This window comes from Propioniciclava sp. MC1683 (assembly GCF_014164675.1).
GTDB lineage: Bacteria > Actinomycetota > Actinomycetes > Propionibacteriales > Propionibacteriaceae > Propioniciclava.
In genome coordinates this window covers 1-56,504 of record NZ_JACJFX010000008.1, presented here as the reverse complement: position 1 = coordinate 56,504, position 56,504 = coordinate 1, and the positions used below count along the sequence as shown (strand labels likewise).

Here is a 56,504-nt window from a genome sequence, read left to right as displayed (position 1 = left end):
CGCGGCCTGCTGCGCAGCAACGACGAACTGGCCTCGGCCGACCGGCACCGCCTCGCCGAGGACATCGGCGCGGACGCGATCGGGTCCTGTGTCGACCGCAGCCGCGTGACCGTGCGCGGCACGATCGACGTGCTCACGGTCAGCCCCCGCCAGGACACCCCGTGGCTGGAGGCGGAGCTCTCCGACGGTACCGGCCGGGTCACGCTGATCTGGATGGGGCGCCACGAAATCGCGGGCATCGAGGCGGGCCGCGAACTGGTGGCCCGGGGCCGGATCTCGATCGACGGCGGCGTCCGGCGCCTCTACAACCCCGACTACGAGCTGCTCTGAGCCCGGACGGTCAGTCGACCGGGTCCTCGTCGTCCTCCTGGACGACCCGCTCCCGCTGCACGCCCGGGGCCAGGAAGTGCGCGAGCTCCAGCTCGGCCTCGGGCTGGACGACGAACAGCAGCTCGTCCTCGCCCTCGAGGGCGGCGTCGGCCCGCGGCGGCTGCGCGGTGCCGTCGCGGATGATCGCGACGAGGACGGCGTCCCCGGGGAACTCGAGGTCGGCCAGCCGGCGCCCGACGGTGGGGCTGTCGGTCGGGAGGGTCATCTCGACCAGGTTGGTGCGCCCGCCGCGGAAGGCGAAGAGGCGGACCAGGTCGCCGACCGTCACGGCCTCCTCGACCAGCGCGCACATCAGGCGCGGGGTCGAGACGGCCACGTCGACGCCCCAGACGTCGTCGAACATCCACTCGTTGCTGGGGTGGTTCACCCGCGCCACGGTGCGGGGGACCGCGAACTCGGTCTTGGCCAGCAGGCTGTGCACCAGATTGGCCTTGTCGTCGCCGGTGGCCGCGATCGCCACGTCGTAGCGGTCGATGCGGGCCTCCTCCAGGGAGTCGACCTCGCAGGCGTCGGCCAGCAGCCAGGCGGCGCCGGGCACCGAGTCGGGCTTGATCGCGTTCGGGTCACGGTCGATGAGGAGGACCTGGTGGTCGTTGGCGAGCAACTCGCGGGCGATGGAGCGGCCGACGTTCCCCGCCCCGGCGATGGTCACGCGCATGGGGTCTCCTAGATCCTGACGGGGGGCTCGGCGAGCAGGCCCTCGATGCGGGGCACGTCCTCGTTGGTGGCGGCGATGTAGAGCATGTCGCCGTCCTGGAGGATGGTCGTCTCGGAGGGGATCATGCCCTGCCCGAAGCGGCTCAGGAACGGGATGCGGGCCCCGAGGGCCGCCTCGATCGCCGTGACGCGCTGCCCGACCCACTCGTCGTGGGCGCCCAGCTGGATGAGCCGGACCTGGCCGGACGGGTCGCGCCACTGCGGCTCCGACCCCTCGGGCAGCAGCCGGCGCAGCACCTGGTCGGCCGCCCAGCGCACGGTCGCGACCGACGGGACGCCCAGGCGTTCGTAGACCTCGGCCCGGCCCTGGTCGTAGATGCGGGCGACCACGTTGTTGAGGCCGTAGGTCTCGCGCACGACGCGCGCGGCGAGGATGTTGGAGTTGTCACCGGAGGACACCGCGGCGAACCCGTCCGCCTCGCGGATGCCGGCCGCGACGAGCACCTTGCGGTCGAAGCCGATGCCCTTCACCGTGCGCCCGTGGAAGTCGGGCCCCAGCCGCCGGAACGCGTCGGCGTCCTGGTCGATCACGGCCACGGAATGGCCGCGTCGCTCGAGGGCCCGGGCCAGGGACGAACCCACGCGACCACAACCCATGATGACGATGTGCACAGGCGTAGAGTGTACCCCCGTGAACCTCACGGACGCCGTGAAGCGTCTGCTCGTCGGGCGCAAGCTGGCGAGCAACCAGTTGGGCGAGACCCTCCTCCCCAAGCGCATCGCCCTGCCGGTGTTCGCGTCCGACGCGTTGTCGTCGGTCGCCTACGCCCCCGACGAGATCCTGCTCACCCTGAGCCTGGCCGGCGTCGCCGGATTCGTCTTCTCCTGGCCGATCGCCCTGGGCGTCGCGCTGGTCATGTTCGTCGTCGTGCTGTCCTACCGGCAGACGGTGCACGCCTACCCGTCCGGCGGCGGCGACTACGAGGTGGCCACGGTCAACCTCGGCCCGAACGCTGGGCTGACCGTGGCGTCCGCCCTGCTGGTCGACTACGTGCTGACCGTCGCGGTGTCGGTGAGCTCGGGGGTGCAGAACGCCAAGGCACTGGTCCCGTTCATCGTCGGCCACGAGGGCCTGGTCGCCGCCGTGCTGATCCTGGTGCTGATGGCGATCAACCTCCGCGGCGTGCGCGAGTCCGGGACGCTGTTCGCGATCCCCACCTACGGCTTCATGGTCGCCGTGCTCGGCATGATCGTGGTCGGGCTCGTCCGCATCCTCGTGGTGGGGGAGCCGCTGGCCGCGCCCACCGCCGGCTACGACGTCGTCGGTGACCCCTTCTACTCCCAGCTCGAGGGCTTCGCGCTCGTCGCGCTGCTGGCCCGCTCGTTCTCGTCGGGCTCGGCGGCCCTGACCGGCGTCGAGGCGATCAGCAACGGCGTGCCCGCCTTCCGCGAGCCCAAGAGCCGCAACGCCGCCACCACCCTCGGCCTCCTCGGCCTGGTCGCGATCACGATGCTGGGCGGCATCATCGCCCTGGCCAACCTGACCGGCGCCAAGATGGTCGACGAGCACGCCGGCGTGGTGTTCACCCAGGGCGGCGTGGTGGTCGAGGGGCACCAGGAGACGGTGATGGCCCAGCTGGCGATGACGGTCTTCGACGGGTTCGAGCCCGGCTTCGTGTTCGTCATCGTGATGACGATGATCATCCTGTTCCTGGCGGCCAACACCGCCTTCAACGGGTTCCCGGTGCTGGGCTCGATCCTCGCCCGCGACGGCTTCCTGCCCCGGGCGCTGCACACCCGCGGCGACCGCCTGGCCTACAGCAACGGCATCATCCTGCTGGCGCTGGCCGCCGTCGGCCTGGTGCTCGCGTTCAACGCCAGCGTGACCGCGCTGATCCAGCTCTACGTGGTGGGCGTGTTCGTCTCCTTCACCGTCAGCCAGCTCGGCATGATCCGGCACTGGACCCGCCACCTCTCCGTCGAGACCGACCCCGCCGAGCGGCGCCGCAAGCAGCGCTCGCGCGCGATCAACGCCGTCGGCCTCACCTTCACCGGCACGGTGCTCGTCATCGTGCTCGCCAGCAAGTTCATCTACGGCGCCTACCTCGCCGTGCTCGCCATGGCGCTGCTGTTCGTGACGATGAAGGCCATCAGCCGGCACTACGACAAGGTCGCCCGCGAGACGGCGCTCGACCAGTCCGAGGCCCACACGCTGCCGAGCCGGGTCCGCGCGGTCGTCCTCGTCATGGAGCTCAACAAGCCCGCCCTGCGCGCGATCAACTTCGCCCGCGGCAGCCGGCCCAGCAGCGTCGAGGCCGTCACGATCGCCGTCGACGACGACCAGGTCCGCGCGATCCGGCACGCCTGGGACGAGCTGGACCCGGGCGTCCCGCTCAAGGTCGTGGCCTCGCCGTTCCGCGAGGTGGTCGGGCCGTTCCTCACCTACGTGAAGGGGCTACGCTCGGGCAACCCGCGCGACATCGTGATGGTCTACATCCCCGAGCTGGTCGTCGGCCACTGGTGGGAGCGCCTGCTGCACAACCAGACCTCCCTGCTGGTCAAGACCCGCCTGGCGTTCATGCCCGGCGTGGTCACCACGGCGGTGCCGTACCAGCTCGCCTCGTCGCGCTACGCGATCGAGCGGGCCGAGCGCGACGACGCCGCCGAGTGGCGCCGCCCCGGTACCGGCACCGTGCACTCGGGGGCATCTCTCGATGACTGAACCGGGGCAGTGGGCGGTCGGCGACCGCCTCGAGCGTGTGCGGGTGAACCGCATCGCCCACGGCGGCCACTGGGTGGCCCGCGTGGACGGGCGGGTCGTGTTCGTCCGGCACGCCCTCGAGGGCGAACTCGTCGACGTCGTCGTCACCGGCCTGGCCAAGCGGCACGCGCTGGCCGATGCGGTCGCCGTGCACGAGTCCAGTGCGCACCGGGTGACCCCGCCCTGCGCCATCGCGGCCGTCTGCGGCGGGTGCGACCTCCAGCACGTCGCGGTCGCCCACCAGCGCGAGCTCAAGCGGCAGGTCGTGGCGGAGCAGCTGGCCCGGCTGGCCGGCCTCGACTGGGACGGCACCGTCGAGGCCCTCGATCCCGACGACCTCGGCTGGCGCACGCGGATGCGCTACCACCGGGGGCCGGAGGGCTGGGGACTGCGGGCCAGGGCGTCCCACGAGGTGGTGCCCCTGCCGGCGTCGGGGTGCCTCATCGCGGCCCCCGACCTCCGGACGCCGCGGGCTGCGGTCGGTGCCGCCACCGCCGACGGCCCGGTCTGGGTGACCCCGGGCGAGGAGCTGGTCGTGCGGGAGCGCGCGGCGGGGCACGACTGGGCAGTCCGCGCCGACGGGTTCTGGCAGGTTCACCCGCGAGCCGCCGACACCCTCGTGGACGCCGTGCTGGCCGGGCTGGCGCCGCGGGCGGGGGAGCGCGCGCTGGACCTGTACTGCGGCGTGGGCCTGTTCTCCGGGGCGCTGGCGGACGCCGGCGTCCGGGTCACCGGGGTGGAGGGCGGCCGCGACGCCGTGGACCTGGCCCGCCGCAACGTGCCCGGGGCCCGCTTCCACGCCGGCTCGGTGGACCGGGTCCTGCGCCGCCTGACGGGCCGGACCGACCTGGTCGTCCTCGACCCGCCGCGGGTCGGGGCGGGCAGGGCGGTGGTCGAGGACGTGTGCGCGCGGCGTCCGCGGGCCGTCGCCTACGTGGCGTGCGACCCCGCGGCGCTGGCGCGCGACCTGGCCACGGCCCGGGCGTGCGGGTACGAGCCCGACTCGATCCGGGCGTTCGACCTGTTCCCGATGACGCACCACGTCGAATGCGTCGCGATCCTGCGCCCCGTGCAACAGGCGGCCACCGCTGGGTGAGCGACGGGCCGCTGGCTAGGGTGGTCGCGGAGGTTGAAGCATGTCCCACGTCGAGGCCCGCTGCCCGTTGAGGCCGGCGGACAAGTGCTCCCTGTGCCACCCCGGCGCCGACGGCCCGCACAACTGCGGTCTGGTCTACCTGATGATGAACGACGACGAACTGCGTGCCGTCTACGCCGAGGAGCGTCGCCGCGCGCGCGAGAGGCGGTCGGGGGCGTAGGCTCGGGTCCGAAACAGCAGACACCGCGAGGACGGGGGTGCTAGTATCTCGATGTCGAGATATCTGCTGGACAACGTCGAACAGGAGAGGTACGCATGAGCGTCAACAGTTTCGGTGCCAAGACCACCCTTCAGTCCGGGGGCAAGGACTACGAGATCTTCCGCGTCGACGCCGTTGAGGGCTCGGAGTCCCTGCCCTACAGCCTCAAGGTGCTGCTGGAGAACCTCCTGCGGACCGAGGACGGCGCCAACATCACCGCCGACCAGATCAGGGCGCTCGGCGCCTGGGTCGCGGACTCGGAGCCCACCGAGGAGATCCAGTTCACGCCCGCCCGCGTGATCATGCAGGACTTCACGGGTGTCGCCTGCGTCGTCGACCTGGCCACCATGCGCCAGGCCGTCGCCGACCTCGGTGGCGACCCCGACAAGGTCAACCCGCTCGCCCCGGCCGAGATGGTCATCGACCACTCCGTCATCGCCGAATACTTCGGCACCCCCGACGCCCTCAAGCTGAACGTCGACGTCGAGTACCAGCGCAACAACGAGCGCTACAAGCTGCTCCGCTGGGCGCAGGGCGCCTTCGACGAGTTCAAGGTCGTCCCCCCCGGCACCGGCATCGTCCACCAGGTCAACATCGAGAACCTGGCCCGCGTGATCTTCCCGCGTGAGGTCAACGGCGTGCTGCAGGCCTACCCCGACACCTGCGTCGGCACCGACTCCCACACCACCATGGTCAACGGCCTCGGCGTCGTCGGCTGGGGCGTGGGTGGCATCGAGGCCGAGGCCGCGATGCTCGGCCAGCCCATCTCCATGCTGATCCCGCGCGTGGTGGGCTTCAAGCTCTCCGGCAAGCTCAACGAGGGCGTCACCGCCACCGACCTGGTGCTCACCATCACCGACATGCTGCGCCAGCACGGCGTGGTCGGGAAGTTCGTGGAGTTCTACGGCCCCGGCGTCTCCCAGGTGCCGCTGGCCAACCGCGCCACGATCGCCAACATGTCGCCCGAGTTCGGCTCCACCATCGCGGTGTTCCCGATCGACTCCAAGACCACCGACTACCTGCGCATGACCGGCCGCACCGAGGAGCAGATCGCCCTGGTCGAGGACTACGCCAAGGCGCAGGGCCTGTGGCACGACGACGACCGCGAGCCCCGCTACTCGGAGTTCATGGAGCTCGACCTGTCCACGGTCGTCCCGAGCATCGCCGGCCCGAAGCGTCCGCAGGACCGCATCGAGCTGAGCAAGTCGAAGGAGAGCTTCAACGACTACCTGCCGAGCTACACCTCGAACCCGACCGCGTCGATCCCGGTGACCCTGGCCGACGGCCGCGAGTTCGAGCTGAAGAACGGCGCCGTGACGGTCGCCTCGATCACCTCGTGCACCAACACGTCGAACCCGTCGGTCATGCTGGGCGCCGCCCTGGTGGCCAAGAAGGCCTACGAGAAGGGCCTCAAGCCCAAGCCGTGGGTCAAGACCACCGTCGCCCCGGGCTCGCAGGTCGTCACCGACTACTACAACAAGTCCGGCCTCCAGCAGTACCTGGACGCCCTCGGCTTCAACACCGTCGGCTACGGCTGCGTGACCTGCATCGGCAACACCGGCCCGCTGATCCCCGAGGTCTCCAAGGCGGTCAACGACAACGACCTGGCCGTCACCGCGGTGCTCTCCGGCAACCGCAACTTCGAGGGTCGCATCAGCCCCGACGTCAAGATGAACTACCTCGCCTCCCCGCCGCTGGTCATCGTGTACGGCCTCGCCGGCACCATGGACATCGACCTGGCCAACGACCCGATCGGCCAGGACGAGCAGGGCAACGACGTGTTCATGGCCGACATCTGGCCGAGCCAGGCCGAGATCGACGAGGTCATCAACTCCTCGATCAGCGCCGAGATGTTCGCCACCCGCTACGCCGACGTGTTCAAGGGTGACGACCGCTGGCAGAACCTCGAGACCCCCGAGGGCAACCTGTTCGAGTGGGACGAGGCCTCGACCTACATCCGCCGCGCGCCGTACTTCGACGGCATGCCCGAGACCCCGGCCCCGGTCGAGGACGTGTCGGGTGCCCGCGTGCTGCTGAAGCTCGGCGACTCGATCACCACCGACCACATCTCCCCGGCCGGCTCGATCAAGTCCGACGTCCCCGCGGGCCAGTACCTGGTCGGCCACGGCGTCGAGCGCAAGGACTTCAACAGCCTCGGCAGCCGCCGCGGCAACCACGAGGTGATGATCCGCGGCACCTTCGCCAACGTGCGCCTGCGCAACCAGGTCGCCCCCGGCACCGAGGGTGGCTACACGCGCAACTTCCTCAAGGAGGGTGGCCCGGTCGAGTTCGTCTACGACGCCTCGATGGACTACCAGGCCGCCGGCGTCCCGCTGGTCGTCCTGGCCGGCAAGGAGTACGGCTCCGGCTCGTCCCGTGACTGGGCGGCCAAGGGCACGACCCTGCTGGGCGTCAAGGTCGTCATCGCCGAGTCCTACGAGCGCATCCACCGCTCGAACCTCATCGGCATGGGCGTCCTCCCGCTGCAGTTCCCGGCCGGCCAGTCGGCCGACTCCCTGGGCCTCGACGGCACCGAGACCTTCTCGTTCACCGGCATCACCGAGCTGAACGACGGCACCACGCCGAAGACGGTCAAGGTCGTCGCCACCAAGGAGAACGGGGAGGTCGTCGAGTTCGACGGCGTGGTCCGCATCGACACGCCCGGTGAGGCCGACTACTACCGCAACGGCGGCATCCTGCAGTACGTGCTGCGGAACCTGCTCAAGGGCTGATCCCGCCGAGCCCACGAGGCCCGTCCCCGACCGGGGGGCGGGCCTCCTGCCGTCTAGACTTCGGTGACGATGAGCGAGATCAGGATGCGCGTGGCCGAGGCGCCCGTCGGCGGGGCCAGGATCGCCTGGTCGTACCTCGCCACCCTCGTCGCCGTCCTGGTCGCCGGCCTGTTCTGGGCGATGTGGTCGCCGTTCGGGGCGACGGTGTGCGGCGACGGCGAGGACGTGCTGTGCATCCTGGGCTGGGGGAGCGCTGGGGCGATCCTCGGCGCGGTCGCCGGGCTGGGCCTGGCCGCGTTCGTGTTCCGGCTGGGCTGGGAGTGGTGGGCCGTCCTGGCCGCCCTCCTCCTGGGCTCCCCGTTGTGGTTCGACACCGTCCCGGACTGGCTCCGCGTCGTCGTGGCGGTCCTGGCCCCGGCGCTGGCGGCAGCGGCGACCTGGTCGGGCCCGCGGCGTCCGGCCTGGCGGCCGTGGGTGGTCGCCGCCCTGGCCGTGGCGGTCGTGGTGCTCGGCCTGCTCAGCATCCTGCTCTGAACCGACCCCGCTGTTGACCGGCGCCCACTGCGATCCTAGAATCGAACCCCCGTTCGAAGGAGGCTGCGGTGGCGGTGGGGTGGAGCTCTTCCCACGCGCACGGCTTCGGCCGGTACGCGGGGGAGCCGGGGCGCCGTCCGCAGGGGCGGACGCGGTTCCCGGGCGAGGTGACCGGGTACGTCCCGCCGGGCTGGCCCGAGGGCGTCCGGCCGCCGCACACCGATGGGTGGGAGGACACGGCGGCCGCCTTCCTGCTCGACTGCTGCCCGGCCGAGTACCGCGGGTACGCGGTGCTGCGCCGCCACCCCGTGATCCTGGCCCGGTTCGCCGTCGCGCACGTCGAGTCGCAGGTGCAGGCCTGCCGCGACGGGATCGGCGGGGTGCGCGCCAGCCTCGGCCCGTTCGTGGGGCCGGAGGCGCTGGAGGCCGCGCTGGCGGCGTGGCACGAGCAGGCCGAGCTGCTGCGCCGGCGTCGACGCGAGGTCGGCCTCGTCGAGGAGGCGCTGCGCGGCCAGGTGTTCGTGCGCAAGCTGTGACCCGGCCGCGCCCAGGTGCAGGAGGGCGGTGGAGGCCCGGGAGGCTAGAATCGACCCCATGTCGTTCCTGGAGGCGGTGCACGGCCCGCGCGACCTGCGGGCGCTGAGCGCACCGCAGTTGGCCGAGCTGGCCGACGAGATCCGCACCTTCCTCGTGCGCAGCGTCAGCCGTACCGGGGGGCACCTCGGCCCCAACCTGGGCGTGGTCGAGCTGACCATCGCGCTGCACCGGGTGTTCGACTCGCCCCACGACCCGATCGTGTTCGACACCGGCCACCAGAGCTACGTCCACAAGGTCCTCACCGGCCGGCAGGACGGCTTCGCCTCGCTGCGCCAAAAGGGCGGCCTGTCGGGCTACCCCAGCCGCGCCGAGAGCCAGCACGACTGGGTGGAGAACTCCCACGCCACCACGAGCCTGTCCTGGGCCGAGGGCATGGCCAAGGCGTTCCGCCTGCGCGGGGAGGACCGGACGGTCGTCGCCCTCATCGGTGACGGGGCGCTGACCGGCGGCATGGCCTGGGAGGCCCTGAACAACATCGCGGTCGAGAACGACCTCAAGCTCGTGGTCGTGGTCAACGACAACGGCCGCTCCTACACCCCGACCGTCGGCGGCATCGCCACCCACCTGTCGACTCTGCGCACCGACCGCCGCTACGAGCCGACGCTGAAGCAGATCAAGCAGCGCGTGCGCTCGGCGCCCGTCATCGGCGGCCCGCTGTACGACCTGCTGCACGGCTTCAAGACCGGCGTGAAGGACATCCTCGCCCCGCAGGGCATGTTCTCCGACCTCGGCATCAAGTACGTCGGCCCGATCGACGGCCACGACATCGGCATGATGGAGCGCGCCTTCGAGGCCGCCAAGAACTTCGACGGGCCGGTGCTCGTGCACTGCATGACCGTCAAGGGCAAGGGCTTCCGCGCGGCGGAGGAGCACGAGGCCGACCGGTTCCACGCCGTGGGCCTGATCGACTCCGAGACCGGGGAGCCGCTGACCGCCAACCCGAAGCGGACGTGGACCGACGCGTTCCGCGACGAGATCGTCACCCTGGCCCGCGAGAACGCCGACATCGTCGGCATCACCGCGGCCATGCTGCACCCCGTGGGCCTCGACGCGCTGGCGCGCGAGTTCCCCGACCGGGTCTTCGACGTCGGCATCGCCGAGCAGCACGCGGTCGGCTCGGCCGCGGGCCTGTCCAAGGGCGGACTGCACCCGGTGGTCGCGATCTACGCCACCTTCCTCAACCGCGCCTTCGACCAGCTGCTGATGGACGTCGCGCTGCACAAGCAGGGCGTCACGTTCGTGCTCGACCGCGCCGGCATCACCGGCCCCGACGGCGCCAGCCACCACGGCATGTGGGACACCTCGCTGCTGACGATGGTGCCCGGGCTGCACCTGGCCGCGCCGCGCGACGAGCAGCGCCTCGTCGAGGCGTTGCGCACGGCCGTGGGCATCCACGACGCCCCGAGCGTGGTGCGCTACTCCAAGGACCCGCTGCCCCCCGAGCTCCCCGCGCTGCGCTCCCACGGCGGGGTCGACGTGCTCGCCAGCCCGCCGGACTCCCGCGTCCTGCTCGTCGCCCACGGCGTCTTCGCGCACCTCGCGGTCGACGCCGCCACGCGGATGTCGGCCCAGGGCGTCCCGTGCGCGGTCGTGGACCCGGTGTGGGCCCTGCCGGTCAACCCCGCGCTCGTCGAGCTGTGCGGCGCGGCCGACCTGGTCGTCACGCTCGAGGACGGCGGAGTCAGCGGCGGCCTGGGTGCCGCGCTCGCGCTGGCCTGTGGCCGGGCCGGGGTCTGGACGCCCCTGCGCCACCTCGGGGTGCCGCAGCAGTTCCTCGACCACGCCAGCCGCGGTGAGGTCCTCGAGGAACTCGGCCTGACGGCACAGGACGTCGCCCGCACCGTCGTGGAGTGGGCGCTGGAGTGCTCGGTCAGAGCAGCGGGGTCACCACCGGGACGACCAGCTCCCGCTGCCACGGCCTGACGCCCTCGACGGCCCAGAACGCGTCCACCGACGCCTCGGTCACCGGGGCGGGCGGCTCCCACGCCAGCCGGCGCAGCGCGTCGGGGGCGATGAGGTTTTCCACCGGCAGCTGCAAGCGCTCGGCCAGCTCGACGGTCGCGGGGCGCAGGCGTGCCCACCGGTCGGCGGCGTCGGGGAAGCGCGTCGGCCAGCCCTTCGGGTGGGGGATCCCCTCCGCCGGCGGCCGCCGTGGCGGCAGCTCGGCCTTGGGCACGGCGAGGCCGCGTTCGAGCGCGGCCAGCCAGTTGGTCTCGTAGCGCTGGGCCTGGCGCCAGCGGAAGCCGTCCACGGCGCGCAGCGCCTCCCGGGACGCCTCGAAGCCCGCCGCCTCGGCGCGCACGGCGATCCCGGAGATCGCCCGGTCGTTGAGGATCCGGCCCGGCGACTTGTCGAGCTTCTGGGCCAGGGCGTCCCGCTCCTGCCAGAGTTCGCGGACGACGGCCAGGCCGCGGGGCGTCCGGACGTCGTGGGTGCCGGAGGTGCGGCGCCACGGGTCGGTGCGCTGGGTCGGGGCATCGCCGGCGTGGAGGACGAGGTGCTCGAACTCCTGGGCGGCCCACTCGGTCTTGCCGGCGGCCTCGAGCTCGGCGGCCACCCAGTCACGCAGCGGGACCAGCAGTTCGACGTCGAGGGCGGCGTAGACCAGCCAGTCCTCGGGCAGGGGGCGGCGCGACCAGTCGGAGGCGGAGTGCTCCTTGGCCAGGGTCTTGCCCAGGGCGCGCTCGAGCAGGGACCCAAGCGCCACGCGCGGAAGGCCCAAAAGGCGGCCGGCCAGCTCGGTGTCGAACAGCCGGCGGGGGAGCATGTTCACCTCGGCGAGGCTGGGCAGGTCCTGGCTGGCGGCGTGCAGGATCCACTCGGCGTCGCCGACGGCGTCGGCGATCGCGGAGAGGTCGGCGCGCTCGCCGTCCTCGGCGAACGCGATCGGGTCGACGAGGTGGGTGCCCGCGCCCTCGCGGCGCAGCTGGATCAGGTAGGCCCGGCCGGTGTAGCGGAACCCGTGCGCGCGCTCGGTGTCGACGGCCAGCGGGCCGGAACCGGCCGCGAGCGCGTCGATCGTGGCCTGCAGCGCCTCGGGCGTGCGCACGACCGGGGGGACGCCGTCGGCGGGCCGGGACACCAGCTCGGGGGGCGGGCCCTCGACCTCGACGGGGTCGGTCTCGCGCGGGGTCTGCTCGCTCACCGGCGTCGCCGCCCCGTGCGGTGCAGGGGGATCGGGACGACGCCGTCGGGCAGCAGCGGCAGGCCCGACACCATGCACAGCAGGTCCTGCCAGGCCTCGACGTGGGTCAGGATCTCGTCGCCGCGGGTGAGCACAGGCGTCCACGACGCGCGGATCTCGACCTCGGCCTTGTCGGGGTCGCCCTCCATCGAGCCGAACGACTTGCTCGAGACGGCCGTCACGGTGCCGCTGGGTGCGGCGTAGTCGGCGCCGCGGCGCTCCAGCGCGTCCTGCAGCCACGACCAGCCGACCTCGGCCAGCAGCGGGTCGGCGGCCATCTCGGGGTCGACGCTGGCGCGCGCGAACGTCACGCAGCGGAAGGTGCCCTCCCACGCCGGGTTGCCGTCGGGGTCGTGCAGCAGCACGAGGCGTCCGTTGCCGACCTCCTCCTCGTCGGAGTCGACGTCGGCGGCGATGGCGGCGGCGAACGGGGCGATGCGCTGGGGGGCCGGGATCTCCTCGACGGTCAGCTCGGGGCGCCAGACCATGCCGAGGAGCGAGGCTGCTGCCTCGTCGAACAGGTCTGACTGCGGTTTCCCCAGGGCCACGCCCCTCAGGCTAGGTGTCGGACGCCCCCGGCTGCGGGTGGCGCGCCGGTCAGGCCGGCGGCTGGTGGACCAGGCAGATGGAGTTGATGCAGTAGCGCAGGTCGGTGGGCGTCTCGTAGCCCTCGCCCTCGAACACGTGGCCGAGGTGGCTGTCGCACGCGGCGCAGCGCACCTCGATGCGGGGGCGTCCGGGCAGGGAGTCGTCGCGCAGGTACCGGATGCGGTCGTCGCCGGCCGGCGCGTAGAAGCTGGGCCACCCGCAGTGGGAGGCGAACTTCTCCTCGCTGGTGAACAGCTCGGCGCCGCAGCCCTTGCACGCGTAGGTGCCGGGCTCGCTGAAGTGCTCGTACTCGCCCGTGCCCGGGCGCTCGGTGCCGCCCTCGCGCAGGACCTGGAACTCGAACGGGGTCAGCACCTCGCGCCACTGCTGCGGCGTGCGGTCGACCTTCGGCGTCTGGGTCATGGGTTCCTCCTGTGGGACAGGAGGCCCAGACTACGCGGAGAACGCGATGGCGCAGTCGGACTGGGTCGCAGCCGGAACCTCCGGGGCCTGGAAGTTGCCCTCCTCGTCGAAGGGGAGCAGGTCCATCGCGGCGAAGGCGTAGCGGGCCAGCACCAGCTCGGCGACCTCGGGCGCCGAACCCAGCGGGTCGGACACCGCGACGGCGCCGATGCGGCGCGCCTGCTCGGCCTGCACGGCCCAGCGCTCGTCGCCGGCCATGAAGAACGACCCGACGGCGATGTGGCGGCGGCCCTGGCTGCGGAGGCCCTGCATCGCCTGGGCGACCGAGGGACCGGAGCCGTCGGCGACGGCCGTGAGGCAGGGGAGCCGGTGGTGGGTGGACCACTGGCGGGCGCGGCGGGCCAGCAGGGCGGTGCCGCGGACGTCGCCGGTGGTGGAGGACGACAGGATCAGGCCGTCGAGCTCGAGGACGCGGGCGGCTGCCAGGGCGGCGCGCAGGCGGGTGTCGAGCAGGGCCAGCAGGGACGCCTCGGGGCCGATCGGGCGGGCGACGCTGATGCGGAGGCCGGGGTGCTGCTGGGCGGCCCGGGCCACGATGCCGCTGAAGCGGGGGTCGACCTCGATCGCGTGGGTGAGGTCGAGCGGGACGATCACCGTCTCGCGGACGCCGCGGGCGGCGAGCTTGTCGAGGGTCTGGGTGACCGAGGGGAGGCACGAGTCCAGGAAGGCGACGCTGCTGTCGACCTCGGGCCGCATGCGGCTCAGCTCGGTCTGGAGCGCCTGCGCGACGCGCACGACGCGCTGGTCTCGGCTGCCTTGGGCAGCCATCACGAGGGTGGGTGCGGTCATCGCCGTTCCTCCGTCGTTGCTAGCTGGTGGGACGGCGTCCTTGCCGCTTTCGACGTGGTCATCCTGACTGAAAAGTTGAGGGAGTGCCAATTCGAGTGTCCCATACAGCGGACACTGCGGCCGCATGCTGAGATTTCAAGCGGTGGCAAGGGGTGATGTGTTTGCCCGGAGTTGCACGGCGGGTGGTCCCGGGAACGAGAAAACCCGCCCCGGGTGGACCCTGGGCGGGTTTTCGTCGCGGTGGGCGATACCAGACTTGAACTGATGACCTCTTCGGTGTGAACGAAGCGCGCTACCAACTGCGCCAATCGCCCGCGGAGGAACACGATAGCCGAAGCCCCGCCGGTGTGCGAAATCGTGGGCCGACCCCACCGGGGCGCGCGTCCGTTTTGCAAAGCGCCGAACGATCCGTATATGGTGTTCCACGCCCCGAACGGCCCCGGTCGCTCGGCAAGCACGCGGACGTGGCTCAGCTGGTAGAGCATCACCTTGCCAAGGTGAGGGTCGCGGGTTCGAATCCCGTCGTCCGCTCGGAGAGGGCCTGAAGCCTCCAGCAGGCCGGGTACTTTTCCCCGGTGGAGTGGCCGAGAGGCGAGGCAACGGACTGCAAATCCGTGTACACGGGTTCAAATCCCGTCTCCACCTCGGGCGGTTGGCGCAGTTGGTAGCGCGCTTCCCTGACACGGAAGAGGTCATCAGTTCAAGTCTGGTACCGCCCACCAAGCAGAAGGCCCCGGCAGCAGCCGGGGCCTTTACGCTGTCCGCCATGGGCACCGAGGTCGGCCAGCAGCACTTCAGCCGTGAGCAGCGCCAGCAGTACCGGCACAAGGTGCTGGCGTGCCTGGACGTGCTGGAGGAGATGCTCCACGCCGGGGCGTTCACCGAGGAGGCCCACCGCACCGGGCTGGAGATCGAGCTGAACCTCGTCGACGCCGACCACCAGCCGAGCTTCGCCAACGCCGAGGTGCTGGAGGCGATCGCCAACCCGGAGTTCCAGACCGAGCTCGCGCGGTTCAACATCGAGTTCAACGTCCCGCCCGGCGACATCGCCGGCACCCACCTGCTCGACCTCGAGGCGTCCCTGCGGGCCTCGCTCAACGAGGCCGAGCGCCGCAGCACGGAGTCGGGCAACCACATCGTGATGACCGGCATCCTGCCCACGGTCATGCCCGAGCACTTCCAGGGCGACTGGATGAGCGGGAACACCCGCTTCGCGGCCCTCAACGACGCGATGCTGGCGGCCCGGGGGGAGGACATCCACCTCGACATCGAGGGGCCGACGGGGGAGCGGCTCGACGCCTTCGCCGACTCGCTGGCCCCCGAGAGCGCCTGCACGTCGGTGCAGTTCCACCTCCTGGTGGCCCCGCGCGAGTTCGCCCGCGCGTGGAACGCCGCGCAGGTGCTGGCTGGCCCCCAGCTGGCCCTGGGCGCGAACTCGCCGTTCGTGTTCGGCCACCGCCTCGACGCCGAGAGCCGCATCGCGGTGTTCACCCAGGCCGCCGACACCCGCCCGGTCGAGTACGCCAACCAGGGCGTCCGGCCGCGGGTGTTCTTCGGCGAGCGCTGGATCACCTCGATCTTCGACCTGTTCGAGGAGAACTCCCGCTGGTTCCCGGCGCTGCTGCCCGAGATCTCGGACGAGGACCCGCGCGCGGTCTTCGCCGCCGGCGGCACCCCCGAGCTGGCCGAGCTCAAGCTGCACAACGGCACGATCTACCGCTGGAACCGGCCCGTCTACGACGTCGTCGGCAACAAGGCGCACGTGCGGCTGGAGAACCGGGTGCTGCCCGCGGGTCCGACCATCGCCGACACCCTGGCCAACGCCGCGTTCTACTACGGGGCGCTCAACCGGATGGCCCGCGACGACCGCCCGGTCTGGACCCGCATGGCGTTCCGCAGCGCCCACGACAACTTCGACGCCGCCGCCCACCAGGGCATCGACGCCGACCTGTTCTGGCCCGGGCTGGGGGAGACCCCGGCCAGCGAGCTGGTCCTGCGCCACATCCTCCCGGTCGCCCAGGCGGGGCTGGAGGAGTGGGGCGTCGACGGCGCGGCCATCGACCGCTACCTCGGCATCATCGAGGGCCGGTGCCTGTCGGGCGTGAACGGGGCCGACTGGCAGGTGCGCTGCGTCGAGGCCCTCGAGGCGCGCGGGATGTCGCGGCGCGACGCGCTCACCGCCATGACGGTGGCCTACGCCGAACGCATGCACACCAACGACCCGGTGCACACGTGGGACCTGCCCTGACGGTCCCTCAGGCTGTGAACCACAGCGCCTGGTAGGGGCGCACGGGCAGCACGTCGGTGGCCAGGTTCCAGCGGTGGCCGCCCAGCAGTTCGGACGCCTCGCGGCCCAGCACGTCGCCCACCACGGCGGCGGGGAGCGCGACCTCGCCCTCGGAGACGTTGTACACCTGCACCATCGGCCCCAGAGGGTGGTCGCGGCGCAGCACCAGCAGGCGCGGGTCGGGGCTGGGCACGACCCGGCTCTCCACCGAGGCGTGCAGGTGCGGCGTCGACCTCCGGACGGCCAGGACGTGGCGCAACCCGGCCAGGATGCGTCCCGACGGGGACGCCGGGTCGGCCTCGGCCGCGGCCACGGCGGCCCAGTCCATGCGGGGGCGGTGCACCCAGCGGTTGTCGTCGTCGTGGCCCGGCTCGTCGGCCCAGCCGGCGTCGTTGAGCATCCCGACCTCGTCACCCATGTAGAGCAGCGGGACGCCGCCGAACCCCGCGATGACTGCGTGCAGCAGCAGGATGCGGGCCACGGCGTCGTCGATCCGGCCCGGGTCGCCGGCCGCCAGGGCAGTCTCCAGCCCCGCGAGGCTGGCCAGGGTGCCGCTGATCCGGCGGTCGCCGGTGGCGGGGTTGTGCTGGAACACCAGCCCGCGCGCGAAGGAGCCCGGCGCGAGGCCGGCGTAGAAGTCGGACAGGAACGCCCGGTGGGCGAAGCCGTCGAGGCCCACGGCCGCGGCGTCCGCGTCGGTGACCGCCCAGCCGATGTCGTCGTGGCAGCGCACGTAGGTGCCCCACGTGGTCGTCGTCGGCTTGGGGGCGAACCGGCCGAGGGCCACCTCGGTGAGGCGGGTGTCGCGGGAGGCCAGGGCGCTCCACAGCTGCACCATCAGGGAGTTGTGGTAGGCCATGTCGGAGACCCGGCCGTGGTGCTCGCCCACGCCGAGGTAGGGCAGCAGGTCGTCGGGGCCGACGATCGCCTCGGCCTTGAACGCGACCCCGGGCGCGGCGACGCGCACGGCCTGGCGCAGCGCGCGGGTCAGGTGGTGCACCTCGGGCTGGTTCTGGCACGAGGTGCCCATCCGCTTCCAGATGAACGCGATGGCGTCCAGGCGCAGCACCTCGACGCCGGCGTTGGCGAGGTGGCAGATGATGTCGAGGTACTCGCAGAACACGTCGGGGTTGGCCCAGTTCACGTCCCACTGCCAGGCGTTGAAGGTGGTCCACACCCAGGCGCCGAGCTCGTCGTCGAAGGTGAAGTTGCCGGGCGCGAAGTCGGGGAACACCTCGGGCAGGCTCGCCTCGTACGCGTCGGGCAGCCCCCGGTCGTCGAAGGCGAGGAAGTAGTCGCGGTAGCGCTGCTCGCCCGCCCGGGCGCGGCGGGCCCAGTCGTGCTCGGCCGCGACGTGGTTGAGCACGAGGTCGACCTCGAGGCAGATGCCCCGCTCCCGCAGCCGGGCGGTGAGGGCCCGCAGGTCGTCCATGGTGCCGAGGTCCTCGCGCACGGCGCGGTAGTCCATCACGGCGTAGCCGCCGTCGTTGGGGCCCGGGCGCGGGCGCAGCAGCGGCATCAGGTGCAGGTAGGTGACGCCGAGCCCGGCGAGGTGGTCGAGGTGCTCGCCCACCCCTGCGAGGGTGCCGGCGAACCGGTCGGCGTAGGCGACGTAGCCGACCTGGCGGGGGTCCTGCAGCCAGTCCGGCGCCAGCAGGCGGCGCTCGTCGAGCTCGCGCAGGTCGGCGGGGCGGGCGTCGAGGGCGGCCCGCACGAGGCCGCGCACCCGCTCGGTCACCTCGGGTCCGCGCTCGCCGTAGACGGCCGTCAGGGACGCTTCGACCTCGGGCCCGAAGCGCTCCCAGCGGAGGCGGAACGTGGTGTCGACGGAGCAGGACATCGGCGGGCCCTTTCTGCGCGCAGGATCGGGTCCCAGCTTGGCAGATCCACCCGGCGCGGGCGAGTCAGCGACGGACGCCGAGGCGTCCACGCCGATCGCCGTCGCCCCGGGGTGCCGCTCCAGCAGCCGGGCCAGGTCGCGGCCGGTGCCGCAGCCGGCGTCCAACACCTGCTCGTCGCCGGAAAGGCCGAGCCGGTCCACCACCCCCTCGCCCCACGCGACGTGGGGCAGGGGCAGGCGGTCGTAGGTGGCGGCGTCCCAGCTGCGTGTCACCGCTCCACGGTACCGCCGGCGGATGCGGCAGAATGTGGGGGTCCGACCACGAAAGGAACCACCCGTGAGTGCCTCGATCACCGTCATCCGCCCCGACGCGCGCGAGACGAGGACGTTCGAGACCACCGCGACCGGCCTCGACGTGTTCGGGAACGACCGCAGCGTGGTGGCCATGCGTGTCGCCGGCGAGGTCCTCGACCTGCACCGCGAGCTGCCCGACGGCGCCGAGGTCGAGCCGGTCCTGGTCACCGAGCCCGACGGCCTGTACATCCTGCGCCACTCGGCCGCGCACGTCGCCGCCCAGGCGGTGCAGAACCTGCGCGCCGACGCCAAGCTGGGCATCGGCCCGCCCATCACCGACGGCTTCTACTACGACTTCCTCACCGAGCCGCTCACGCCCGAGGACCTTGCCGCCCTCACCAAGGACATGGGCCGCATCGTGAAGGAGCGCCAGCGGTTCGTCCGGCGCGCCGTGGGCGACGACGAGGCCCGCGTGGAGCTGGCCGCAGAGCCCTTCAAGGTCGAGCTGATCGGCCTGAAGGGCAACAGCGGCGACGCCGAGGGGGCCTCCGTCGAGGTCGGGGCCGGCGAGCTCACGATCTACGACAACGTACGTCGCGACGGCTCGGTCGCCTGGAAGGACCTGTGCCGCGGCCCGCACGTGCCGCACACCGGCTACCTCGGCAACGGCTGGGCCCTGACCCGCACGTCCGCGGCCTACTGGCGCGGTGACCAGGCCAACGCCCAGCTGCAGCGCCTGTACGGGACCGCGTGGGCGTCCAAGGAGGACCTGCAGGCCTACCAGCACCGCCTCGAGGAGGCCGCCAAGCGCGACCACCGCAAGCTCGGCACCGAGCTGGACCTGTTCAGCTTCCACGAGCTGGTCGGCTCGGGCCTGCCGCTGTTCCACCCGCGCGGCGGCATCATCAAGCGCGCGATGGAGGACTACGTCCGCCAGGCCCACATCGACCACGGGTTCGACTACGTCGGCACCCCGCACATCGCCAAGGAGGACCTGTTCTACACCTCCGGCCACCTCCCGTACTACGCCGACGGCATGTTCCCGGCGCTGCTGGAGGACGCCGAGCGCGACGAGCAGGGCAACCTGGTCAAGGGCGGGCAGGCCTACCGCCTCAAGGCGATGAACTGCCCGATGCACAACCTGATCTTCAGCGCCCGGGGCCGCTCCTACCGCGAGCTGCCGCTGCGCTTCTTCGAGTTCGGGACGGTGTACCGCGACGAGAAGTCCGGCGTGGTGCAGGGCCTCACCCGCGTGCGCTCGATCACGCAGGACGACTCGCACAGCTACTGCGCCAAGGAGCAGGCCCCCGACGAGGTGCGGCACCTGCTGGGCTTCGTGCTGAAGCTGCTGCGCGACTTCGGCATGGACGACATCGTGCTGGAGCTGTCGACGCGCGACGAGGACGGCAAGAAGAAGGACAAGTTCATCGGGTCCGACGAGCAGTGGGCCGAGGCGACCGCGATCCTGGAGCAGATCGCCGCCGAGTCCGGGCTCGAGGTCGTCCCCGACCCGGGTGGCGCGGCCTACTACGGGCCGAAGATCTCGGTGCAGGCCAAGGACGCCATCGGCCGGACCTGGCAGATGTCCACGATCCAGTACGACTTCAACCAGCCGGAGCGCTTCGGCCTGGAGTACACGGCGTCCGACGGCTCGCGCCAGCAGCCGGTGATGATCCACTCGGCCAAGTTCGGCTCGATCGAGCGGTTCATGGGCGTGCTGATCGAGCACTACGCGGGCGCGTTCCCGGCGTGGCTCTCGCCGGTGCAGGTCGTGGCCGTGCCGGTCGCCGAGGCGTTCAACGAGTACCTCGGCGGCGTGGTCGAGCAGCTGCGCGCGGCGGGCGTCCGGGTCGATCTGGACGACTCTGACGACCGCTTCGGCAAGAAGATCCGCAACGCGGCCAAGGAGAAGGCGCCGTTCATCATCATCGCCGGCGGCGAGGACGTCGAGGCGGGTGCGGTCTCCTTCCGCTTCCGCGACGGCACGCAGCGCAACCAGGTGCCGGTCGCCGACGCGGTGGCCGAGATCACGGCCTGGATCGCGTCGCGCCGCAACGACAGCCCGACCGCCGCCGAGGGGGATCGGGGATGACCACCGAGCGTCCCCAGGGGCTGGCGGGCGTCCCCGACGCCTTCCAGCGCCTCTGGACGCCCCACCGGATGGTGTACATCGACGGTGAGAACAAGCCGTCGGACGCCGGCGAGGCCTCGTGCCCCTTCTGTCGCGCCCCCGGGCGCGAGGACGCCGACGGCCTGGTCGTGCACCGCGGCACCACCTGCTACGTGGTGATGAACCTGTACCCCTACAACCCGGGCCACCTGCTCGTCTGCCCCTACCGGCACGTGTCGGCGTACTCCGACCTCGACGAGGCGGAGACGGCCGAGTTCTCGGCGCTGACCCAGGAGGCCATGCGGGTGCTGGGGGACGTGTCGCACCCGCAGGGGTTCAACATCGGCATGAACCAGGGCACGGTCGCCGGCGCCGGGATCGCGGCGCACCTGCACCAGCACGTGGTGCCCCGCTGGCAGGGCGACTCCAACTTCATGCCCGTCGTGGCCCGCACGCGTGCCCTGCCCCAGCTGCTCGAGGACGCCCGCGCCCTGCTGGCGCGGCGCTGGGCGGACGGGGCCTGAGCCGTGGGCTTCCGACCCGAGCGGGTCCCCGACCCCCAGCGGCGCCCCGACGCGTCGATGGACCTGCTCAACAACCTCCGCGACACGGCGCTGGACCCGTCCTACCCGGCCGTCGCGGCCGCGGGCGGCGGGCGCCGGCGCGGCCCGGTGCTCCTGCCGGCCCTGCTCGTGGTGGGGCTGCTGTTCGGGGTCGCGCTGGCCAACCAGTGGCGCACCGCGCCGGCGGCCGCCCAGGAGCGCGCCGACCTGATCAGCCGCATCGCCACGACCGAGCAGCACATCGACTCCTTGCGGGCGCACACGGCCGAGCTCGACCAGGGCATCCGCGAGCTGGAACGCGCGGGGGGCGCCCTCACCCCGGCCGAGCTGGAGCGCGCCGACACCCTGGCGGCGCGGGTCGGGACGACCGCGGTCACCGGCCCCGGCGTCCGGGTCACGCTCGACGACGGGACCGACGCCTCGGTGCAGGGCAGCCAGGTGGTCGACGCCGACCTGCGCATGGTCGCCAACAGCCTGTGGGCCAACGGCGCCGAGGCGGTCGCGATCAACGGGCACCGGCTGTCCAGCCGCACGGCCATCCGGAACGCCGGCGACGCCATCACCGTCGACTACCGCTCGGTCACACGCCCCTACGTCATCGAGGCCATCGGGGACGCACGGGTGCTGGAGGACGCCTTCCGGCGCTCCGAGGGCGGCGTCTGGGTCGAGGGGCTGGCGCAGCACTACGGCGTCCAGTGGAGCATCGGTAGGGTGGGTGAGGTCGCCCTCCCCGCCGACCCGGGTCTGGGCGTGGACCGGGCACGGACGAGGCGTTGAGGGGGAGCGGGTCATGTACGCGATCATCGGGTTGGCCATCGGCATCGGCCTGGGCATCCTGCTGCAGCCGTCCCTGCCGCCCCAGCTCCAGCCCTACCTGCCGATCGCGATCGTGGCGGCCCTGGACGCCGTGTTCGGCGGGTTCCGCGCCTACCTGGACGCCGTGTTCGACGACAAGGTCTTCGTCGTCTCCTTCATCTCCAACGTGCTGATCGCCGCCCTGATCGTGTGGGTCGGGGACCTGATCGGGGTCGGCAGCCAGCTGTCCACCGCCGTCGTGGTCGTCCTGGGCATCCGCATCTTCGCCAACGTCGCCCACATCCGGCGGAAGCTGTTCCATGCCTGAACCCACCCCGGCGCCGGCACCCGACAACGCCTGGGCGCGGATCCGCAAGGACCTGCTCAAGCCCAGTCGCTCGCAGCTCATCGTGGCCGTCGTCCTGCTGCTGTTCGGCTTCGCCATCACCCTCCAGCTGTCGGGCGGCCGGGACCAGCGCTACACCAACCTGCGCCAGGACGAGCTCGTCGCCATGCTCGACGACGTCCAGGCCGAGGCGCGGCGCCTGGAGGGGGAGATCACCCAGCTCGAGGTCACCCGCCAGCGGCTGCAGTCGGGCGCCGAGTCCAGCGCCGAGGCCCGCGAGCAGGCGCTGCGGCGCCTGGACGCCCTCGAGCTGCTCGGGGGAACCGCCCCGGCTCAGGGTCCCGGCATCCGCGTGACGATCACCGACCGGGCGGGGAAGGTGACCCCCGAGATCCTCCTCAACACCGTCGAGGAGCTCCGCGACGCCGGCGCCGAGGTCATGGAGGTCAACGATGCGGTCCGCCTGGTCACAAACTCCTGGTTCGCGACCGTCGACGGCCAGCTGCAGGCCGACGGCGTGCGCCTGGGCAGCACCATCGTCATCGAGGCGATCGGCGACCCCGAGACGCTGAGCGAGGCCACCCGGTTCCGCGGCGGCCTGGTCAGCACCATCGAGGGCGAGCGCGTCGGGGGCACGGCCCGGGTCGTCGAGGTGGAGGACCTGGTCATCGACTCGGTGGTGGATCCGGAGACCCCGCGGTTCGCCCGACCCGGCTGAGGCGCGCCGCCCCAAACAGCCCGAACTCCACTAGGCTGACAATCGCCCGGTACGAGGCTGCCGGGGTCGAACGACCACGAGGAGAGGCACGTGTTCCCTGAGGATCTTCGCTACACCGAGAAGCACGAGTGGGTGCGGGCCGGCAACGGCTCCACGGTGCGTGTGGGCATCACCAGCTATGCGGCCGAGGCCCTCGGCGACGTGGTCTACGTGTCCCTGCCCCAGGTGGGGGAGGAGGTCGCCCTCGACGACGCGTGCGCCGAGGTCGAGTCGACCAAGAGCGTGTCCGACGTGTACGCGCCGGTCTCCGGCGTGATCACCGCGGTCAACGAGCAGCTCACCGACACCCCCGACGTCGTCAACGCCGACCCGTACGGCGACGGCTGGCTGTTCGAGGTCGAGCTGTCCGAGCCCAGCGAGCTGGACGACCTGCTGGACGCCGACGGCTACGCCGAGGTGGCCGGCGAGTAGGGTGGGACGGTTGCCGGTGGGACCACCGGCAACCGCAGTGGGGTCGGGGGAGGCCCCGGGGAAAGGATCAAGCACATGCTCACGTGCCCGGAGTGCGGCGCACCGGTCGCCGGCGGCGGCAACTTCTGCTCGAACTGTGGGGCGCCCCTGCGCGCGAACACCGGTGACACCACCCGCGTGATCCCGGTCGCCACGGTGCCCGAGGCACCGAACGAGGTGACCGACCCGAACCTCCCCATCATCAAGGACCTGGCCCCGGGCACCCGCGCCCTGGCCGTGGTCCGTGGACCCAACGTCGGGGCGTCCTTCGTGCTCGACCAGGAGGTCGTGACCGCCGGACGCCACCCGCAGTCCGACCTCTTCCTCGACGACGTCACCGTCTCCCGCCACCACGCCAAGGTGACCGAGCGCGGGGGCCACCACTGGGTGGCCGACCTCAACAGCCTCAACGGCACCTACGTCAACCGCACCCTCATCGACGGTGAGGTCGCGTTGCGCCCCGGCGACGAGGTGCAGATCGGCAAGTTCCGGCTCGTCTACCTGGTGGCGCCGACCGGGCGAGGCTAGATGCCACCTGCGACGAAGAGCATCGGACAGGTCCTGAAGGTCCTCAAGGAGGACTTCCCGGACATCTCGATCAGCAAGATCAGGTTCCTCGAGGGCGAGGGCCTGATCTCCCCTGAGCGCGCGCCGTCCGGCTACCGTCGCTACTCCGACCACGACGTCAAGCGGCTGCACTACATCCTCGACGTCCAGAAGAACCACTACCTGCCGCTCAAGGTCATCCGCGAGAACCTCGAGGCGATGGACGCCGGCGAGCAGCCCCCGGCGGCCGCGCCGTCCCAGCCGACCCTGCCCACGCCCGTCGCGGAGGACCTGCCCCCGGCGTTGCCGCCGCAGCGACCGGCCATCGCGGGCAAGCGCACCATCCACATCACGCGCCAGGAACTGCTCCAGATCTCGGGGCTGACCGAGGCCACCCTCTCCGAGCTCGAGCAGCACGGGCTGGTGACCCCGCGCCGGGGCACCGCCCACTACGGCCGGGACGCGCTGACCATCGCCGTGGCCGCGCGCAAGCTCGCCGCCTACGGGATGGACGCCCGCCACCTGCGTGCCATCAAGCAGGTCGCCGAGCGGGAGGCCGCCCTCATCGACCAGGCCGTGCAGGCGCACAGCCGGCGCCGCAGCACCCCTCGACAGTCGGTGGCCGAGGTGATGCAGTTGGTCATGTACGCGCACGCCGCCCTGCTGCGCTCGTCCATCCGGTCCTGACGGGGGTACCACGGTGATCCCGATGCTGTTCAGCGAGGTGCGCGTCACCGCCGTCGCGGACACCCCGGTGCTCCTGCTGCGCGAGCAGCAGGGGGAGCGGCACCTCGCCGTGTGGATCACCGCCGCCGGCGGCAACGCGATCCTGTCGGCCCTCGAGGACTCCGACGAGGAGCACCCCAGCACCCACGACCTCATGATCGACGCGCTCGCGGTGCTGGACGCCGTCGTGGAGGCCGTGCACATCACGGGCGAGGACGAGGGCGTGTTCTCCGCCCACGTCGTGATCGGCGGCACCGTCGTGCCGGCCCGCGTCTCGGACGCCGTGGCCCTGGCCCTGCGCTGCGGGGCGACGATCCTGGCCGACGAGGACCTGCTCGACGAGGTGGGCGTGACGGGAGCCCCGCAGACCGGCCCGCCCGGACTCGCGGACGCCGGGGCGTCGGACGAGGAGATGGCGCAGTTCCGCGCCTTCCTCGACAACATCACCCCCGAGGACTTCGGGCCCTCGCGCGACCAACCCTGAGGTGGCGGTCGAGGGTTCGGCCCGCTGCGAGCCCCCACGCGGCGTGTCGGCGGGCGTCGTGGGACCGGGCCGCTACCGTCATACTGGTACGACGAGCGACGACGACGCAGAGCAGCTTGAGGAGGCATGGTGAACGCACCGGAGGCGAAGGCCCCGCGGCCCACGGTCGGGTTGCAGGACGCCCTCTTCGAGGGTGACTTCTCGCCCCTGCCGGAGGACATCGGCTTCCGCGGCCCCGTCGCCTGCAACGCGGCCGGCATCACCTACCGCCAGCTCGACTACTGGGCCCGCACCGGGCTGGTCGTGCCCGAGATCCGCGCGGCCGGGGGCTCCGGCACCCAGAGGCTGTACTCCTTCCGCGACATCCTCATGCTCAAGGTCGTCAAGCGCCTGCTGGACGCCGGCATCTCGCTGCAGCAGATCCGGACCGCGATCGACCACCTGCGCGCCCGCGGCGTCGAGGACCTGTCCTCGGTCACGCTGATGAGCGACGGCGTCTCGGTGTATGAGGCCATCTCCGACTCCGAGATCATCGACCTCGTCCACGGCGGCCAGGGCATCTTCGCCATCGCCCTCGGGCGCGTGTGGCACGACCTCGAGGGGTCGCTCGCGGCGCTGCCGACCGAGCGTGCCGAGGCCGAGGTGGCCGCCCCCGTGGCGACCGACGAATTGGCCGCCCGGCGGGCCGCGCGCAACGCCATCTGAACCCTGCACGCCGCCTCCCCGTTTGGGTAGGTTGGGGGGCATGGAACCGTTCCTCTCCCGTCACATCGGCCCCACCGAGTCCGACCGCGAGACCATGCTCGCCGCCGTGGGCGCCAGCTCACTCGACGCCCTGACGGACGAGGCGGTGCCCGCCGGCATCCGCGTGGACGCACCCCTGGACCTCGCCCCGGCGGTGTCCGAGGCAGCGGTGCAGGCCGACCTCGCCCGGATGGCCGCGCTGAACAACCCGCTGCGCGCCATGATCGGGCAGGGCTACCACGGCACGGTCACCCCGCCGGTGATCCGGCGCAACCTGCTCGAGAACCCGGCCTGGTACACGGCCTACACCCCGTACCAGCCCGAGATCAGCCAGGGCCGGCTCGAGATGCTGCTGACCTTCCAGACGATGGTGGCCGACCTCGCCGGCCTGCCCACGTCGGGCGCGTCCCTGCTCGACGAGGGCACCGCCGTGGCCGAGGCCGTCGGGGTCGCCCGCCGCTCGCAGCGCAAGGGCTCGGTCGTGCTGGTGGACGCCGGCATCCTCGACCAGTCGCTGGCCGTCCTGCGCACGCGCGCGCTGGCCCTCCACGTCGAGGTGGTCGTCACCGAGGATCTCGTCCAGGGCCTCCAGCGCCACGACGCGTTCGCCGTGGTCGTGCAGACGCCGGCCGCCGACGGGTCGGTCCGCGACCTCGACGAGCTGCGCACGATCGCCGCCAAGGCGCACGAGAACAACGCGCTGGTCATCGCCGCGGCCGACCTGCTGGCCCTGACGCTGCTGCCCGCGCCTGCCGAGTGGGGCGCCGACATCGCGGTCGGCTCGACCCAGCGCTTCGGCGTCCCGCTGTTCTTCGGCGGCCCGCACGCCGGCTACATCGCCGTCGGCGCCGGTATGGAGCGGCAGATGCCCGGCCGCCTCGTCGGCCTGTCCAAGGACCGCCACGGCACCCCGGCCCTGCGCTTGGCCCTGCAGACCCGCGAGCAGCACATCCGCCGCGAGAAGGCGACCTCCAACATCTGCACCGCGCAGGTGCTGCTCGCCGTGACCGCCGCCGCCTACGCGGTCTACCACGGCCCCCAGGGCCTCAAGGGCATCGCCGAGGCCATCGCGCGCAACGCCCGCCGCCTCGCCGCCGCGCTCGTGGCCGACGGCTACGAGCTGGTCTCCGACAGCTTCTTCGACACGGTCACGGTGCACGTCAGGGGCGGCTCGCGCCGGCTCGTGGCGGCCGCCCGCGAGGCCGGCGTCCACCTGTGGGCGCCGGACGGCGACCACGTCACGATCTCGGTCGGCGAGGACGCCACCGAGGACGAACTGGCGGCCGTGGCGTCCGTGTTCGGGGTCGAGCTCGGCGAGGCCGAGCACGGGTCGCTGGGCCAGCCGGCCCGCGAGAGCGCGTACCTGACCCACCCGGTGTTCCACGCCTACCGCTCCGAGACCAAGATGATGCGGTACCTGCGCGCGCTGTCCGACCGCGACTTCGCGCTCGACCGCGGCATGATCCCGCTCGGTTCGTGCACGATGAAGCTGAACCCCGCGGCGTCCATGGAGCCGATCAGCTACCCGGGCTTCGCCAACCTCCACCCCTTCGTCCCGGCCGAGGACGCCCGCGGCTACGCCGAGATGATCGCCCGGCTGGAGGCGCAGCTGGTCGAGATCACCGGCTACGACGCCGTCTCGTTGCAGCCCAACTCGGGCGCCCAGGGCGAGTTCGCCGGCCTGATGGCGGTTCGCTCCTACCACCGGGCCCGCGGCGAGGAGCACCGCACGGTGTGCCTGATCCCGGCCTCGGCGCACGGCACCAACGCGGCCTCGGCGGCGATGGCGGGCATGGACGTGGTCGTGGTGAAGACCGCCCCCGACGGGACGGTCGACTTCGACGACCTCGAGGCCAAGATCGCCAAGCACGCCGAGAAGCTGTCGGTGATCATGATCACCTACCCGTCCACGCACGGCGTGTACGAGTCCCGGGTGGCCGAGCTGTGCGACAAGGTGCACGAGGCCGGCGGCCAGGTCTACATCGACGGCGCGAACATGAACGCGCTGGTCGGCCTGGCGAAGCCGGGTCGCTTCGGCGGCGACGTGAGCCACCTCAACCTGCACAAGACGTTCTCCATCCCGCACGGCGGCGGTGGCCCGGGCGTCGGCCCGGTGGCGGTGCGCGAGCACCTCGCCCCGTACCTGCCCAGCCACCCGGTCGTGACGGACGCCGGCCCGCTCAGCTCGTACGGTCCCATCTCGGCCGCCCCGTGGGGGTCGGCGGGCGTCCTGCCGATCACCTTCGGCTACATCGCGATGATGGGCCCCGACCTGCGCCTGGCCACCCAGGTGGCGGTGCTGTCGGCCAACTACCTCGCCAAGCGGATCGCCGAGCGGTTCCCGATCCTCTACACCGGGGAGGGCGGCTGGGTGGCCCACGAGTGCATCGTCGACCTGCGGCCCCTGACCAAGGAGACCGGCATCACGGTCGACGACGTGGCCAAGCGCCTGATCGACTACGGCTTCCACGCCCCGACGATGAGCTTCCCGGTCGCCGGGACGCTGATGGTCGAGCCGACCGAGTCCGAGCCGCTGTACGAGCTCGACCGGTTCGTCGACGCCATGCACGCCATCGCCGACGAGGCCGCGCGCGTCAAGGCGGGGGAGTGGCCGGCCGACGACAACCCGCTGGTCAACGCCCCGCACACGCTGGCCGAGGTGGCCGCCGACGAGTGGAAACACCCGTACCCGCGGTCGGCCGGCGGGTTCCCCGCGGGCCAGGACCTGGGCGCGATCTCGACCGGCGGCCGGGACAAGTACTGGCCGCCCGTCGCCCGGATCGACGGCGCGTGGGGCGACCGCAACCTGGTCTGCTCCTGCCCGCCCATGGACGCCTACGAGGACTGACCCACCCCTCGGGGTGATTTCCCCCTTGTCAACCGGCCCCGGGGTCGCGTTCGCCGAACGCGGCCCCCTAGGGTGGGCGGCATGGCGGAGTTCATCGAGAAGCTGAAGGCCAAGCCGTGGGTGGCCCACCTGCTGGAGGCGGTCGCGCGCTTCGGCGAGCGCCTCGGCGGCCAGTTCGCGGCCGCGATCACCTACTTCTCGGTGCTCGCGATCGTGCCCGTGCTGATGGTCGCCTTCGCGGCGCTGGGCCTCACGCTGACCCTGTTCCTGCCCGACGTGCTCGACCAGGCCAAGGCGTGGATCACCGACACGGTCTCGGGGTCGGGTGACCTCGGCGACCAGCTGAGCGCCGTCGTCGACCAGGCCTTCAACAGCTGGCGGGGCGTCGGCATCGTCGGCCTGCTGTCGGCGGCCTGGGCCGGGGCCAACTGGGTGAACAACATCCGGTCCGCCGTGCGCGCCATGATGCGCCCCGACTTCGACATGGCCGAGGACAAGCCGAACATCGTCGTGCAGACGCTGAAGAACCTCGGCATCCTGCTGGCCCTGTTCGTGCTGGTCGCGCTCTCGATGGCCATGACCACCGTGGCCATGGCGGCCCGCGACCTGGTCGGCGAGTTCCTGGGCCTCGACCGCGTGCCGGGCGGCGGCGTCCTGCTCTCGCTGCTGCCGGTGGTCGGCACCCTGCTGGCGGGGTTCTTGCTCTTCCTGTTCCTGTTCAAGGTGTTCCCCGAGAAGCGCGTGCCCACGCCCGTGCTCGTGCGGGGCGCCGCGATCGGGGCCGTGGGCATGGCGGCCCTGCAGTACCTGACAGGGACGCTGGTCGGCGTGTTCTCCGGCAACGCCGCCGCCGCCGTGTTCGGCAGCGTGATCGTCACGATGCTCTACTTCAACCTCTTCGCCACCCTGATCCTGGTGGTGGCCGCATGGGTCGGCACGCACCCCGACTTCCTCGGCCCGCAGGTCACGCTGGGCGACCACGTGCCGGCCGAGCCGACCGACTACGCGACCAAGAAGGTCGCCGCCGAGCTCGAAGCCGCGCGGCTGCGCGAGGAGTCCGAGCGCGTCCCCGCCGAGGTGGCGGTGCGCTCGACGCGGGTCGGCATGGGCCTGGGCGCCATGTTCGGCGGCGCGCTGGCCGGCCTCGCCGCGCTGGTGGCGGCGGTGCTCGGGGGCCTGCGCAACCGCTGACCCCCGAGCCGAGCCGTCAGTGCGCGGCCGGCGGGGCCGCCACGGGGGCGTCCTGGCCGATGGCCTGCAGCATCTCCAGGTACCAGTCCTGGGTGATGTCGAACGGCTTGCCGCCGGCGATGCGGGCGAACTCGATCGGGCGCAGCTCGTCGCCGCGCTCCTCGTCGTGGCCGATCACGCCGGGCTCGCCGCGCAGGGCGGCGTCCACCGCGAGCTCGCACATGGTGTCGATCAGCTCGAGGTCGTAGGCGTTCGAGGCGGCCGAGCGGGAGTAGTAGCCCGACTTCTGGACCAGCGTCTTCTCCGCGCCCAGCATGGCGGCGAACTGCTTGCCGAACCACGCGCCGGGGTTGACCTTGTCGAGGCGCAGGTGGCCAAACGCGTCCCGCGCGACCTCCTCGCCGGCGGCCTCCATCTCGGCCACGATCGCCTCGACGCCGGCGCCCTCGGAGATGAACAGGTTGACACAGCCGACCTCGTCCATGACCTTGGCCAGGCGCTCGGCCTCGGCGCGCAGGTCGATGACGGCCTCGGGGACGAAGACGCCGTGGACGTCCCACGCCTTCTGGTCCAGCCCGATCGAGGGCAGCCACTCCTGGGCGGTGAGCCACTCGCGGTACTTGCGGGCGGTCGCGGCGGTCAGCCAGCCGCAGTTGCGACCCATGACCTCGTGCACGATCAGCATGCGGCCGTTGGCGTTGTGCTCGGCCAGCACGTTCTGGGCGAAGCGGGCGCCCATGTCGGCGGCGGTGTCGGCGCCCAGGCTCTGGCGGATCGGCACCACGTCGTTGTCGATGGTCTTGGGCAGGCCGACCACCGTGAGCTCGTAGTCGTGCTCGTGCAGGTAGTGGGCCAGGTCGGCGGCGGTGGTGTTGGTGTCGTCGCCGCCGATGGTGTGCAGGATCGTGACGCCGTCGGCGACCAGGCGGTCGGCGGCGTACTGCAGTGGGTCGACCCCCTTCTTGACCAGGCCGCGCTTGACGAGGTCCTTGGCGTTGGTGAGCTTGACCCGGCTGTTGCCGATCGGCGACCCGCCGAACTCCTTCAGCAGGGTGGCGTTGGCGCGGACCTGTTCGTCCACGACGAGGTAGTCACCCGTGAGCAGGCCCTGGTAGCCGTGGCGGTAGGCGATGATCTCGATCTCGGGGGCCACCTGGGTGTAGCGCTCGATCAGGCTGCCGATCGCGGTGGACAGGCAGGGGGCGAACCCACCCGCGGTGAGCAGGGCGATCTTCTTGGTCATGCGTTACCTCTCGGGGTCATCAGTGTGGTCGAGCCGCGTGGGCGTCAGGGAACAGCCTATGCGGTGGCCGCCGCGATTTCAGGCCGGTCACCCTGTGGATCGGGGTCCGGACGCCGGTGCCCGGATGGCAGGATGGGGGAGCACCCACCCACCCAGGAGCACCCCGTGACGCGCACCCCCACGCATCCGTCCCGTCCCCGCCGGCGCGACCAGCGCGGCCAGGCCCTGTCGGCGTTCGTCGCCGTGGTCCTCTCCGCCCTGTTCGGCGTCGCCGGGCTCGTCGTCGACGGCGGCGCCAAGTCGGCGGCCCGCGCCGAGGCCGAGGCCGTGGCGTCCCACGCGGCCCGGGCGGCGGTGGACGCGAGCGCGTTCGCCCGCGCCACCGGCAGCACCCTTGACGTGGGCGCCATCACCGCCGCCGGCCAGCAGGTGCTGGCCGACCGCGGCATCACCGGGCAGGTCACCATCACCGACGGCGTGGTGCGCGTCACCACGACGACGAGCGCGAGGACGGTGTTCCTGAGCCTGGTCGGCATCAGCGAGTTGTCCGCGTCGGGCGAGGCGACCGCCGTCCTCGAACGCTGAGCCGGCCGCGTCAGCGCAGGCTGGACGCCATCCGCTCGACCGCCTCGGTGATGAGCGCCGGCGAGGTGGCCAGGTTCATCCGCACGAAGCGGCCGTGGTCGGGGCCGAAGTCGGACCCGCTGTTCAGGCCGACCTTCGCCCGCGCCACGAAGTGGTCGCGCGGGTTCTCCAGGCCGAGCCCGGTGCAGTCGAGCCAGGCCAGGTAGGTGCCGGGCGCCCGCTGGTAGGTCACGCCGGGCAGCAGGTCGTCCACGAGGCGGCCGAGCAGGTCCTTGTTCGCGGCCACCTCGACCATCACCGCGTCCACCCAGGCCTGCCCGTGGCGCAGCGCGGCCGTGTGCGCGATCGTGGCCATCTGGCCGGTCGACTGGTTGGCCAGCGGCGGCAGGGCGTCGAAAGCCGCCACGGCGTCCGTGCCCCGGACGTAGAGCCCCGCCTTGAACGCGGGCAGGTTCCAGCCCTTGCCGGCTGAGAACGCCACGACCGCGTTCTGGGCGTCCGGGAGGGACAGCACCGGCACGAATTCGTTGCCGGGGTCGACCAGCGGCGCGTGGATCTCATCGACCACGAGCAGGACGCCGTGCTCGCGGCAGAGGCGGGCCACCGCGGAGAGCTCCTCGGCGGTGTGCACCGTCCCGTTCGGGTTGTGCGGGGAGCAGAGCAGGTAGGCGGTGGGCCGGTCCGGGCCGGTGAACGCGGCCTCGAGGGCGGCCAGGTCGAGGCGTCCGGACGCCGTGAGCGGCACCTGCGTGACGTGGCGGCGGTAGCCCTCGACGACCTGCCAGAACGGCGGGTAGACCGGCGGGTTGAGCACGACGTGGTCGCCCTCGGCGGTGTTGCCGAGCAGCAGCGACAGGATGGCGTTCATGACGTCGCCTGAGCGGCGCAACTGGTCGAGTTCGGGACGCCAGCCCCAGCGGGCGTCCGCCATGTCGGCGTAGGCCTCGGCGTACCGCGTGCCCCACGGGTAGCCGGTGTCGCCGGCCTCGAGCGCCTCGGTGACGGCCGTCACGACCTCGGGCAGCACGCGCACGTCCATCTCGGCGACCCACAGGGGCAGCACGTCGGGGGCGTACACGTTCCACTTCAGCGAGGTGCGCCGGCGCAGCTCGGATTCCGTGAGGTCGAAGAGGGTCATGGGGGCGATTCTCGCACCTGATCACTAGGGTGGTGCGCATGGCCCGCTACTTCGACGTCCACCCCGACAACCCGCAGCCGCGCGCGCTGGCGCAGGTGGTCGAGGTGCTCCAGGCGGGCGGGCTGGTGGTGTACCCGACCGACTCCGGCTTCGCGCTGGGGTGCACGATGGGCAACGCCGAGGGGCTGGAGCGGATCCGGTCGATCCGTCAGCTGAACCGGCACCACCACTTCACGCTGGTCTGCTCGACGTTCGCCCAGCTGGGCCAGTACGTCGAGATGGGCAACGACGTCTTCCGGGCGATCAAGGCGGCGACGCCGGGGCCCTACACGTTCGTCCTCAAGGCGACCCGGCTGGCGCCGAAGGCGATGCTGCACGACAAGAAGCGCACCGTGGGCGTACGCATCCCGGCGCACGTCACGGCCCAGGCGCTGCTCGACGCGCTGGGGGAGCCGCTGATGTCGAGCTCGCTCATCCTGCCCGGCGAGGAGGCCCCGCAGACGGACGGGTGGACGATCGCGGAGGAGCTGGCGCACCAGGTCGACGCCGTGCTCGACTCCGGCGACGTGGGGCTGGGCCCCACCACGGTCATCGACTTCACCGACGACGAGGTGGGCATCGCGCGCGTCGGCGCCGGGGACCCGACGCCGTTCGAGGAGTGACTCAGCTGTCCTCGGGGTCCCGGTACGGGGCCACGCCCGTGTCCTCGCCCAGGTGCTGGGCCACGTCCGGCACGATCCGCTGCAGCGACTTCGCGGTGCGCTGGTAGCCGGTGCCCTTCGGCCGCTTGGGGAAGACGATCTCGGGCCGGTCCACGTGCACGTAGGGGATCGAAGCCAGCAGGTGGCTGATCATGTTGATCCGGGCGCTCTTCTTGTCCTCGGCCTCGACGACGTGCCAGCGGGCGGGTTCGACGTCGGTGTGCACGAACATCTCGTCCTTGGCGCGGCTGTAGTCCTCCCAGCGGGTCAGCGACTCCACGTCGGTGGGGGAGAGCTTCCACATCCGCATCGGGTCGGTCATGCGCGAGCGGAACCGCTTCTCCTGCTCCTTGTCCGACACCGAGAACCAGTACTTGAGCAGGATGATCCCGTCGTCGATGAGCATGCGCTCGAAGATCGGGCACTGGCGCAGGAACCGGATGTGCTCCTCGGCCGTGCAGTAGCCCATGACCTTCTCGACGCCGGCCCGGTTGTACCAGGAGCGGTCGAAGAACTTGATCTCGCCCGCGGCGGGCAGGTGCTCGACGTAGCGCTGGAAGTACCACTGCGTGCGCTGCCGCTCGGTCGGGGCGGGCAGGGCGACGACGCTGGCGACGCGCGGGTTGAGGTACTCGGTGATCCGCTTGATCGCGCCGCCCTTGCCGGCGGCGTCACGGCCCTCGAAGATCACCACGATCCGGGCGCCGGACGCCTTGACCCACTCCTGCATCTCGACCAGCTCGGCCTGCAGGCGCGTGAGCTCGGCCTCGTAGACCTTGGTGTCCAGCTTGTTCTTGCCCATGGTCCATCGTGGCATACGCTCAGCCCCCGAGGCGGCTCGTCAGCGTGAATCCGGCCTCGACGTCGGTGATCGCCGCGGTGACGATGCCGTGGCGGTCGATGACGTAGGTCTCCTCGATCTCGGGGCCCTCACCGGTGCGTTCCACGGGCACCGTCGAGAGGTCCTCGACGCCGCGCAGGGCCCGGTCGAAGGGGAACACGATCTCGGCCAGGGGCAACACGTCGCCGGTCGGCTGGCCGGTCGGGCCGAGCGCGGAGTATTCCACGAACCGGAACACCCCGATGTTGTGCACGGGCCGGTAGCGCCGGGTCATGACCACGTCGGTGTCGGGGCTGGTGCGCTGGTCGCGGTCGAGGATCGCGTCGAAGGCGAGCTGGGTGCCCGAGTCCCACTCGCGGAAGACGCCGAACCCGCGCGAGAGGCGATCGGTGAGGTGGAAGCCCGAGTTCTCGTCCGCGGCGATCGCGAGGCCGATGGCGGTGGACGCCGCGGGGTACGGCGAGCGGTGCACACGGCGTCCGAACCGCTCGCGCAGGACGCGCGCGACCAGCGGCAGGCTGGACGCCCCACCCACGAGGTAGATGCCCGCGACCTCGGCGGCCTCGAGCCGTCCGCCGTCGAGGCCGCCGAGCAGCGGCTCGAGGGCGTCGAGGGACGCCTCGACCAGCGGCGTGGCCTCGGCGTAGAAGTCGCCGACGTCGACCACCACGGGGGCGTGGCCGACCTCCAGCGCGATCCTCTTGGACTGCGGGGAGAGGTTCTCCTTGGCGACCCGGCACTCGTCGAGGAGCGACGCCCGCTCGCGGTCGGTGAGCTCCACCCGCGAGCCGACCTCGGCCCGGGCGAGCCTGGCGAGGACCTCGTCGAAGTCGTCGCCGCCCAGCCGGTTGATGCCCACCGAGCTGACCACCTCGTGGCTGAGGTCGTCCACCCGGACCAAGGAGGCGTCGAACGTGCCGCCGCCGAGGTCGTACACGACGACGCGGGTGCGCCGGCTGTTGACGCTGCGGGGCTGGCGGTGGGTGAACTCGAACCCCGCCGCGGAGGGCTCGTTCAGCATGCCCAGGACGTGGAATCCGGCGCGGCGGGAGGCCTCGAGGGTGAGGAAGCGCTGCGCGGAGTGGGCGTGGGCGGGCACGGCGACGACCGCCTCGAGCGGCTCGTCGTCGGCGAGCAGGCCCGCGATGTTGGACGCCGTCCGCAACTGGTCCGCGACGTGTGACAGGAAGCCGGTCATGACCTCGAGCAGGCCGGCCTGGTGGCCGTCGACGTCGAGGGTGGACTGGCCGGCCACGCCACCGGAGGCGAGTGCGCGCTTGAAGGAGCGCACGAGCAGGGCGCCCTCGGACGCGGCCCGCTCGGCCTCGAAGCCGTACACGAGCCGGTCGCCCTCGCGGGCGACGACGGAGGGGATGTGCTCGACGGAGTCGCCGTCGGGATCGGTGAAGCTCACGACCGGGTAGTTGCCCCGGTCCACGAGGGCGACGATGGTGCGGGTGGTGCCGAGGTCGATGCCGAGCTTCATGCCCGCGAGGCTACCCGGCGGTCCCCGCGTCCTCGTCCGGGCCGCCGTCGCCGAGATCGGCGAGGAACTGCTCGAACTGGTGACCGATCTCCTCGGCCGATGGCAGCTGGGAGTTCTCGACGTTGCGCAGGTGGCGCTCCTCGACGAAGGCGTCGTAACCGCGCTCGAGGGCGCCGACCATCTCGACGAGCTCCTCGCTCGCGGCGACCTGGTTGTCGATCTGGGCACGCACGATGCCGGCGACCAGGTCGAACCCGTCGACGGGCACGGCCAGCTTCGCCACGTCGCGCAGGGCGCCCATGAGCGCTGCTGCGGCGGCGGGGTAGTCGTTGTCGGCGATGTAGTGCGGCACGTGGGCGACCAGGCCGAGCGCGCGCTGGCCGGCCTCGCCGAGGCGCAGGGTCAGCAGGCCGGTGAAGGAGGCGCTCAGCTGGAAGGTGCCCAGCACCGGCGCCTCGTCGGCCACCAGCTCGGGGTCGGAGGCGTAGCGCGTCACCGCGACCGGGCGCGTGTGCGGCGCGGGGGCGGGCATCGACTGCAGCAGCACCGTCTGCTCGACGCCGAGCTGCTCGGCGACGTGCCGGACCGACGCGGCCATCCGCTCCCACTGCAGGGCCGGCTCGGGCCCGTTGAGGAGCAGGAAGTCGGTGCCGTCGTGGTCGGTGAGCAGGCGCAGCGTGATCTCGGGCGCCTCGTAGGAGCTGAAGTGGTCGCGGTCGAAGGTGATCGTGGGCCGGCGGCCGGCGTAGTCGAGCACCTGGTCGGCGTCGAAGCGCCCCAGCACCCGGTTGGGCAGCTGCTCCAGCAGCTGGCGGTCGAGCTGGCGTTGGGTGTGCCCGGCGTCCACGTAGCTGCCGAGCGTCACCACCATCGTCGGGGTGCGCAGGGTCCTCTGGTCGACGTGGGGCTCCCACGTGAACAGGCTGGTCGGGTCGAGCACGGCGAAAACCTCCTCATCGGCGTCTCCACCTCAACGCGGACGCCGCGGGCTTCATTCCCCCAGCCGCCTGGCCACCCGCTTCTCGACGCGCCGCTCCTGGCCGGCCGAGGTGAGGGCACGGTCCAGCGAGATCCGGCCGGGCCCGGTGAACAGCAGCGCCAGCCCGAGCGCGGCGTAGAGGAGGGGGACCTCGCCGGCCAGCGCGCCGGTGGCCGGGTCGAGCAGGGGACCGGCGCCGATCCCCGCAACCAGGAGGGTGGCACCGACGACCGCCTGGGCGGCCCCGGCGAGCCGGGTCGCCAGCCCCACGGCGAGGAGGACGGGCAGCACGAGCTCGCCGGCGACCACCAGCGTGCCGATGACCTCGGGGGCCTGGCCCAGCAGGGCGTGGCCGCGCAGCGAGTCGACGAGCTGCGGGTAGGTCGCGACGTGGTGCACTCCGCGCAGGACGAGGGGCAGCGAGAACAGCCGGAGCAGGAGGAGGCCGACGTCCGTGGAGGGCCGGTTGTTCCGGCGGGCGACCTCGAGGTCCCACGCCAGCGAGCCGCGGTGGTCCACGCGGGCCAGGTCGGGCTGGGGGGCTGGCGCGTAGGCCGGGGCGGGCGTGTACGCGTACGGGGGGGCCTGGACCGGCGTCGGCGGCGGGGCCCACTGGTCGCGGACGGCCTGCGTGTCGAGGACCTGGGTGCGCTCGGCGTCGGGGTCATCCACAGGGGTGTGGGGGTCGGCCATGGTCGAAAGCTACCATCGGGGGGCATGAAGCTCACCGAGGCGATGGCGTCCGCCTTCGACGCCCAGATCACGCTCGAGTTCGAGGCCTCGCTGGTCTACCGCCAGCTCGCGATCCAGATGGACACCTCCGACCTTCCGGGCATGGCGCTGTGGCTGCGCCGGCAGGCCGACGAGGAGATCGTGCACGCGAACAAGTTCATCGACCACGTGGTCGACCGCGACGGGCACCCCTCCATCGGCGCGATCAGGGCGCCGCAGGTGGACAAGTCGGCCAGCCCGGCCGACGTGTTCGCCGCCGCGCTCGGGCACGAGCAGAGGGTCTCGGAGTCGATCCGCGAGCTCTACCGCACCGGCGAGGCCGAGGGCGACCTCGACAGCCGCCCCCTGCTGAACTGGTTCCTCGAGGAGCAGATCGAGGAGGAGTCCACGGTCAGCGAGATCCTCGCGCAGATCAGGATGGTCGGTGACGACGGGCCCGGGCTGCTGCGCCTGGACGCCGACCTCGGCAGCCGGCAGTCGCAGGGCACCGAGCCCGCCTGATCACTCCTCGGTGTCGGGGTCGGGCTCCCGCACCCCGAGCACCAGACCGCCGAACGGCGGCAGGTCGACGGTGAAGCCACCGAGGTCGTCGACCACGCCGACCGGGGTCAGCGTGGCCAGGTCGACCACGCGGCCCGCCGGCGGGATGTGTTCGCTCTGCACGCGCGCGGTGAGCGCCTCCTCGGCGAAGTTGAGCACGGTCACCTGCGTGGAGTCGTCCAGCAACCGGTTGACCAGCACCAGCAGGCTCCGGCTGGCGACATCGGGCACGTCGACGAGGGCGCCGGTGGCCAGGTCGTTGCGCTTGCGGACCTCGAGCACCCGCGCCAGGCGGCGCGCGAACGACCCGGGGTCGCCCAGCTGCTGCGGCAGCGAGCCGTACAGGGCCTGCGCGCGCGGCATGCCCGAGGCCGACTTGGCGGCGTCGGGCGCGGCGTCCATCAGGTCGTACGCGCCCCGCTCGATCCAGCGGGTGTCGCCGTCCTTGATCAGGCCCCTCACCTGCGAGCGGTCGAGGGGGAGCGCGCCCACGAGGTCCCAGCCCGACAGGGCGAAGACGCCGGGCTGCCAGGCGTTGTACATGCAGAGCAGCAGGTGGGCGTCCATGATGCGCTGGGTGTCGGCCGGGCTGATGTCCTCGAGGTCGGTGATGCCGAGGGTGGCGGTGATGATGGACGCCGTGGTGCAGGCGATGCCGTTCTGGACGAAGACCGCGTTGTACGGGCCTGCCTCGCCGGTGAGCTTGTCGCGCAGCGTCTGCCGGATCGTCTCGGCGAGCACGGTGCCGGTGACCTCCTCGCCCCCGAAGGAGTAGGTGTCGTTGGCGTGCCGGGTCGCGAAGTGGACCAGCTCGTAGGTGAGTTCGTCGTGGTTCTGCAGGGCGTGCACGAGCGAGGCCTGGTCGACGCCGAGCGCGATCGCCTCGCGCAGGGTGAGCCGCAGGAACTCGGTGTCCCCGGTGGCCAGCGCCACCTGGTAGGCGGGCCGGGTGATGAAGTCGTAGCTCAGGTCGGGGCCGACGGCGCCGGTGTTCTTGATGTCGTCGATCGTGAGGTTGAGCTCCTGGAAGGTGAAGCCGCCGACCTTGCGCACCATCGAGCCGATGAGCTGGTTGGCCGCCTGCGACAGGGGGTGGCCCTCCGACCACGCCGGGGCGAGGTTCAGGGACTTCTCCACGCCGAGGAAGCCGTTGGCGTCCAGGCGCAGGCCGCCCGAGCCGAGGTCGAGCAGCGAGTGCAGGGCGTCGCCCATGACCAGCCGCATGCCGGCGAAGGTCGGGTCGAGCCAGTTGATCGACGGCTGGCCCTCCTTGAAGTAGTGCAGGTAGACCCAGCGGCGCTCGACGCCCTGGTGGTCGCGGATGGGCGGGGTGGCCGACCAGTTGGTCTCCTTCACGCCCGGTTCGTAGAAGATGACCCGCTGGAGGGCGCCGATGATGTACCCCTCCTCGGCGAGCGCCTGCTCGGCCTCGGGGGAGAGGTTGACGGCGTCCGCCCCCTCGGGCACGTCGGGCAGCAGGTGCCAGGCGTCCCTCGGGATGTCGACCATGTGGTAGATGCCCGGGTAGTCCTGGTAGTTGAGCTCGGCGAGACGGAAGTCGGCGCCCTTGCCGGTGTGGCCGGGCACGATGTCGTCGATGATCGTGCCGCCGTGCGCGGCGGCGTTCTCGCACATGTCGCGGAACTCCTGCTCGGTGCCGAACAGGGGGTCGATCGCCATGCTGATCCGGTCGAAGTGGCCATCGATCGACGGCGTCGGTTCCCAGCCCGAGATGCCGCCGGCCAGCTTGACCGGGCCGGTGTGGACGGCCTCGATGCCGATCTCCTCGAAGGCTCCCCAGAGCTCCTCGGAGCCCAGGGCACCCAGGAACGACTGGCGCGGGGCGGTCATCAGCGAGAGCGGGTAGGCGGTGTACCAGACCGACGCCTGCTCGACGGCGGCGCGGGGGTTGGGGGCGGCGTACGCGTTGGCCCACATCAGGTGGTGGCCGGCCAGCTGGCGGCCCAGGGTCGTCGCGTCCGCGAGCATCGACTGGTCGACCAGCCATTCCACGTAGGCGCGGTTGCGGCCGTCGGCCTCGAACGGCCGGGCCATCAGCTCGTCGGGCCCCGGTTGGTGGCGGCGGGCGCGCGGGCGCAGGCGCGCCGGCCGCGCGGCGAAGCGCTGCTGCTCGAAGCTGGGCTCGGGGGTGACGTCGCCCTCGGCGGGTTCGTCGGCCGCCATGGGCTGCTCGGTGGTGCTCACCGCTCCACGGTAGCGACTGCGGCAGGGACTCGCGAGGGGCGCGCTCAGCGGTACAACGACTCCACGGGCCGGGGACCCTGCAGCGTCGAGCGTCGGACCCGGAGGAAGCCCTCGTCATCGGGTTCCACCCGCCACCCGACCAGGGAGAGCGCCGATGGACGCCTCGCGGTCGAGGTCGTCCTGGACGAGGTTGACGGCCAGCACGGCGGCCAGGCCGCCGATCGCGAGTACACGCACGGTAGACCTGCGGCGAACGCGTCCGTGCGGGTTTGCCACGACACGACCGGAGCGAGGAGTTGGGTAGGCTTCCGGCGTCCAGTCGACTGGGGGAGAGCATGCAGAGGATCGGGTTCGACCGCGAGAAGTACATCGCCCTCCAGTCGGAGCACATCGAGGCGCGGCGCGAGCAGTTCGGCGGCAAGCTCTACCTCGAGTTCGGCGGCAAGCTGTTCGACGACATGCACGCCTCGCGGGTGCTGCCCGGCTTCCTGCCCGACAACAAGATCCAGATGCTGGAGCGCATCGTCGACGACGTCGAGATCGTCGTCGTGCTCAGCGCGGCCGACCTGGCCCGCAACAAGGTCCGCGCCGACCTGGGCATCGGCTACGACGCCGACACCCTGCGCCTGATCGACGAGTTCCGCGGGCGCGGCTTCCTGGTCGCGAGCGTCGTCATGACGCAGTGGACCGACGACAACCGCCAGGCCAAGGCCTTCCGCCGCAAGCTGGAACGCCTCGGCCTGCACGTGTACCGGCACTTCCCGATCAAGGGCTACCCGCACGACGTGGTCAACATCGTCAGCGACCACGGGTACGGCCGCAACGAGTACGTGGAGACCACCCGCGACGTCGTCGTCGTGACGGCCCCCGGGCCGGGCAGCGGCAAGATGGCCACCTGCCTGTCGCAGGTGTACCACGACCACCAGGCCGGGAAGGCGTCGGGGTACGCCAAGTTCGAGACGTTCCCGATCTGGAACCTGCCCCTCGACCACCCGGTCAACGTCGCCTACGAGGCCGCCACCGTCGACCTCGACGACGTGAACATGATCGACCCGTTCCACCTGGCTGCGCACGGCGAGCAGGTCGTGAACTACAACCGCGACGTCGAGGTGTTCCCCGTCCTGAAGGTGCTGTTCGAGCGGGTGCTGGGCCAGAGCCCCTACCAGTCGCCCACCGACATGGGCGTCAACATGGCCGGCTACTGCATCAGCGACGACGAGGTGTGCCGCGAGGCGTCCCGGCAGGAGGTGATCCGGCGCTACTACAAGGCGCTGGTCAACGAGCGCCGCGAGGAGCTCGAGCCGACCCAGTCCGACCGGCTGGCGATCATCATGGGCAGCCTCGGCATCGCCAAGGAGGACCGTCCCGTCGTGCCGCCCGCCCTGGACCTGGAGCGGCGGACCAAGGCGCCGGCGTCCGCGATCGAGCTGCCCGACGGCCGGATCGTGACCGGAAAGACCTCCCCGCTGCTGGGCAACTGCGCCGCCATGCTGCTCGACGCCCTCAAGGCCCTGGCCGGCATCGACCCCGAGGTGAAGCTGCTCGCCACCGAGACGATCGAGGCGATCCAGACCCTCAAGACCAAGCACCTCGGCAGCCGCAACCCGCGCCTGCACACCGACGAGGTGCTCATCGCGCTGTCGGTGAGCGCCGGCTCGGACGAGAACGCGCGTCGCGCCCGGGCCGAGCTGCACCGGCTCGCCGGCTGCGACGTGCACACCACGACCATCCTCGGCACCGTCGACGAGGGCATCTTCCGCAACCTGGGCGTCAACGTGACCAGCGAGCCGGTCTACCAGCACGCCCGCCTGTACCGAAAGAAGTGACGCCGGAATGCATGCCGTCCTGACCTGGCTGGCCGAGCACCCCGAGGTGCTGCTGTTCGCGCTCGTGGGCGCGGGCATGGCGGTCGGCCACGTCACCGTCCGCAAGATCTCCCTCGGCGCCGCCGCGGTGCTGTTCGTCGCGATCGCGGTGTCGGCGCTGGGCGCCAGCCAGGGGGTCGCCCTCGAGATCCCGGTCGCCTTCGCCCACCTCGGGCTGGCGCTGTTCACGTTCTCGGTGGGGGTGTCCTCCGGTGCGGCTTTCTTCAACAGCCTGCGCACGCAGGCGGTCGCGATGGTGGGCGTCGCCCTGGCCATCGTGCTGGGCGGGGCCGTCGCCTTCACGCTCGGCCCGCTGCTCGGCCTGACGGTCGAGGAGGCGGCCGGAACCTTCGCCGGCGCGGTCACCAACACCCCGGCGCTGGCAGCGGCCGGGAACACACCGGCGGCCACCGTCGGCTACTCCGTGGCCTACCTGCTCGGCGTGCTGGGGATGCTGGTCGTGCAGCAGCTGGCCCTGCGGCACGCCGCCGAGGACGCCGACGCCCCGGCACCCCTGACCCAGGTCAACGTGCGCGTCGAGCACATCGCGCCGGGGACCACCGTGCGCGACCTGGAGGAGCTCCACGGCGACCAGATCTCGGTGACGCGCGTCCGCCACGAGGAGGAGGGCCCGGTGGCCCTCGCCTACGAGGGCGAGGAGCTCAAGGTCGACGACGTGATCACGGTGGTCGGCCCCGACGACGTGGTGGCGCAACTGGTGGGGGAACTGGGCCACAAGTCCAGCCACCACCTCGTCCACGACCGCGCCCTGCTGGACTTCCGGCGCGTCACCGTCTCCGACCCCCACCTCTCGGGCCGCACCGTGGCCGAGCTGGGGCTGGAGGAGAAGTTCGGCGCCACCGTCTCCCGCGTGCGCCGCGCCGACGTCGACATGGTCGCCAAGCCCGGCTTCGTGCTGCAGGTGGGGGACCGCGTGCGGGTCGTCGCGCCCCGCAGCCGCATCGTGAAGGTGAGCGAGTTCTTCGGCGACTCCTCCCGCGGCCTCACGATCATCAACCCGATCGGCCTGGGCCTGGGCATGGCGCTGGGCTTCGCGCTCGGGTCGGTGCCGCTCCCGCTGCCCGGCGGGGGCACGTTCACGCTCGGCTCGGCCCTGTGCTGCCTCCTGGTGGGGCTGGTGTTCGGACGCCTCGGCCGGATCGGCCCGCTCGTCACCACGCTGCCCTTCACCGCCACCGCCGTGATCAGCGAACTCGGCCTGCTGCTGTTCCTCGCGCAGGCCGGCGCCCGCGCGGGCGGGCAGATCCTCGACGCCTTCGCCGGCGGCCAGTGGCTGGCGATGCTGGGCCTGGGCGTCCTGATCACCGCGACGGTGGGCCTGTCCGTCTACGCGTTCCAGCGCACGGTGATGCGCATGGGCGGCACCGCGCTGTCCGGCCTGCTCGCCGGCGCGCAGACCCAGCCCGCGCTGCTGGCGTACGCCAACGAGCAGACCAACCACGACTTCCGCGTCGCGTCCGGCTACACCACCGCCTACCCCACGGCGATGATCACCAAGATCCTGGTGGCCAGCGTCCTGGGGCTGCTCGCCTGACACCGGCCGGCGTCCGGGACAGGTGAGGGGCGCCGCGCCTCGGGGGATCAGCCTGCGGCGGCCACGCGGACAGGGTCCAGGCCGGGCACCTCGACCACCTCGCCGCCGGTCAGCTGCCGGCCCCGGCGCGTCTCCACCTCGCCGTCGACGCGCACGACGCCCGTGAGCAGCAGTTCCCGGGCGTCGGAGCCGGAGTCGACCAGGTTGGCGAGCTTGAGGAACTGGCCCAGGCGGATCATGCCGTTGATCTCGAAGTCCTCCATGGACGCCATCATCCCACCGGGGCAGGGGACCTCCCTCATCCGCGACCGACCCTACTGGTAACCCTGCGTATCAAGGTTGGGCGTATACGAGCTGAGTCAGGCTGTGGTTCAGCCGAGGGGCCTGACATCGCGAGCGTGGTCACGGCCTTGGCAGCAACGCCGATCGCGGGCACCATGGCGCGTGCGCCGATCTGCTCGGCCAGGGGCGCGCAGCGGGACCGTGCTGCTTCATCTGTCGGAGAACGCAGCGCGGCACCGGCACCACTGCGCATCCGGCTCGGGCATGTTCCCCCGCGAAGGGCTGGGGCAGTCAGTTCCGGCCTTCAGAGCGACGCGGGGGAGGGAATCGAGGACGCGTGCTCGGCGGCATGTGGGGATGCGACTGAGGGTCTGCGCTGGCGCTGGCCTAGACTCAGCACTGAGCGGGGACGGTTGTCCACGCTCCTGGTCGATCCATCCAGGAAGGTTGGGACATGTTCTTCAGGGCTCGGGCCAGCCTGTAAGTGGCGAGTAACAGGACCGCGCTGGAACGTCGCGCGGTCCTTTGTTCTGCCCACTCGCCCGCTCATTCCTGAGGGAAGTTCATGTCTTCTACCGATTCCTCTTCTTCTCTGCGATCCTCGCTACCACGGCCCAGGTGGCCATTGCTATTGTCCAATGCCTTGGATGCCGCTGGGCGTCGGGGTGTCGACTTCGTAACTGATGTCTTGGCGGTACTGGTTCTTGGAGCCAGTGCTGCGCAGATGGGTTTGCTCAACGCCATCGGAACACTGGCATTCCTCGTGCTGGGGATCCCGATTGGGGTCCTGGTCGACCGCTCGCCCACGGTGCGGCTGCTCGCTGGCTCTGGCCTGGTCCGAGCAATGCTGCTGGCGACGGTGATCACTGCCCTGGCACTGGACTCGCTGACCATGGTCCACTTGTACCTGGTCGCTGGGTTAGTCGGCACCACTACGGTCGTCACCGAGACCACACAGACTGCCATTGCCCCTCGAGTCGCCGGACAGGACGCGGTGGCCGCCCTGGAGATGCTCGATCCTCCACGCGATGAGTTCCCGCCTCGCCCCGACGAGACCTGTCACTATTACGAGGCGGAAATCAGCTTCTTCGAACGAGTCGACGTCCACGTCGTCTGCTTCGCCTCCGACCAGGTCAGCAGGATCGGAACGGTTCCCGCGCCATGACCCCGGAGGATCGCACCGACACCCCGCCGATCCGTGTCCTGATCGCGGATGACGACCAGCTCGTCCGCACCGGCGTCGCCGCTATTCTCGCCTCCGCCACTGACCTTGACATCACCGCCCTCGCCAGCAACGGCCACGAGGCCGTCGACGCCGCGGCAACACACCGCGTTGACGTCGCACTGCTGGATATCCAGATGCCACGACTCGACGGCATCGGAGCTCTCCGTGAGATCCGGCACCGACTGCCCGAGCTTCCGATCGCCATGCTCACCACCTTTTCCGACGACCATCTCATCGCCGATGCGATCAACGCCGGCGCCCTCGGTTTCCTCCTCAAGTCCGACGAACCTCAGCAACTCATTGCCGGCGTCAGGGCCCTCGCGCACGGCGGAGGCGCGTTCTCCCCTCGAGTCGCCCGCTGGCTCGCCGCCGAGCAACGAGCGGGCCACCGCACCCGAACCGCGCGAGACGAACTCACTGCCCTGCTCACCGAGCGCCAGATCGAGCTCCTCACCCACATCGCTCGCGGACTCTCCAACGCCCAGATCGGCAGGGCCATGCATCTGTCCGAAGGCACCGTCAAGCAATACGTCTCCCAGCTCTTCAACACCCTCGGCATCGACAACCGTGTCCACGCCGCCATCACCGCCTACCGACATGGACTCATCACCTGAAGCCGACCCTGACCACACTAATGGTGGGTAGTGGCGCACTCGAGAGCATGGTCATCGTCGGCATCTAGATGGCGGTCGTCTACAGCGGCGCAATCTTTTAACCAAAGTGGACAGCGCGTCCGCGATCAGTCCCCGCTCCCCTGATCGTCGAAGGCAGTAGCGTCGTGACGGTTTCGATGCGCGTGATGATCGCGAGGGATGGCTACAAGCACCTCCTGCGCACGGTCGCGGCCAAGGACGACGACCGCGAGCCAACCCCGTAGGGCCGGCAAAGTAGTTGCGTTTCGATCGGGTAGTTTCTGCGGTTCCCAGATTACGGGCTTAAGGGTCGTTCGTGCTGTCCGCACAGGCCTCAGTCAACCTGCGTCTCGATGCAGTAGCGTCGCAGTTCTGCGATCATCGCGGTCTTGGGGGTGCTGACGAAGCGGAACGCATGGCTGAAACGGACGCGCATTCCTCCAGCCTCGAGGTAGCCGTCGCAGGAAGCGCGTCGTCCGTGGGTGACGACAGAAATGACCTCCACCCGCTCGGGAGAACGGCGGGCGCACCTCTCGGGCTGCACTGGGGCCGCTGTGTGTGGATTTCTCGATGAGCGTCCAGCTCATGTCATCGGCAAGCCACTCGGAGAGGGCCTCCAGCTCTCCCTTGGCCCGGTTCACAACGAAGTCTCCGTCAACGCACTTCCGTGAAGACTCATGGTGCTATGGCTCGATCCGATGCGCCCGGCCTTTCTCCGCGATCGGCACGCACATTTCGATGGGTCTATCAGGCTCCCAGCTGACCTGTCCTTGGTAGATGATGCCGAGTTTCCCGGTGGCGCCGTCTCGCTAGTCGGCCATGGCGAAGCAGTGTCGCCGCCGTGTTGCTCCTGCTCACGTCTCACAACTCACATCGAGTCGCCGCTCGCCCATGAGCCGAACTTCGGGGACGCTGCTGTACCACGCATGATGAGAATCACGCAGGGCACGTAGAGTGCTGCGGCGCAGAGCCAGAGGAAGCCGTCGGCGTTGATGTAAGTGAGCGCGAAGATCGTTGTGAAAGCGACCGGTCCGAAGATCGATGTGACGCTGTTGATGCTGGCGAGCACACCCTGGAGGCGCCCTTGGTGCTGTTCATCGACGCGCTGGGAGAGAAGGGTTTGCAGAGCGGGGAGGCCGATGCCACCGATCCCCAGTGCCGCCAAGATAGGCGCCATGGAAAATGCGTCAGTGACAATCGCCAGGCCTACGAGACCCAAGGCGTCGGTAACACACCCGATGATGACTGTTTTTGCCTCACCGATCCACTCCACGATGCGGCCAGTAAGGAGGGCCTGCACGAGAACCTGTACGATCCCGAAGACGGACAGGGAGATTCCAACTTCGACGGGACTCCAGTCGAGGCGGTGTTCAGTAAACAGCACCCAGGTCGCACCTGGAGCCTGCCCAATGAATTGAACAAGGCCGAATGCGACTAATAGGAAGGTAATCCCAGGCACCGCGCTGAGGCCGGGGCGACCACGATGCTGAGCGAGCGACGCAGAGCGCGCAGGGGAATCAGGACGGGTCTCGCGTAACAAGATAAAGGTGAGTGCCAGATTGCTCGCTGAGAGAAGAGCAGCGAGCAAAAACGGCAGATGTGGCGAGATGGCACCGAACAGTCCACCCATGGCTGGCCCCGCGATCATTCCGCCGCCATAGCAGGCACTGAGTAAACCGAAACGCTTGGCGCGCTGGTGGGGTGGCGTGATGTCGGCGATCACGGTGGCGGTGACCGCATTGGTCGCTCCGGTTATCCCAGCCACTGCACGGGCGATATAGAACACCGACAGAGCGGATGTCGTGGCGAGCACGAGATAGTCGACGGTCGCACCGGCCAGGGAAACAAGCAGCACCCGGCGGCGGCCGAATCGGTCCGACAGTGTTCCCAGTACGGGGGCAAAGATGAACTGCATTACCGCGTAGAGCGCGATCAGCACTCCGACGTTCAGCGGAACCGCATCAGCGGTGACCCCTGCCTCGTGTAGCAGTGCGGGGAGAATCGGCATCACCAGGCCCATGCCGGCGGCGTCGAGGCTAGCCGTGATGAGGACCGTGGCCAACGAGCCACGAGCGGAAGTGAGAGATGACACCTTATCAACGATAAAGTTATCGATGATAAAGTGCAAGCATGGCTCAGAAACAAGCGCGACTCGATCGTGCAGCAGTCTTGCGCGGTGCGAGGCATGTGCTCAATAACACGGGGATCGACGGTTTCACCACGCGGGCGCTGGCTGCGCATCTGCGGGTGCAGCAGCCAGCGCTCTACTGGCACTTTCGGACAAAGGGCCACCTGCTCGGATCGCTCGCAGCTGATGTGCTTGATCGCGAACACCACGCCTCACTCCCAGAGTCAGGGGAGCGCTGGGACGACTTTCTCCTGCGCAACGCGCGGAGCTTCCGGACAGCGCTTCTGGCAGTCCGGGATGGAGCACGGCTGCACGCAGAGTTTCACCGTCAAAAGAGTGACCAGATGCCAGCGGGCTCGGATGCCCCCGAAAGTCAGATCGAGTTTCTCGTGTCCGAAGGATTCGCTGAGGTCTCTGCGGTCCGAGCTCTCATGGCTATCAGCCGCTATACGGTCGGTTTCGTACTAGAAGAACAAACAGCGCTCGACAACGGATGTGAGCCTGTCGATCAAGACCTAGATTTCGAGTTCGGGTTAGTTGCAATGGTTGAAGGGCTGGCATCAAAGCGATGAGGGATGCTCGCGCTTTGGGTCTCTGCGTCAGTAAGGTCAATCCTTTCCCGCTCCCGCAGCAGCTCCTCCGCGATACTGACGTTTTGCTCATGGCTACGGAGCTCACTAACGAGCAAATCAGGGACCGTATGCATGTCGCGTCGCGATCGCGGAACGGCACATCAGCAGCATCTTCACCATGCTCGACCTTAACGAGCGCACAGGAAACAAGCGCGTCATCGCCGTCCTCGAGTACCTCAAGAACTAAGCGTCGAGTGCGTGACCGGCGCGATGACCATAGGTAACGGCGGTTTAGCATCGGTGCCGCATCTTGACACGACTCAATCCGCGACAGCTAACCTCCGCATATGGAGTTCGACGGAATGGAGATCCCCGACGATATCGAGGTCACGGTCTGGGGGAGCAACGAGCACCGGCTCTGTAACGTCTGCCGCGCAGAATGCGACCCCGAGCCGAGCGGCGCCGACGGGTACGGCGTGTGAATCGTCTACGTCTGCCGCGACCACGGAGTCCAATCCGTCGTGGACCCATTCGAGCATCTCCGTTGAAGCGCGCTCTTCGCTATCTCCCTGCATTGACGCAAACATCGCGCTCTCCGCCTTCCGAGGGTAGATCCCAAGATCTGCGGCGCACCTGCCCAGTGTGACGATCTCGATCAGGGTCATGACCGCTGGGGACGGGTACCGGTACCTGCTGAACGCAGTTGTCGCTGGCGACGGGGATCGCGATGCGTCGTCAGCGCTGACAAGGTACTACCTTGAAGCAGGAACGCCTCCCGGCATCTGGCTCGGGGCCGGCCTCCCAGGACTCGCCGGAGAGATCGCCGTCGGTGCCTCGGTGAGCGAGGAGCAGTTACGGCGCCTCATGGGGCACGGGCAGGATCCGAACAGCGGCGAGCAACTGGGGCGTCCGTACCGAAAGTTTGCCACCGCGGGCGAGCGGACGCAGCGCCGCCTCGATCAGCTCCCGAAGTCCCTTACCGCAGGTGAGCGTACCGCGCAGCAAGCGCTGATCGAGGCGGAGGAAGCACAGAAGCCAACGAATGCGCCGGTCGCAGGGTTCGATCTCACGTTCTCGGTCCCGAAGTCCGTCTCGACCCTCTGGGCAGTTGCCGACGGCGGCACGCAAGCACTCATTGCCCAAGCTCACCACGCAGCGATCCGAGACATGATCGCCCTACTCGAGCGCGACGTCGCGATGACCAGGGTCGGCGCGAAAGGGGCGCGTGGCGCCGTCGCGCAAGTCGACGTGCGGGGTGTGATTGCGACTGCCTACGATCATTACGATTCTCGGGCCGCGGATCCACAACTCCACACGCACATTGTCGTCGCCAACCGCGTGCAAGCAGCTCATGACGGGAAGTGGCGCACGCTCGATTCTCGCGCTATCCACGCCGCCGTCACCGGCCTATCGGAGCATTACAACGCGGTCCTCTCGGACCATCTCACTCAGATCCTCGGCGTCGGGTGGGAAGCCCGTGAGCGCGGTGCGGGGCGCTCCACGGCGTGGGAGATCGTTGGCGTGCCGCAGGAGCTGATGGACGAGTTCTCTTCCCGTACTCGCGATATCGAGCAGGTCAAAGACCGGCTGGTCGACGACTACGTCTCGAAGCACGGGAGGCAGCCGTCCCCGAAGCTGGTGTGGCAGTTCCGGCAGCAGGCCACGCTCGAGACTCGGCCCCCGAAGCAGCAGCACTCTCTCAGCGATCTCACCTCCCAGTGGCGAGAACGCGCGACCGCGTTGCTGGGTGAGGACGCGCCAACCTGGGCGTCGGCACTGCTCGCCGGTAGTGAGCACGAACCGTTGCTGCGGGCAGACGATATCCCGTTGGAGGATCTCGAGGAGGTCGCCGAGGTCGTGGTGCAGCAGGTCGGTGACCGGCGAGCGACGTGGAAACGGTGGAACCTCCACGCGGAGGCCGTGCGACAGACGATGGCTCTCCGCTTCGCGTCCGCGAACGACCGGGACGTCATCACCCAGCAGATCGTCGATGCCGCAGAACGGGTCTCGCTGCGCCTCACTCCGCCCGAGCTCGCGAAGAGCCCCTCGCTGTTTCGTCGCGCGGACGGGTCGAGCGTGTTCCGACCCAAAGCCGGAACGGTGTTCTCCTCCGAGCAGGTGCTCGCGGCAGAAGACCGACTCCTTGGCGCGTCGAATGATCGGTCGGCGCCGACCGTACCGCTGGCATGGATCGAGGACGCTGCCAGAACGAAGAACCGCGACGGGCACACCCTGTCGGTGGACCAGGAGCAGGCGATCGCGAAGATCGGCGTCTCCGGCCGCGTCCTCGACGTACTCGTCGGCCCCGCAGGGACTGGGAAGACCACAACGATGCGTGCCCTGCGCCGAGCCTGGGAGCGACGCTACGGGCCAGGCTCGGTGACCGGGCTCGCGCCCTCGGCCGCTGCCGCCGACGTCCTCGCCGGGGATCTGGAGATCGGGACGGAGAACACGGCGAAGTGGCTGCATGAGCATCGCCTCGGGAAATGGAACCTCACGCGCGGACAGCTCGTCATCATCGACGAAGCCTCCTTGGGTGGCACGTTCGCGCTCGATGCCATCACCAGTCACGCCCAGCAGGTCGGCGCGAAAGTGCTGCTCGTGGGCGATTGGGCGCAACTCGCAGCGGTGGACGCGGGCGGCGCGTTCGGGATGCTCGTGCGTGACCGCGGCGACGCCCCGGAACTGGTCGATGTGCGTCGCTTCCGAAACGACTGGGAGAAGCAGGCGTCCCTGCAGTTGCGGATCGGCGACACCGACGTCATCGATACCTACATTGCGCACCAGCGCGTCACGCCGGGCGGATATGACGAGATTCTCGAAGCCGCCTACCAAGCCTGGCGCACAGACCTCGCAGCGGGAAAGAGCACGGTGCTGATCGCGGAAACCCTCGACACGGTCTCTGCGCTCAACACCCGCGCCCGCACCGACCGAATCCTCCAGGGCGACGTCGCTGTGGACGGCGTCAAACTCCATGACGGCAACGAAGTTTCCCGCGGAGATCTCATCATCACCCGCGAGAACAATCGGCGCCTCTCGCTCGGGCGAAGCTGGGTGAAAAACGGCGACCGCTGGCACGTCGCCCATGCGAACGACGACGGATCCCTCACCGTGCGGCGGGCAGGATCGAAGCGGCGCACCACGATCACGCTGCCCGTGAGCTACGTCGCCGAGCACGTCGACCTCGGCTAGCCGAGGTGCCCTAAACGCACTCACCTGTGATCGTGCGCGTGTGCGCGGTTGTAGTTTACCGGTCGGTGAGAGTTCACTCGCGCGACCGACTGATCATCGCGGGCAGCGAGATCATGAATCGTTAGACCGTGGTCGTGTTTGGTGGGTTTTGAGTGGTGGCTGCTCAGGCATCGCGTTCCAGACTCCGGCCCACTGCTCTGGTGTCAGGTCTCGCGGCAACGCGCGTGTGTCGATGCCACTCTGCCTCAAGAGTTGCTTGGCTTGTCCAGGATCGAGGCGGCCCGCGTTCGCGATGATGCGCTCGAGGGTTCCGCCTCGACCGGTGAACACCGCGCGTACGAACTGTTCGTACCGGCTGCGCTGTGAACCGGGAACGAGAGGATGGTTGCGTCTACTGATCTGGATGATGCCCCCATCAACGCTGGGGCGTGGGCGAAAACCCCAGGAGGGAACCCGGCCGTGGAGGTCGAAGGTAAACCAGGGCGCAGTCTGCGCAGTCAGCATGGTGGAGCCACCGATCCCGCAGCGCTTGCGTGCGACCTCCCATTGAGTGAGGAGCACGGCCTCGGTCCAGGTGCCGCCCCGGAGAAGCCGTCGCAGAATCGGAGTGGTGAGGTGGAAAGGGATGTTCCCTACGATCACGGGATGGTCGAGAGGAACGGTGAGCGCGTCGGCGTGATTGATCGTCACGCCTGGCAGTGCGCTTTGGAGGCTTGCGATCCGATGCTCGTCGATGTCGATCGCAGTCACTGGCCTGCCGAGTTGCGCGAGAGGCCTCGTGAGTGCACCGGCTCCAGCGCCGAGTTCAAGGATCGGCCCCTTCGTCGCCGTAACGAGGGCTGTGATCTTGCTGATAGTGGGTGTGTGGGTGAGGAAGTTCTGGCCGAGTTCGTGTCGGCCGCCGTGGGATGAACGAGGCATGTTCGCGCTCCAAGAAAGAAGGATGGAGCGCCTCGGAAACAGGGCAGAGCACAGAGAAAAAATGGGTGCGCAAGATCGCCGTTCCGAGACGCGAATGGTCTCTCGGATGGACGACGCGCGAAGCGTTCAGCGAGGCGCGCCGTTAGGCGCGGCGGTCGCGGACAGCAAGCGTGTGCGTCGCAGCGAACACGCAAATCAAGTTACCCATGCCAAGCATCATACCCGACGCCAGGATAGGTCATGTGGACCACAGGAACTGCGTGACTGATCACAGGCCGCGCGCTGGTCCCTCGCGGCGCGGGTCATAGCGTTGGGGATCGTTCGCAAACGGACTATGCAGTTGCCTGGCCCGTTCCGTTGCCTGCTGCCGACCACGCTCCTGCTCGGCGCGCTTCGTCTCGATGAGCTTGGCGGCGACGTTCGTCGGGAGGCTGCGGAGTTCTGCACTCTCGACGCGAAGGAAGTCTGCGCGGGTGCGAGCATCGCGGGCATTGCGTCGAGGGTTGAGGGCGCGCATCCCGTACTGGTGAGCGCGGGCATTCTCAGCCCCGTACTCGCTTGCCAAGAGCGCCAGCCGTTCGTTGCGGTGACGGTCAACCGTTGTGGTTCGTTCGGTGCGCGCGGTTTCGACAGCTTGGTTGGCTTCGCTCACGCGGGGATCGGCTTCTGCTCGCCGCTCCGCGACCTGTGTAGCCCATTCGGGTAGTGCGCTGCGGGTTCGTGGCGGTTCGGCGTCCCACTCATCGCGAAGGTGTACTCGGATGGTTGCTGCTTGTTCGCTGGCGGCGCGGTGCTCGTCGCGGGCCTTACGCCGCCCGAATCGCCCGACAGTGGCGAGGCGTGTGCTCGCTGTCCTCTCTGCTTCTACTCTGGCAAGGTACGTCGCTCCGTCTTGTTCGGCTTGCTTGGTGAGGGGCGCGGCGACCTTGGCACGCACCCGCGCGGCCTCTTCCTCGGCCTGGCGAAGCGCGGCGGTGCTCTCGTCGCTCTCGGCCCGGTGCGCAGCGCGTTGGGCATCGAGCCGGTTGGCGGCCTGCTCCCATCGATCCGCATGCCGCTCAGCACGTTCGGCTTCCCTGTCGAGTCTGGCGAGTTCTTCGGTGACGCGCTGGATCGGGCCGTCCTTGACGATGCCACGCACGGCTTCGGCGGCTTGTGCGGTGGCGTGGTCGAGGCCCCGGTCTGCGGGATCGCGCTCCGTCGCTGCAACGAACTGCGCCCGAGCCTCCGCCATATCCTCGGCAACAACGTGCAGCCAGTTGTGCTCGCGGCCTCGGGTCATGCCAACGTAGACGCCTGCCGCGCTCGTCGCCTCAGTCAGCATCGTGTGGGAGGCGTTGACGGTTGCGCCCTGGACGCCGTACGCGGTTGCTGCGTAGGACAGGTGCGCGTGTTCACTCACGTACTCAGGCGGGAGGGCGACGGTGCGGGGGTTCCTGCGCCCGCTGCCGGTCTCGCGGGCGTACACGGTGCCATTACCAGCGACGTGCTGCACGATCCATTGCTGCCGGTTCGCCACGCCAAGCGCGGGGTCGTTCCTCCTCGTCTGGATCAGATCACCCCGACCGATAGGCAGCTCGTCGCTGCCGGTCGCCGTGATCGTGTCATCAACCTCGCCTCGCTCGACCCGCCCCATGCGGATGCGCTCGTTCAACGCCGCTGCCTTGTCGTTCGAGGCGACCGTGATCGCCTCACCCTCAGTAGCTTGCTCTGTGATGTGCTGCTGGGCTTGTTCCTCGTCCGCGTGCAGTATCACGAGGCCCATGGCAGTGAGCCGGTCGAACACCTCGCCGGGGTTCTCCCGGTCGCGCATCGTCAGCGTGAGTGTCGCGTACTCGGCGTCGGCGAACCGGTGCAGCTCGGTCATGTCGTATGTACGGCCCCTGATCTGTGCGGCCATGTCGAGTACCCCGCCCCGACCGACAGCGGGGAGTTGGGCACGGTCGCCGACAAGCGCGACGGTCGCTCCGGCTTCGGTGGTGATGGTGAGGAGGGCGTGGGCGGTGTCTTGGTCGAGCATCCCGGCCTCGTCCACGATTACCCGTTCACCCCGCGACAGCACAGCATCGTCGGGCGGGCCGGTGAAGGTGCGCCCGGTGTCGGGGTCAGCGTCGCCAGGGTGTAGGCGTGTCCATACGCCATCGGAGTTCCATCGCCATCCGTGCGCATGTACGAGCGCCGCAACGCTCGTTGCGGGGATGCCGAGTTCTTCGTGCGCGACCTGCGCCGCGCGCAGCGTCGGTGCAACCACCCGTGACGCCCTGCTGTGCTGGGCGGCGACGTCGATGGCGGTGCGCAGCATCGTCGTCTTCCCGCTGCCCGCAGCACCCTCCACGATCACCAACGGGTCAGATGATGCAACCGCAGCAGCAGCGACCGCCTGCCCTTTGTTCAGCCCCGCTACTTGTGCGGCGTCGGTCATGTCCGGGTGCTTCGATTCTTGCTCTGGGGTGGTGGCGGCGAAGCGGTCGCGGAGCGCGGTTTCGGCGGCGATCACGGTGAGGCTGGTCAGGTGCGCGACATGTTCCGGCGTCGCCGCACCCGGTGGCAGGACGGAGAAGCAATCCGAGACCGCAAGGTCGGTCGCTATCTTGATGAACTCGCGCAGCTCGGCAGGTGTTGCTTGCACTCCGTGTTCGGTGGTGATGCGGGTGACGTGCTCCTGCATGCTGTGTTTCGTCCATGCTGATGATGCGGCGGCGCAGCGATCCAGTGCCCGTGATGCAACCTCCTGCACCGCAAGTTCATCCAACTGCACCGGGCGCTGCACGGTGCTGCGTCGAGGTGCAGCGGGGTCGTATCCGGCGTCGCGGAGTTCCTGCACCCACCACTGCTCGTTCTTCAAATCAGTCGGCTTCTTCCCTGGCCGCTTGTGTGTCCAGGCGATGCCCTGCAACTTCGCGGTCATGATCGGGCCGAGAGCTTCGCCGGGGTGCTCTGTTTCCCATTCGGCTTCGAGCCGGACGAGGTTGCGTCTGATCTGCGCAGACCGCTTCGACATCACCCCATTGAATGGCTGCAACTCAACTACCTCGCCGGAGACGGGATCGAGGGTCAGGCCATGCTCTGCGAGGGTTTGCGCGAGGTGTGGGTGCGCGGCGATGACCGCGGTTCCGAGGGCGCGGATCGCGCCTTGCTGCTTGAACAACGCCGCCGTATCCAGTGCCCGCCACTTCCCAGCCGCAAACACCCGAGTGCCGATCTGCATGTGAATATGCCGGTGCGGATCACCAGCCCGCGAGGTCTTGTGGCGGATGCCGACGACCTGCATCTGCTCGATAGGCAGCACTTCCCGCGCGTCACGCGGCCCGACCCTGATGACGGAGTGTTGGCCGAGCCAGCGGCGAATCTCTCCAAGTGCATCCTGCTGCGCTTGGTCGAGGGCGCTAGGGCGTGTCGCGTAACTGGTCTCGTAGGCAGATGATGGTGCTGGCCAGGACGAGGCCGGCGCGGTAGTTGCGAGCGAGTTTGTCGTAGCGGGTGGCGATGGCGCGGAACTCCTTGATCCGGTTGAAGAAGCGTTCCACCACGTTCCTGCCCTTGTAGATGGTGGGATCGAAGGCAGGTGGGCGACCGCCGCGGCTGCCCTTGGCCTTGCGACGGGCGATCT

General features: G+C 70.3%; 51 protein-coding genes and 4 tRNA genes (1 of these 55 running past the window's edge). 33 read left to right on the top strand and 22 right to left on the bottom strand.

Going from position 1 to position 56,504, the window contains the following annotated elements:
• Positions 1-330, top strand: partial view of an OB-fold nucleic acid binding domain-containing protein gene (locus tag H5397_RS07105; protein WP_243760906.1) — the 3' portion only. Its footprint begins 21 nt before the window's first position; the window shows 330 of its 351 coding nt (coding positions 22-351); its start codon lies off the left edge, out of view; the stop codon is at positions 328-330.
• Between the two features lie 10 nt (positions 331-340).
• Here H5397_RS07105 and H5397_RS07100 read toward each other — a convergent pair whose 3' ends face one another.
• Together H5397_RS07100 and H5397_RS07095 are read right to left on the bottom strand one after the other, a co-directional pair.
• Positions 341-1,048, bottom strand: coding sequence for a TrkA family potassium uptake protein (locus H5397_RS07100; protein WP_182816036.1), 708 nt, complete (start codon positions 1,046-1,048; stop codon positions 341-343).
• A gap of 8 nt (positions 1,049-1,056) precedes the next feature.
• Positions 1,057-1,704: a TrkA family potassium uptake protein gene (locus H5397_RS07095; protein WP_188334385.1), complete on the bottom strand. Its 648-nt coding sequence runs from the start codon at positions 1,702-1,704 to the stop codon at positions 1,057-1,059.
• A 34-nt stretch (positions 1,705-1,738) separates the two neighbouring features.
• On the opposite strand from H5397_RS07095, the gene H5397_RS07090 reads away from it, so the two are divergent.
• The 7 genes from H5397_RS07090 to dxs all read left to right on the top strand — a co-directional run bounded on the left by H5397_RS07090 (position 1,739) and on the right by dxs (position 10,949).
• A complete protein-coding gene (locus H5397_RS07090) occupies positions 1,739-3,769 on the top strand; it encodes an APC family permease (protein ID WP_182816032.1) in 2,031 nt (676 codons plus the stop codon).
• The gene (locus H5397_RS07085; RefSeq protein WP_182816030.1) at positions 3,762-4,904 is read left to right on the top strand and encodes a class I SAM-dependent RNA methyltransferase; all 1,143 of its coding nucleotides are present in this window, start codon (positions 3,762-3,764) and stop codon (positions 4,902-4,904) included. Before H5397_RS07090 ends, H5397_RS07085 begins: the two co-directional genes overlap by 8 nt.
• A gap of 40 nt (positions 4,905-4,944) precedes the next feature.
• Positions 4,945-5,124, top strand: a complete 180-nt coding sequence (locus H5397_RS07080; RefSeq protein ID WP_182816028.1) for a DUF6767 domain-containing protein — start codon at positions 4,945-4,947, stop codon at positions 5,122-5,124.
• Positions 5,125-5,219: 95 nt separating this feature from the next.
• Positions 5,220-7,895 (top strand): aconitate hydratase AcnA, encoded by a 2,676-nt coding sequence (gene acnA, locus H5397_RS07075; RefSeq protein ID WP_182816026.1) that lies wholly within the window; start codon positions 5,220-5,222, stop codon positions 7,893-7,895.
• Between the two features lie 69 nt (positions 7,896-7,964).
• Positions 7,965-8,429, top strand: a complete 465-nt coding sequence (locus tag H5397_RS07070; RefSeq protein ID WP_182816024.1) for a hypothetical protein — start codon at positions 7,965-7,967, stop codon at positions 8,427-8,429.
• A 68-nt stretch (positions 8,430-8,497) separates the two neighbouring features.
• A complete protein-coding gene (locus tag H5397_RS07065) occupies positions 8,498-8,965 on the top strand; it encodes a hypothetical protein (RefSeq protein ID WP_182816022.1) in 468 nt (155 codons plus the stop codon).
• A 58-nt stretch (positions 8,966-9,023) separates the two neighbouring features.
• Positions 9,024-10,949, top strand: a complete 1,926-nt coding sequence (dxs, locus tag H5397_RS07060) for a 1-deoxy-D-xylulose-5-phosphate synthase (protein ID WP_182816020.1) — start codon at positions 9,024-9,026, stop codon at positions 10,947-10,949.
• On the opposite strand, the gene H5397_RS07055 is transcribed toward dxs, so the two are convergent.
• From H5397_RS07055 to H5397_RS07035, 5 genes are all read right to left on the bottom strand, one after another.
• Positions 10,897-12,171: an HRDC domain-containing protein gene (locus H5397_RS07055; protein ID WP_182816018.1), complete on the bottom strand. Its 1,275-nt coding sequence runs from the start codon at positions 12,169-12,171 to the stop codon at positions 10,897-10,899. The genes dxs and H5397_RS07055 overlap by 53 nt on opposite strands.
• Positions 12,168-12,758, bottom strand: coding sequence for a DUF3000 domain-containing protein (locus H5397_RS07050; protein ID WP_243760907.1), 591 nt, complete (start codon positions 12,756-12,758; stop codon positions 12,168-12,170). Before H5397_RS07050 ends, H5397_RS07055 begins: the two co-directional genes overlap by 4 nt.
• 49 nt (positions 12,759-12,807) lie before the next feature.
• Entirely contained in the window at positions 12,808-13,221 is a 414-nt protein-coding gene (gene msrB / locus H5397_RS07045) for a peptide-methionine (R)-S-oxide reductase MsrB (protein ID WP_182816017.1), read from the bottom strand.
• Positions 13,222-13,251: 30 nt separating this feature from the next.
• Positions 13,252-14,070, bottom strand: a complete 819-nt coding sequence (locus H5397_RS07040) for a sirohydrochlorin chelatase (protein ID WP_182816015.1) — start codon at positions 14,068-14,070, stop codon at positions 13,252-13,254.
• A gap of 241 nt (positions 14,071-14,311) precedes the next feature.
• Positions 14,312-14,384: transfer RNA gene (locus tag H5397_RS07035), tRNA-Val, on the bottom strand.
• A gap of 144 nt (positions 14,385-14,528) precedes the next feature.
• On the opposite strand from H5397_RS07035, the gene H5397_RS07030 reads away from it, so the two are divergent.
• The 4 genes from H5397_RS07030 (at position 14,529) to H5397_RS07015 (ending at position 16,318) form a co-directional block, all read left to right on the top strand.
• Positions 14,529-14,601: transfer RNA gene (locus tag H5397_RS07030), tRNA-Gly, on the top strand.
• Between the two features lie 43 nt (positions 14,602-14,644).
• A tRNA-Cys gene (locus H5397_RS07025) sits at positions 14,645-14,715 on the top strand.
• 1 nt (position 14,716) lies between these two features.
• Positions 14,717-14,792, top strand: a tRNA-Val gene (locus tag H5397_RS07020).
• A 44-nt stretch (positions 14,793-14,836) separates the two neighbouring features.
• Positions 14,837-16,318, top strand: coding sequence for a glutamate--cysteine ligase (locus H5397_RS07015; RefSeq protein ID WP_182816013.1), 1,482 nt, complete (start codon positions 14,837-14,839; stop codon positions 16,316-16,318).
• 7 nt (positions 16,319-16,325) lie between these two features.
• On the opposite strand, the gene H5397_RS07010 is transcribed toward H5397_RS07015, so the two are convergent.
• The gene (locus tag H5397_RS07010) at positions 16,326-18,197 is read right to left on the bottom strand and encodes an alpha-amylase family protein (RefSeq protein WP_182816217.1); all 1,872 of its coding nucleotides are present in this window, start codon (positions 18,195-18,197) and stop codon (positions 16,326-16,328) included.
• A 337-nt stretch (positions 18,198-18,534) separates the two neighbouring features.
• On the opposite strand from H5397_RS07010, the gene thrS reads away from it, so the two are divergent.
• The 12 genes from thrS (at position 18,535) to H5397_RS06950 (ending at position 30,072) form a co-directional block, all read left to right on the top strand.
• Positions 18,535-20,583, top strand: coding sequence for a threonine--tRNA ligase (thrS, locus tag H5397_RS07005; RefSeq protein ID WP_375539368.1), 2,049 nt, complete (start codon positions 18,535-18,537; stop codon positions 20,581-20,583).
• Positions 20,580-21,125, top strand: coding sequence for an HIT domain-containing protein (locus H5397_RS07000; RefSeq protein WP_182816009.1), 546 nt, complete (start codon positions 20,580-20,582; stop codon positions 21,123-21,125). Before thrS ends, H5397_RS07000 begins: the two co-directional genes overlap by 4 nt.
• Positions 21,126-21,128: 3 nt before the next feature.
• Complete coding sequence (locus tag H5397_RS06995) at positions 21,129-21,941, top strand: DUF881 domain-containing protein (protein WP_182816007.1); 813 nt, start codon at positions 21,129-21,131, stop codon at positions 21,939-21,941.
• Positions 21,942-21,954: 13 nt separating this feature from the next.
• Positions 21,955-22,287: a small basic family protein gene (locus H5397_RS06990; protein WP_182816005.1), complete on the top strand. Its 333-nt coding sequence runs from the start codon at positions 21,955-21,957 to the stop codon at positions 22,285-22,287.
• Positions 22,280-23,023 (top strand): DUF881 domain-containing protein, encoded by a 744-nt coding sequence (locus H5397_RS06985; RefSeq protein WP_182816003.1) that lies wholly within the window; start codon positions 22,280-22,282, stop codon positions 23,021-23,023. Before H5397_RS06990 ends, H5397_RS06985 begins: the two co-directional genes overlap by 8 nt.
• Positions 23,024-23,113: 90 nt before the next feature.
• The gene (gene gcvH, locus H5397_RS06980; RefSeq protein ID WP_182816001.1) at positions 23,114-23,494 is read left to right on the top strand and encodes a glycine cleavage system protein GcvH; all 381 of its coding nucleotides are present in this window, start codon (positions 23,114-23,116) and stop codon (positions 23,492-23,494) included.
• 75 nt (positions 23,495-23,569) lie between these two features.
• Entirely contained in the window at positions 23,570-24,061 is a 492-nt protein-coding gene (locus tag H5397_RS06975) for an FHA domain-containing protein (RefSeq protein WP_182815999.1), read from the top strand.
• Positions 24,062-24,766 carry a MerR family transcriptional regulator gene (locus tag H5397_RS06970; RefSeq protein WP_182815998.1) on the top strand — a complete coding sequence of 235 codons (705 nt, stop codon included), beginning with the start codon at positions 24,062-24,064 and terminating at the stop codon, positions 24,764-24,766. It abuts the gene before it with no gap.
• Positions 24,767-24,788: 22 nt separating this feature from the next.
• A complete protein-coding gene (locus tag H5397_RS06965; RefSeq protein WP_182815996.1) occupies positions 24,789-25,289 on the top strand; it encodes a bifunctional nuclease family protein in 501 nt (166 codons plus the stop codon).
• A gap of 126 nt (positions 25,290-25,415) precedes the next feature.
• Positions 25,416-25,994: a MerR family transcriptional regulator gene (locus H5397_RS06960; RefSeq protein ID WP_182815994.1), complete on the top strand. Its 579-nt coding sequence runs from the start codon at positions 25,416-25,418 to the stop codon at positions 25,992-25,994.
• Between the two features lie 40 nt (positions 25,995-26,034).
• Entirely contained in the window at positions 26,035-28,881 is a 2,847-nt protein-coding gene (gcvP, locus tag H5397_RS06955) for an aminomethyl-transferring glycine dehydrogenase (RefSeq protein WP_182815992.1), read from the top strand.
• Between the two features lie 81 nt (positions 28,882-28,962).
• A complete protein-coding gene (locus H5397_RS06950) occupies positions 28,963-30,072 on the top strand; it encodes a YhjD/YihY/BrkB family envelope integrity protein (RefSeq protein ID WP_182815990.1) in 1,110 nt (369 codons plus the stop codon).
• A gap of 16 nt (positions 30,073-30,088) precedes the next feature.
• Here the strand turns inward: H5397_RS06950 and H5397_RS06945 are convergent, their stop codons facing one another.
• A complete protein-coding gene (locus tag H5397_RS06945; protein ID WP_182815988.1) occupies positions 30,089-31,315 on the bottom strand; it encodes a pyrophosphate--fructose-6-phosphate 1-phosphotransferase in 1,227 nt (408 codons plus the stop codon).
• Between the two features lie 165 nt (positions 31,316-31,480).
• On the opposite strand from H5397_RS06945, the gene H5397_RS06940 reads away from it, so the two are divergent.
• Positions 31,481-31,900, top strand: coding sequence for a hypothetical protein (locus H5397_RS06940; RefSeq protein WP_182815986.1), 420 nt, complete (start codon positions 31,481-31,483; stop codon positions 31,898-31,900).
• A gap of 10 nt (positions 31,901-31,910) precedes the next feature.
• Here the strand turns inward: H5397_RS06940 and H5397_RS06935 are convergent, their stop codons facing one another.
• Positions 31,911-33,038, bottom strand: a complete 1,128-nt coding sequence (locus H5397_RS06935) for a MalY/PatB family protein (protein WP_182815984.1) — start codon at positions 33,036-33,038, stop codon at positions 31,911-31,913.
• 38 nt (positions 33,039-33,076) lie between these two features.
• Between H5397_RS06935 and H5397_RS06930 the strand changes: the two genes are divergently transcribed.
• Positions 33,077-33,700, top strand: coding sequence for an L-threonylcarbamoyladenylate synthase (locus H5397_RS06930; protein WP_182815982.1), 624 nt, complete (start codon positions 33,077-33,079; stop codon positions 33,698-33,700).
• Position 33,701: 1 nt separating this feature from the next.
• Here H5397_RS06930 and ppk2 read toward each other — a convergent pair whose 3' ends face one another.
• The 4 genes from ppk2 to H5397_RS06910 are packed head-to-tail and all read right to left on the bottom strand — an operon-like array spanning position 33,702 to position 37,738.
• On the bottom strand, positions 33,702-34,541 hold the full coding sequence (gene ppk2, locus H5397_RS06925) for a polyphosphate kinase 2 (protein ID WP_220492094.1): 840 nt from the start codon (positions 34,539-34,541) through the stop codon (positions 33,702-33,704).
• Between the two features lie 19 nt (positions 34,542-34,560).
• Positions 34,561-36,066 (bottom strand): Hsp70 family protein, encoded by a 1,506-nt coding sequence (locus tag H5397_RS06920; protein WP_182815980.1) that lies wholly within the window; start codon positions 36,064-36,066, stop codon positions 34,561-34,563.
• Positions 36,067-36,076: 10 nt separating this feature from the next.
• Entirely contained in the window at positions 36,077-37,006 is a 930-nt protein-coding gene (locus H5397_RS06915; protein ID WP_220492093.1) for a PAC2 family protein, read from the bottom strand.
• A gap of 51 nt (positions 37,007-37,057) precedes the next feature.
• A complete protein-coding gene (locus tag H5397_RS06910; RefSeq protein WP_182815978.1) occupies positions 37,058-37,738 on the bottom strand; it encodes a DoxX family membrane protein in 681 nt (226 codons plus the stop codon).
• A gap of 24 nt (positions 37,739-37,762) precedes the next feature.
• Between H5397_RS06910 and H5397_RS06905 the strand changes: the two genes are divergently transcribed.
• A complete protein-coding gene (locus H5397_RS06905; protein ID WP_182815976.1) occupies positions 37,763-38,278 on the top strand; it encodes a ferritin in 516 nt (171 codons plus the stop codon).
• On the opposite strand, the gene treS is transcribed toward H5397_RS06905, so the two are convergent.
• Positions 38,279-40,522, bottom strand: a complete 2,244-nt coding sequence (treS, locus tag H5397_RS06900) for a maltose alpha-D-glucosyltransferase (RefSeq protein WP_309224304.1) — start codon at positions 40,520-40,522, stop codon at positions 38,279-38,281.
• A 114-nt stretch (positions 40,523-40,636) separates the two neighbouring features.
• Positions 40,637-40,759, bottom strand: coding sequence for a hypothetical protein (locus H5397_RS18070; protein WP_255438699.1), 123 nt, complete (start codon positions 40,757-40,759; stop codon positions 40,637-40,639).
• A gap of 98 nt (positions 40,760-40,857) precedes the next feature.
• Between H5397_RS18070 and H5397_RS06895 the strand changes: the two genes are divergently transcribed.
• Entirely contained in the window at positions 40,858-42,348 is a 1,491-nt protein-coding gene (locus H5397_RS06895; protein ID WP_182815975.1) for a DUF1846 domain-containing protein, read from the top strand.
• Positions 42,349-42,355: 7 nt separating this feature from the next.
• Positions 42,356-43,942 carry an aspartate:alanine exchanger family transporter gene (locus H5397_RS06890; protein ID WP_182815973.1) on the top strand — a complete coding sequence of 529 codons (1,587 nt, stop codon included), beginning with the start codon at positions 42,356-42,358 and terminating at the stop codon, positions 43,940-43,942.
• Positions 43,943-43,989: 47 nt separating this feature from the next.
• On the opposite strand, the gene H5397_RS06885 is transcribed toward H5397_RS06890, so the two are convergent.
• Positions 43,990-44,214: an RNA-binding S4 domain-containing protein gene (locus H5397_RS06885; RefSeq protein WP_182816209.1), complete on the bottom strand. Its 225-nt coding sequence runs from the start codon at positions 44,212-44,214 to the stop codon at positions 43,990-43,992.
• Between the two features lie 734 nt (positions 44,215-44,948).
• Between H5397_RS06885 and H5397_RS17605 the strand changes: the two genes are divergently transcribed.
• Entirely contained in the window at positions 44,949-45,389 is a 441-nt protein-coding gene (locus H5397_RS17605) for a hypothetical protein (protein WP_064846260.1), read from the top strand.
• Positions 45,386-46,063, top strand: coding sequence for a response regulator transcription factor (locus H5397_RS06875; RefSeq protein WP_010154757.1), 678 nt, complete (start codon positions 45,386-45,388; stop codon positions 46,061-46,063). The genes H5397_RS17605 and H5397_RS06875 overlap by 4 nt, the downstream gene beginning before the upstream one ends.
• 886 nt (positions 46,064-46,949) lie before the next feature.
• Here the strand turns inward: H5397_RS06875 and tet(33) are convergent.
• Positions 46,950-48,173: a tetracycline efflux MFS transporter Tet(33) gene (gene tet(33) / locus H5397_RS06870; RefSeq protein WP_074690335.1), complete on the bottom strand. Its 1,224-nt coding sequence runs from the start codon at positions 48,171-48,173 to the stop codon at positions 46,950-46,952.
• Between the two features lie 38 nt (positions 48,174-48,211).
• On the opposite strand from tet(33), the gene H5397_RS06865 reads away from it, so the two are divergent.
• Entirely contained in the window at positions 48,212-48,781 is a 570-nt protein-coding gene (locus H5397_RS06865) for a TetR/AcrR family transcriptional regulator C-terminal domain-containing protein (protein ID WP_010154754.1), read from the top strand.
• A gap of 320 nt (positions 48,782-49,101) precedes the next feature.
• On the opposite strand, the gene H5397_RS06860 is transcribed toward H5397_RS06865, so the two are convergent.
• The gene (locus H5397_RS06860; RefSeq protein WP_064846259.1) at positions 49,102-49,446 is read right to left on the bottom strand and encodes a hypothetical protein; all 345 of its coding nucleotides are present in this window, start codon (positions 49,444-49,446) and stop codon (positions 49,102-49,104) included.
• Here H5397_RS06860 and mobF point away from each other — a divergent pair.
• Positions 49,445-51,973, top strand: coding sequence for a MobF family relaxase (gene mobF, locus H5397_RS06855; protein WP_220492092.1), 2,529 nt, complete (start codon positions 49,445-49,447; stop codon positions 51,971-51,973). The two genes, H5397_RS06860 and mobF, sit on opposite strands and share 2 nt — an antisense overlap.
• A 111-nt stretch (positions 51,974-52,084) precedes the next feature.
• Here the strand turns inward: mobF and erm are convergent, their stop codons facing one another.
• From erm to H5397_RS18055, 3 genes are all read right to left on the bottom strand, one after another.
• Positions 52,085-52,894, bottom strand: coding sequence for a 23S ribosomal RNA methyltransferase Erm (gene erm, locus H5397_RS06850; protein ID WP_182048909.1), 810 nt, complete (start codon positions 52,892-52,894; stop codon positions 52,085-52,087).
• Between the two features lie 268 nt (positions 52,895-53,162).
• Complete coding sequence (locus H5397_RS18065; RefSeq protein ID WP_309224314.1) at positions 53,163-56,243, bottom strand: AAA family ATPase; 3,081 nt, start codon at positions 56,241-56,243, stop codon at positions 53,163-53,165.
• Between the two features lie 37 nt (positions 56,244-56,280).
• Positions 56,281-56,504 (bottom strand): transposase (locus H5397_RS18055; RefSeq protein ID WP_182814264.1); only part of this gene is annotated, 224 nt, incomplete at its 5' end.

What these genes read in the sequence shown, in the direction of transcription:
- H5397_RS07100 (WP_182816036.1), bottom strand. Translation starts at nt 1,048, where the DNA reads ATGCGCGTGACCATCGCCGGGGCGGGGAACGTCGGCCGCTCCATCGCC.
- H5397_RS07095 (WP_188334385.1), bottom strand. Translation starts at nt 1,704, where the DNA reads ATGGGTTGTGGTCGCGTGGGTTCGTCCCTGGCCCGGGCCCTCGAGCGA.
- H5397_RS07085 (WP_182816030.1), top strand. Translation starts at nt 3,762, where the DNA reads ATGACTGAACCGGGGCAGTGGGCGGTCGGCGACCGCCTCGAGCGTGTG.
- H5397_RS07080 (WP_182816028.1), top strand. Translation starts at nt 4,945, where the DNA reads ATGTCCCACGTCGAGGCCCGCTGCCCGTTGAGGCCGGCGGACAAGTGC.
- acnA (WP_182816026.1), top strand. Translation starts at nt 5,220, where the DNA reads ATGAGCGTCAACAGTTTCGGTGCCAAGACCACCCTTCAGTCCGGGGGC.
- H5397_RS07070 (WP_182816024.1), top strand. Translation starts at nt 7,965, where the DNA reads ATGAGCGAGATCAGGATGCGCGTGGCCGAGGCGCCCGTCGGCGGGGCC.
- dxs (WP_182816020.1), top strand. Translation starts at nt 9,024, where the DNA reads ATGTCGTTCCTGGAGGCGGTGCACGGCCCGCGCGACCTGCGGGCGCTG.
- msrB (WP_182816017.1), bottom strand. Translation starts at nt 13,221, where the DNA reads ATGACCCAGACGCCGAAGGTCGACCGCACGCCGCAGCAGTGGCGCGAG.
- H5397_RS07040 (WP_182816015.1), bottom strand. Translation starts at nt 14,070, where the DNA reads ATGACCGCACCCACCCTCGTGATGGCTGCCCAAGGCAGCCGAGACCAG.
- H5397_RS07015 (WP_182816013.1), top strand. Translation starts at nt 14,837, where the DNA reads ATGGGCACCGAGGTCGGCCAGCAGCACTTCAGCCGTGAGCAGCGCCAG.
- H5397_RS07010 (WP_182816217.1), bottom strand. Translation starts at nt 18,197, where the DNA reads ATGTCCTGCTCCGTCGACACCACGTTCCGCCTCCGCTGGGAGCGCTTC.
- H5397_RS07000 (WP_182816009.1), top strand. Translation starts at nt 20,580, where the DNA reads ATGACCACCGAGCGTCCCCAGGGGCTGGCGGGCGTCCCCGACGCCTTC.
- H5397_RS06990 (WP_182816005.1), top strand. Translation starts at nt 21,955, where the DNA reads ATGTACGCGATCATCGGGTTGGCCATCGGCATCGGCCTGGGCATCCTG.
- H5397_RS06985 (WP_182816003.1), top strand. Translation starts at nt 22,280, where the DNA reads ATGCCTGAACCCACCCCGGCGCCGGCACCCGACAACGCCTGGGCGCGG.
- H5397_RS06975 (WP_182815999.1), top strand. Translation starts at nt 23,570, where the DNA reads ATGCTCACGTGCCCGGAGTGCGGCGCACCGGTCGCCGGCGGCGGCAAC.
- H5397_RS06970 (WP_182815998.1), top strand. Translation starts at nt 24,062, where the DNA reads ATGCCACCTGCGACGAAGAGCATCGGACAGGTCCTGAAGGTCCTCAAG.
- H5397_RS06965 (WP_182815996.1), top strand. Translation starts at nt 24,789, where the DNA reads ATGCTGTTCAGCGAGGTGCGCGTCACCGCCGTCGCGGACACCCCGGTG.
- H5397_RS06960 (WP_182815994.1), top strand. Translation starts at nt 25,416, where the DNA reads ATGGTGAACGCACCGGAGGCGAAGGCCCCGCGGCCCACGGTCGGGTTG.
- gcvP (WP_182815992.1), top strand. Translation starts at nt 26,035, where the DNA reads ATGGAACCGTTCCTCTCCCGTCACATCGGCCCCACCGAGTCCGACCGC.
- H5397_RS06950 (WP_182815990.1), top strand. Translation starts at nt 28,963, where the DNA reads ATGGCGGAGTTCATCGAGAAGCTGAAGGCCAAGCCGTGGGTGGCCCAC.
- H5397_RS06945 (WP_182815988.1), bottom strand. Translation starts at nt 31,315, where the DNA reads ATGACCAAGAAGATCGCCCTGCTCACCGCGGGTGGGTTCGCCCCCTGC.
- H5397_RS06935 (WP_182815984.1), bottom strand. Translation starts at nt 33,038, where the DNA reads ATGACCCTCTTCGACCTCACGGAATCCGAGCTGCGCCGGCGCACCTCG.
- H5397_RS06930 (WP_182815982.1), top strand. Translation starts at nt 33,077, where the DNA reads ATGGCCCGCTACTTCGACGTCCACCCCGACAACCCGCAGCCGCGCGCG.
- ppk2 (WP_220492094.1), bottom strand. Translation starts at nt 34,541, where the DNA reads ATGGGCAAGAACAAGCTGGACACCAAGGTCTACGAGGCCGAGCTCACG.
- H5397_RS06920 (WP_182815980.1), bottom strand. Translation starts at nt 36,066, where the DNA reads ATGAAGCTCGGCATCGACCTCGGCACCACCCGCACCATCGTCGCCCTC.
- H5397_RS06910 (WP_182815978.1), bottom strand. Translation starts at nt 37,738, where the DNA reads ATGGCCGACCCCCACACCCCTGTGGATGACCCCGACGCCGAGCGCACC.
- H5397_RS06905 (WP_182815976.1), top strand. Translation starts at nt 37,763, where the DNA reads ATGAAGCTCACCGAGGCGATGGCGTCCGCCTTCGACGCCCAGATCACG.
- H5397_RS06895 (WP_182815975.1), top strand. Translation starts at nt 40,858, where the DNA reads ATGCAGAGGATCGGGTTCGACCGCGAGAAGTACATCGCCCTCCAGTCG.
- H5397_RS06890 (WP_182815973.1), top strand. Translation starts at nt 42,356, where the DNA reads ATGCATGCCGTCCTGACCTGGCTGGCCGAGCACCCCGAGGTGCTGCTG.
- H5397_RS06885 (WP_182816209.1), bottom strand. Translation starts at nt 44,214, where the DNA reads ATGGCGTCCATGGAGGACTTCGAGATCAACGGCATGATCCGCCTGGGC.
- H5397_RS17605 (WP_064846260.1), top strand. Translation starts at nt 44,949, where the DNA reads ATGGGTTTGCTCAACGCCATCGGAACACTGGCATTCCTCGTGCTGGGG.
- H5397_RS06875 (WP_010154757.1), top strand. Translation starts at nt 45,386, where the DNA reads ATGACCCCGGAGGATCGCACCGACACCCCGCCGATCCGTGTCCTGATC.
- H5397_RS06865 (WP_010154754.1), top strand. Translation starts at nt 48,212, where the DNA reads ATGGCTCAGAAACAAGCGCGACTCGATCGTGCAGCAGTCTTGCGCGGT.
- mobF (WP_220492092.1), top strand. Translation starts at nt 49,445, where the DNA reads ATGACCGCTGGGGACGGGTACCGGTACCTGCTGAACGCAGTTGTCGCT.
- H5397_RS06860 (WP_064846259.1), bottom strand. Translation starts at nt 49,446, where the DNA reads ATGACCCTGATCGAGATCGTCACACTGGGCAGGTGCGCCGCAGATCTT.
- erm (WP_182048909.1), bottom strand. Translation starts at nt 52,894, where the DNA reads ATGCCTCGTTCATCCCACGGCGGCCGACACGAACTCGGCCAGAACTTC.